The organism is Catellatospora sp. NPDC049609 (assembly GCF_040675365.1).
Classification (GTDB): Bacteria; Actinomycetota; Actinomycetes; order Mycobacteriales; family Micromonosporaceae; genus Catellatospora.
Genome location: NZ_JBFAOU010000004.1, coordinates 1 through 56961, shown reverse-complemented (window position 1 = coordinate 56961; position 56961 = coordinate 1). Strand labels below are relative to the sequence as shown.

General features: G+C 73.3%; 49 protein-coding genes and 1 pseudogene (1 of these 50 only partly in view). 27 read left to right on the top strand and 23 right to left on the bottom strand.

What is annotated here, in order from left to right; genetic code table 11:
- Window positions 1-120: the beginning of a glucose 1-dehydrogenase gene (locus AB0J67_RS02040; protein WP_363475264.1), read on the bottom strand. The gene continues 927 nt to the left of window position 1, outside the view; only the first 120 of its 1047 coding nucleotides appear in the window; the start codon lies at window positions 118-120; its stop codon lies beyond the left edge, outside the window.
- Between the two features lie 99 nt (window positions 121-219).
- On the opposite strand from AB0J67_RS02040, the gene AB0J67_RS02035 reads away from it, so the two are divergent.
- From AB0J67_RS02035 to AB0J67_RS02025, 3 genes are all read left to right on the top strand, one after another.
- A complete protein-coding gene (locus tag AB0J67_RS02035) occupies window positions 220-2307 on the top strand; it encodes a prolyl oligopeptidase family serine peptidase (RefSeq protein WP_363475262.1) in 2088 nt (695 codons plus the stop codon).
- Between the two features lie 193 nt (window positions 2308-2500).
- On the top strand, window positions 2501-2965 hold the full coding sequence (locus AB0J67_RS02030) for a GNAT family N-acetyltransferase (protein ID WP_363475260.1): 465 nt from the start codon (window positions 2501-2503) through the stop codon (window positions 2963-2965).
- Window positions 2966-3123: 158 nt separating this feature from the next.
- Window positions 3124-3924, top strand: coding sequence for a metallophosphoesterase family protein (locus tag AB0J67_RS02025; protein ID WP_363475258.1), 801 nt, complete (start codon window positions 3124-3126; stop codon window positions 3922-3924).
- A gap of 72 nt (window positions 3925-3996) precedes the next feature.
- Here the strand turns inward: AB0J67_RS02025 and AB0J67_RS02020 are convergent, their stop codons facing one another.
- Window positions 3997-4398 (bottom strand): DUF6220 domain-containing protein, encoded by a 402-nt coding sequence (locus AB0J67_RS02020; RefSeq protein WP_363475256.1) that lies wholly within the window; start codon window positions 4396-4398, stop codon window positions 3997-3999.
- 141 nt (window positions 4399-4539) lie between these two features.
- Here AB0J67_RS02020 and sigJ point away from each other — a divergent pair, with 141 nt between their 5' ends.
- The 3 genes from sigJ (at window position 4540) to AB0J67_RS02005 (ending at window position 6986) form a co-directional block, all read left to right on the top strand.
- On the top strand, window positions 4540-5466 hold the full coding sequence (gene sigJ, locus AB0J67_RS02015; RefSeq protein ID WP_363475255.1) for an RNA polymerase sigma factor SigJ: 927 nt from the start codon (window positions 4540-4542) through the stop codon (window positions 5464-5466).
- 88 nt (window positions 5467-5554) lie between these two features.
- Window positions 5555-6295 (top strand): Sir2 family NAD-dependent protein deacetylase, encoded by a 741-nt coding sequence (locus tag AB0J67_RS02010; RefSeq protein ID WP_363475253.1) that lies wholly within the window; start codon window positions 5555-5557, stop codon window positions 6293-6295.
- Window positions 6296-6464: 169 nt separating this feature from the next.
- Window positions 6465-6986 (top strand): 2'-5' RNA ligase family protein, encoded by a 522-nt coding sequence (locus AB0J67_RS02005; protein WP_363475251.1) that lies wholly within the window; start codon window positions 6465-6467, stop codon window positions 6984-6986.
- A 73-nt stretch (window positions 6987-7059) separates the two neighbouring features.
- Here the strand turns inward: AB0J67_RS02005 and AB0J67_RS02000 are convergent, their stop codons facing one another.
- Together AB0J67_RS02000 and eda are read right to left on the bottom strand one after the other, a co-directional pair.
- Window positions 7060-8157 (bottom strand): sugar kinase, encoded by a 1098-nt coding sequence (locus AB0J67_RS02000; protein ID WP_363475249.1) that lies wholly within the window; start codon window positions 8155-8157, stop codon window positions 7060-7062.
- Window positions 8147-8827, bottom strand: a complete 681-nt coding sequence (gene eda, locus AB0J67_RS01995; RefSeq protein WP_363475247.1) for a bifunctional 4-hydroxy-2-oxoglutarate aldolase/2-dehydro-3-deoxy-phosphogluconate aldolase — start codon at window positions 8825-8827, stop codon at window positions 8147-8149. Before eda ends, AB0J67_RS02000 begins: the two co-directional genes overlap by 11 nt.
- Before the next feature lie 35 nt (window positions 8828-8862).
- On the opposite strand from eda, the gene AB0J67_RS01990 reads away from it, so the two are divergent.
- Entirely contained in the window at window positions 8863-9636 is a 774-nt protein-coding gene (locus AB0J67_RS01990) for an IclR family transcriptional regulator (protein WP_363475245.1), read from the top strand.
- A gap of 93 nt (window positions 9637-9729) precedes the next feature.
- Here AB0J67_RS01990 and AB0J67_RS01985 read toward each other — a convergent pair whose 3' ends face one another.
- Entirely contained in the window at window positions 9730-10125 is a 396-nt protein-coding gene (locus AB0J67_RS01985) for a hypothetical protein (protein ID WP_363475243.1), read from the bottom strand.
- A 156-nt stretch (window positions 10126-10281) separates the two neighbouring features.
- On the opposite strand from AB0J67_RS01985, the gene AB0J67_RS01980 reads away from it, so the two are divergent.
- Window positions 10282-10650 carry a YidB family protein gene (locus AB0J67_RS01980; protein ID WP_363475241.1) on the top strand — a complete coding sequence of 123 codons (369 nt, stop codon included), beginning with the start codon at window positions 10282-10284 and terminating at the stop codon, window positions 10648-10650.
- A gap of 59 nt (window positions 10651-10709) precedes the next feature.
- On the opposite strand, the gene AB0J67_RS01975 is transcribed toward AB0J67_RS01980, so the two are convergent.
- Window positions 10710-11456 carry a DUF2127 domain-containing protein gene (locus tag AB0J67_RS01975; protein ID WP_363475239.1) on the bottom strand — a complete coding sequence of 249 codons (747 nt, stop codon included), beginning with the start codon at window positions 11454-11456 and terminating at the stop codon, window positions 10710-10712.
- 236 nt (window positions 11457-11692) lie between these two features.
- Here AB0J67_RS01975 and AB0J67_RS01970 point away from each other — a divergent pair, with 236 nt between their 5' ends.
- The gene (locus tag AB0J67_RS01970) at window positions 11693-12628 is read left to right on the top strand and encodes a hypothetical protein (RefSeq protein WP_363475237.1); all 936 of its coding nucleotides are present in this window, start codon (window positions 11693-11695) and stop codon (window positions 12626-12628) included.
- Between the two features lie 161 nt (window positions 12629-12789).
- Here the strand turns inward: AB0J67_RS01970 and AB0J67_RS01965 are convergent.
- Both AB0J67_RS01965 and lysX read right to left on the bottom strand, forming a co-directional pair.
- Window positions 12790-12906: pseudogene (locus AB0J67_RS01965) on the bottom strand (polysaccharide deacetylase family protein); the annotation flags it as partial.
- Between the two features lie 438 nt (window positions 12907-13344).
- A complete protein-coding gene (gene lysX, locus AB0J67_RS01960) occupies window positions 13345-16644 on the bottom strand; it encodes a bifunctional lysylphosphatidylglycerol synthetase/lysine--tRNA ligase LysX (RefSeq protein WP_363475235.1) in 3300 nt (1099 codons plus the stop codon).
- Window positions 16645-16748: 104 nt separating this feature from the next.
- Here lysX and AB0J67_RS01955 point away from each other — a divergent pair, with 104 nt between their 5' ends.
- From AB0J67_RS01955 to AB0J67_RS01945, 3 genes are all read left to right on the top strand, one after another.
- The gene (locus AB0J67_RS01955; RefSeq protein ID WP_363475233.1) at window positions 16749-17534 is read left to right on the top strand and encodes a hypothetical protein; all 786 of its coding nucleotides are present in this window, start codon (window positions 16749-16751) and stop codon (window positions 17532-17534) included.
- Window positions 17535-17593: 59 nt separating this feature from the next.
- A complete protein-coding gene (locus AB0J67_RS01950) occupies window positions 17594-18433 on the top strand; it encodes an NUDIX hydrolase (protein WP_363475231.1) in 840 nt (279 codons plus the stop codon).
- 89 nt (window positions 18434-18522) lie between these two features.
- On the top strand, window positions 18523-19071 hold the full coding sequence (locus AB0J67_RS01945) for an NUDIX hydrolase (protein ID WP_363475229.1): 549 nt from the start codon (window positions 18523-18525) through the stop codon (window positions 19069-19071).
- A gap of 128 nt (window positions 19072-19199) precedes the next feature.
- Here the strand turns inward: AB0J67_RS01945 and AB0J67_RS01940 are convergent, their stop codons facing one another.
- Window positions 19200-20324: a DNA polymerase III subunit beta gene (locus AB0J67_RS01940; protein ID WP_363475228.1), complete on the bottom strand. Its 1125-nt coding sequence runs from the start codon at window positions 20322-20324 to the stop codon at window positions 19200-19202.
- A 160-nt stretch (window positions 20325-20484) separates the two neighbouring features.
- On the opposite strand from AB0J67_RS01940, the gene AB0J67_RS01935 reads away from it, so the two are divergent.
- The 4 genes from AB0J67_RS01935 (at window position 20485) to AB0J67_RS01920 (ending at window position 27773) form a co-directional block, all read left to right on the top strand.
- Complete coding sequence (locus tag AB0J67_RS01935) at window positions 20485-20814, top strand: MazG-like family protein (protein ID WP_363475226.1); 330 nt, start codon at window positions 20485-20487, stop codon at window positions 20812-20814.
- A gap of 85 nt (window positions 20815-20899) precedes the next feature.
- Window positions 20900-22357: an alkaline phosphatase PhoX gene (locus AB0J67_RS01930; protein WP_363475224.1), complete on the top strand. Its 1458-nt coding sequence runs from the start codon at window positions 20900-20902 to the stop codon at window positions 22355-22357.
- A gap of 78 nt (window positions 22358-22435) precedes the next feature.
- The gene (locus tag AB0J67_RS01925) at window positions 22436-23518 is read left to right on the top strand and encodes a DUF5925 domain-containing protein (RefSeq protein ID WP_363475222.1); all 1083 of its coding nucleotides are present in this window, start codon (window positions 22436-22438) and stop codon (window positions 23516-23518) included.
- A gap of 271 nt (window positions 23519-23789) precedes the next feature.
- Complete coding sequence (locus AB0J67_RS01920) at window positions 23790-27773, top strand: AAA domain-containing protein (RefSeq protein WP_363475220.1); 3984 nt, start codon at window positions 23790-23792, stop codon at window positions 27771-27773.
- Here the strand turns inward: AB0J67_RS01920 and AB0J67_RS01915 are convergent.
- Window positions 27763-28185 carry an NUDIX domain-containing protein gene (locus AB0J67_RS01915; RefSeq protein ID WP_363475344.1) on the bottom strand — a complete coding sequence of 141 codons (423 nt, stop codon included), beginning with the start codon at window positions 28183-28185 and terminating at the stop codon, window positions 27763-27765. The two genes, AB0J67_RS01920 and AB0J67_RS01915, sit on opposite strands and share 11 nt — an antisense overlap.
- A 250-nt stretch (window positions 28186-28435) precedes the next feature.
- On the opposite strand from AB0J67_RS01915, the gene AB0J67_RS01910 reads away from it, so the two are divergent.
- On the top strand, window positions 28436-28783 hold the full coding sequence (locus AB0J67_RS01910; protein ID WP_363475218.1) for an Imm51 family immunity protein: 348 nt from the start codon (window positions 28436-28438) through the stop codon (window positions 28781-28783).
- Window positions 28784-28824: 41 nt separating this feature from the next.
- Window positions 28825-29865, top strand: coding sequence for a S66 peptidase family protein (locus AB0J67_RS01905; RefSeq protein WP_363475216.1), 1041 nt, complete (start codon window positions 28825-28827; stop codon window positions 29863-29865).
- Here AB0J67_RS01905 and AB0J67_RS01900 read toward each other — a convergent pair.
- Window positions 29859-30914, bottom strand: coding sequence for a mechanosensitive ion channel family protein (locus AB0J67_RS01900; protein WP_363475214.1), 1056 nt, complete (start codon window positions 30912-30914; stop codon window positions 29859-29861). The two genes, AB0J67_RS01905 and AB0J67_RS01900, sit on opposite strands and share 7 nt — an antisense overlap.
- Window positions 30915-31111: 197 nt before the next feature.
- Window positions 31112-31882 carry a hypothetical protein gene (locus AB0J67_RS01895; protein WP_363475212.1) on the bottom strand — a complete coding sequence of 257 codons (771 nt, stop codon included), beginning with the start codon at window positions 31880-31882 and terminating at the stop codon, window positions 31112-31114.
- Window positions 31883-32104: 222 nt separating this feature from the next.
- Here AB0J67_RS01895 and AB0J67_RS01890 point away from each other — a divergent pair, with 222 nt between their 5' ends.
- The gene (locus AB0J67_RS01890; protein WP_363475211.1) at window positions 32105-33022 is read left to right on the top strand and encodes a PfkB family carbohydrate kinase; all 918 of its coding nucleotides are present in this window, start codon (window positions 32105-32107) and stop codon (window positions 33020-33022) included.
- Window positions 33023-33050: 28 nt separating this feature from the next.
- Complete coding sequence (locus tag AB0J67_RS01885) at window positions 33051-33239, top strand: DUF4236 domain-containing protein (protein ID WP_363475209.1); 189 nt, start codon at window positions 33051-33053, stop codon at window positions 33237-33239.
- Window positions 33240-33292: 53 nt separating this feature from the next.
- On the opposite strand, the gene AB0J67_RS01880 is transcribed toward AB0J67_RS01885, so the two are convergent.
- Together AB0J67_RS01880 and AB0J67_RS01875 are read right to left on the bottom strand one after the other, a co-directional pair.
- The gene (locus AB0J67_RS01880; protein ID WP_363475207.1) at window positions 33293-34261 is read right to left on the bottom strand and encodes a GNAT family N-acetyltransferase; all 969 of its coding nucleotides are present in this window, start codon (window positions 34259-34261) and stop codon (window positions 33293-33295) included.
- A gap of 60 nt (window positions 34262-34321) precedes the next feature.
- Entirely contained in the window at window positions 34322-38200 is a 3879-nt protein-coding gene (locus tag AB0J67_RS01875) for a P-loop NTPase fold protein (RefSeq protein WP_363475205.1), read from the bottom strand.
- A 162-nt stretch (window positions 38201-38362) separates the two neighbouring features.
- Between AB0J67_RS01875 and AB0J67_RS01870 the strand changes: the two genes are divergently transcribed.
- On the top strand, window positions 38363-39652 hold the full coding sequence (locus AB0J67_RS01870) for an SLC13 family permease (RefSeq protein ID WP_363475203.1): 1290 nt from the start codon (window positions 38363-38365) through the stop codon (window positions 39650-39652).
- 484 nt (window positions 39653-40136) lie between these two features.
- Here the strand turns inward: AB0J67_RS01870 and AB0J67_RS01865 are convergent, their stop codons facing one another.
- From AB0J67_RS01865 to AB0J67_RS01855, 3 genes are read right to left on the bottom strand one after another with little or no spacing between them, the layout of a single operon-like run.
- Window positions 40137-41297 (bottom strand): acetyl-CoA C-acyltransferase, encoded by a 1161-nt coding sequence (locus AB0J67_RS01865; RefSeq protein WP_363475201.1) that lies wholly within the window; start codon window positions 41295-41297, stop codon window positions 40137-40139.
- A gap of 36 nt (window positions 41298-41333) precedes the next feature.
- On the bottom strand, window positions 41334-41816 hold the full coding sequence (locus AB0J67_RS01860; RefSeq protein ID WP_363475199.1) for a hypothetical protein: 483 nt from the start codon (window positions 41814-41816) through the stop codon (window positions 41334-41336).
- 48 nt (window positions 41817-41864) lie between these two features.
- Window positions 41865-42473, bottom strand: coding sequence for a hypothetical protein (locus AB0J67_RS01855; RefSeq protein WP_363475197.1), 609 nt, complete (start codon window positions 42471-42473; stop codon window positions 41865-41867).
- Window positions 42474-43045: 572 nt separating this feature from the next.
- Between AB0J67_RS01855 and AB0J67_RS01850 the strand changes: the two genes are divergently transcribed.
- On the top strand, window positions 43046-43531 hold the full coding sequence (locus AB0J67_RS01850) for a glutathione peroxidase (protein ID WP_363475195.1): 486 nt from the start codon (window positions 43046-43048) through the stop codon (window positions 43529-43531).
- On the opposite strand, the gene AB0J67_RS01845 is transcribed toward AB0J67_RS01850, so the two are convergent.
- Complete coding sequence (locus AB0J67_RS01845) at window positions 43532-44581, bottom strand: YihY/virulence factor BrkB family protein (protein WP_363475193.1); 1050 nt, start codon at window positions 44579-44581, stop codon at window positions 43532-43534.
- Window positions 44582-44757: 176 nt separating this feature from the next.
- On the opposite strand from AB0J67_RS01845, the gene AB0J67_RS01840 reads away from it, so the two are divergent.
- The 4 genes from AB0J67_RS01840 to AB0J67_RS01825 all read left to right on the top strand — a co-directional run bounded on the left by AB0J67_RS01840 (window position 44758) and on the right by AB0J67_RS01825 (window position 51804).
- A complete protein-coding gene (locus AB0J67_RS01840) occupies window positions 44758-47037 on the top strand; it encodes a hypothetical protein (RefSeq protein ID WP_363475192.1) in 2280 nt (759 codons plus the stop codon).
- A gap of 65 nt (window positions 47038-47102) precedes the next feature.
- Window positions 47103-47471 carry a PH domain-containing protein gene (locus tag AB0J67_RS01835; protein WP_363475190.1) on the top strand — a complete coding sequence of 123 codons (369 nt, stop codon included), beginning with the start codon at window positions 47103-47105 and terminating at the stop codon, window positions 47469-47471.
- Window positions 47472-47631: 160 nt separating this feature from the next.
- On the top strand, window positions 47632-49419 hold the full coding sequence (locus AB0J67_RS01830) for a serine/threonine-protein kinase (RefSeq protein WP_363475188.1): 1788 nt from the start codon (window positions 47632-47634) through the stop codon (window positions 49417-49419).
- A 225-nt stretch (window positions 49420-49644) separates the two neighbouring features.
- Complete coding sequence (locus tag AB0J67_RS01825; protein WP_363475186.1) at window positions 49645-51804, top strand: transglycosylase domain-containing protein; 2160 nt, start codon at window positions 49645-49647, stop codon at window positions 51802-51804.
- A 177-nt stretch (window positions 51805-51981) separates the two neighbouring features.
- Here AB0J67_RS01825 and AB0J67_RS01820 read toward each other — a convergent pair whose 3' ends face one another.
- The 4 genes from AB0J67_RS01820 to AB0J67_RS01805 all read right to left on the bottom strand — a co-directional run bounded on the left by AB0J67_RS01820 (window position 51982) and on the right by AB0J67_RS01805 (window position 55623).
- The gene (locus AB0J67_RS01820) at window positions 51982-53154 is read right to left on the bottom strand and encodes a hypothetical protein (RefSeq protein ID WP_363475184.1); all 1173 of its coding nucleotides are present in this window, start codon (window positions 53152-53154) and stop codon (window positions 51982-51984) included.
- 126 nt (window positions 53155-53280) lie between these two features.
- A complete protein-coding gene (locus AB0J67_RS01815; protein WP_363475182.1) occupies window positions 53281-54246 on the bottom strand; it encodes an asparaginase domain-containing protein in 966 nt (321 codons plus the stop codon).
- Window positions 54239-54973: a Clp protease N-terminal domain-containing protein gene (locus tag AB0J67_RS01810; protein ID WP_363475180.1), complete on the bottom strand. Its 735-nt coding sequence runs from the start codon at window positions 54971-54973 to the stop codon at window positions 54239-54241. The genes AB0J67_RS01815 and AB0J67_RS01810 overlap by 8 nt, the downstream gene beginning before the upstream one ends.
- A gap of 146 nt (window positions 54974-55119) precedes the next feature.
- Complete coding sequence (locus AB0J67_RS01805; RefSeq protein ID WP_363475178.1) at window positions 55120-55623, bottom strand: hypothetical protein; 504 nt, start codon at window positions 55621-55623, stop codon at window positions 55120-55122.
- A 73-nt stretch (window positions 55624-55696) separates the two neighbouring features.
- Here AB0J67_RS01805 and AB0J67_RS01800 point away from each other — a divergent pair, with 73 nt between their 5' ends.
- Window positions 55697-56149 carry an NUDIX domain-containing protein gene (locus tag AB0J67_RS01800; RefSeq protein ID WP_363475176.1) on the top strand — a complete coding sequence of 151 codons (453 nt, stop codon included), beginning with the start codon at window positions 55697-55699 and terminating at the stop codon, window positions 56147-56149.
- Here AB0J67_RS01800 and AB0J67_RS01795 read toward each other — a convergent pair.
- Entirely contained in the window at window positions 56107-56778 is a 672-nt protein-coding gene (locus AB0J67_RS01795; RefSeq protein WP_363475174.1) for a hypothetical protein, read from the bottom strand. The genes AB0J67_RS01800 and AB0J67_RS01795 overlap by 43 nt on opposite strands.
- Between the last annotated feature and the right edge of the window lie 183 nt (window positions 56779-56961).

Below are 56961 nucleotides of genomic sequence, written 5' to 3'. Positions count from 1 at the left end.
GCAGACGCCCACGGCGAGTGCCTGCACCAGCACCTGCCCCTCGGACTCGTCCGGCTCGGGCAGGTCGTCGACGTACCGCACCGAGTCCGCGCGTCCCGCCTCGACGATCAAACCTCGCATAGCGCCACCCTAGGTCCGTTGTCCCGCCGCCGCCGGGAAAGCGGGAGAGCCGAGACTCGCACGTGCGACCGACACCTTCCGTGGTGCATCCTTTACGGCATGTCCACGGACCACACCCCCTCCGCTTACCCACCTGCCGAACGGTCGAACCTGGTGGAGGAGGTGCACGGACATCGCATCGCCGACCCGTACCGGTGGCTGGAGGACGCCGCCGACCCCGCCGTCGCGGCCTGGTCACAAGCCCAGGACGAGCTGCTGGCGGGCCACCGGCAGGGGTGGCCGGACCGCGCCGCGCTGCGCGAGCGGCTGGCGCAGCTGATGGCCGTCGGCGCGGTGGGCACCCCGGTCTGGCGCGGCGGACGCGGCTTCCACCTGCGCCGCGCGCCCGAGCAGGACCACGCCGTGCTGCTGGTGATCGAGCCGGAAGGCACCGAGCGGGTGCTCATCGACCCCAACACCGTCGACCCGAGCGGCGCCACCACGCTCGACTTCCACTACCCGTCGCCGGAGGGCACGCTGCTGGCGTACGCCCTGTCGGTCGGCGGCACCGAGGAGCCGCTGCTGCGGGTCATGGACGTCGCCACCGGGGAAGTGGTGGACGGGCCGATCGACCGCATGCGGCACACCGGCATCGCCTGGCTGCCCGGCGGGCAGGCCTTCTACTACGCGCGCTTCCTCGCCCCCGGCAGCGTCCCGGGCGACGACCCGAAGCTGCACCGCCGCGTCTACCTGCACCGGCTCGGCACCGACCCGGAGACCGACCCGCTGATCCTGGGCGACGGCTCGCCGCGCGGACGCTACTTCTCGCCGCACGTCTCGCCCGACGGCCGCTGGCTCGTCGTCAGCGAGAGCCAGGGCACCGACCCCCGCAACGACCTGTGGCTGGCCGACCTGTCGGCAAGCCCGGCCGACGCGCCTGCGCTGCGGCCGGTGCAGCAGGGCGTCGACGCGCTGACCTACGCGCACTTCCACGGCGGCCGCGTCTACCTGCAGACCAACCGCGACGCGCCCCGCTGGCGGCTGTGCGTGGCGGACCCGGCCGACCTCGCGTACGAGAGCTGGCAGGAGCTGATCCCCGAGGACCCCGGGGCGGTGCTGGAGGACTACGCCGTGCTCGACGGCCCGGCGCTGGAGACGCCGGTGCTGCTGGTGGCCACCACCCGCCACGCGCTCAGCGAGCTGACCGTGCACGAGCTCGCCACCGGCGAGGAGGTCGCCAAGGTGGCCCTGCCCGGCGTCGGCAGCCTGGGCATGCTCACCGCGCACCCGGAGGGCGGGCACGAGGCCTGGTTCGGGTACGGCGACTACACCACCCCCGGTGCCGTGCACCGCTTCGACGCCCGGTTCCGCACCGTGCACCCGTGGGCGGCGCCGCCCGGCGCGGCCGCCGTCGGCGACCTCGTCACCGAGCAGGTCACCTACACCTCCGCCGACGGCACCGACGTGCACATGTTCGTCGTCTCCCCCGCCGGGACGGCCGACGGGCCCCGGCCCACCGTGCTGTACGGGTACGGCGGCTTCAACATCTCGCTGACCCCGTGGTACTCCGCGATGGCGATCGCCTGGGCCGAGGCCGGCGGGGTGTGGGCCGTGGCCAACCTGCGCGGCGGCGGCGAGGAGGGCGAGCGGTGGCACCGCGACGGCATGCTCGCCCGCAAGCAGAACGTCTTCGACGACTTCCACGCCGCCGCGGACTGGCTCGTCGCCACCGGCACCACCACGCCCGGCCAGCTCGCGATCATGGGCGGCTCGAACGGCGGGCTGCTGGTCGGCGCGGCGCTCACCCAGCGGCCCGCCGCGTACGCCGCCGTGGTCTGCTCCGCGCCGCTGCTGGACATGGTCCGCTACGAGCTGTTCGGGCTCGGCGCCACCTGGGCCGGGGAGTACGGCACCGCCGCCGACCCGGAGCAGCTCGGCTGGCTGCTGTCCTACTCGCCGTACCACCACGTGCGCGAGGGCACGGCGTACCCGGCGGTGCTGTTCACGGTGTTCGACGGCGACAGCCGGGTCGACCCGCTGCACGCCCGCAAGCTCGCCGCCGCGCTCCAGCACGCCACCTCCGGCGACCGGCCGGTGCTGCTGCGCCGCGAGGGCGACGTCGGGCACGGCAACCGGTCGGTGTCGCGCAGCCTGGACCTGTACGCCGACGAGCTGGCGTTCCTTTCGGCGTACACCCGTCAGGGCTGACGGCGCGGATCCACCGCCAGGATCATGCACTCCCACGGGTGGTGCGCCACCGGGGATGATCGCGGGTTCGTGTCAAGATCTGCGGTCGCACTGCAGGTCATGACACCGAACAGCGATCTTCAACCGCACCGGCCGCGGTCCGGGACCGGCGGACGCGGTCGGCGGGTCCAGACCTTGGGCGGGCGGGGGCGGGTTGCGGGCGGCCATCGCACGCGCTGAGATCATCTCGGGCATGGCCGTCACGTTGCGCACCGCCGAGCACGCCGACGTCGAGCAGCTGCTCGCGTTCTGGAAGCGGGCCGCGGAGAACACCGATCGCCACGACACCGCCGTGGCCGTGACGGCGCTGCTGGCGCGCGACCCCGAGGCGCTGCTGCTGGCCGTGGACGGTGACGAGATCGTCGGTTCGCTGATCGCGGGCTGGGACGGATGGCGCTGCCACCTGTACCGGTTCGCGGTGGACCCGGACCGGCGCCGCCAGGGCATCGGGCGGATGCTGCTCGACGCGGCCGAGCGGCGCTTCGCCGCGTTCGGCGGGCAGCGAGCCGGGGCGATGGTGCTCGACGACAACGACCTCGCCCACGCGGCGTGGTCCGCCGCCGGCTACGAGCGGCAACCCCAGTGGTCCCGCTGGGTCAAACCCCTGACCGCCCCCTGACCGCCTGCCGCCCGCCTGCCGACAGCTCCGCCGAGATCGCTGTTCGGTGTCATGATCTGCGGTCGGACCGCAGATCATGACACGAGTCCGCGATATCACCCGGGTCGCGGCCGGGCGGGCGGGCAGCGGGCGGGTGGCCGGGCGAATAGGATCATGGAATGCGTACCCCCCTCGACCGCATCGCCCTCATCTCCGATGTGCACGGCAACCTGACCGCGCTGGAGGCGGTGCTCGCCGACATCGACGCCCGCGGCATCGAGCGCATCTTCAACCTCGGCGACTACGTCGGGAAGGGTCCACGCGGCCGCGAGGTGATCGAGGTCTGCCGCGAGCGGTGCGAGGTCAACCTGCTCGGCAACTGGGACGACTTCCTGCCCGACCCCGACCGCGAGTACGACAGCCCGGCCCTGGCCTGGTGGCTGGCGCAGCTGGCCGACGGGCAGGGCGCATGGCTGCGGGCGCTGCCGTTCAGCCACGACTTCACCATGAGCGGACGGCGCGTGCGGCTCTACCACGCCTCCTCCGCGACGGTGCACCGGCGCATCCGGTTCGACCACGACGAGGCGGAGTTCCTGTCCATGTTCGCCAACACCCCGGCGACCGGCGACGGGCCCGAGCCGACGGTGGTCGGGTACGGCGACACGCACGACCCGTACTACGAGGTGGACCGGTGGCGGCGCACGCTGTTCAACACCGGCAGCGTCGGCAACGCCATGGACGACCCCACGCCGGTGTACGTGATCCTGGAGGGCGCGTACGGCTCCGAGGCCGAGGCTCCGTTCTCGATCCAGTTCGTGCGCGTGCCGTACGACGTCGAGGCGGAGCTGGCGGTGGCCCGCGAGCTGGGCATGCCGGAGTACGCGGGGTACGAGTCCGAGCTGCGCGACGGGATCTACCGCGGCGAGATGGGCCGGCCGGAGGGGCCGACCTACCACCGCCGCCCACGGGCCGCCGCCTGACGCGGGGCGGGCCGGTGCCCACCCGCGACCACAGCAGGGTCTGCGGCATCCGGCCCGTCGGCGATCTCGGCGTCACGCTTCGCCGAGATCCGCACCGCCGGCCGGAGCCGCCGGCCGCGGCAGGGTCCGGGCGTCGCGGAGGATCAGCCACGCCACGGCGGGGATGGCCAGGCCGCTGACGGCATGCAGCCCGAACACGAGCGCGCCGGTCGAGCCGCCGAGTGCCAGGGCGAGTTTGGCGATCACCACCTGCACCGAGGTCAGCCCAGCGACCAGTGCGGACAGCCCGATCAGTCGCCGGGGCAGCCGGCCCAGCGCCGCGACGGCGGCCATCACCAGCGGCAGCGAGAAGATGACGTACCCCAGCGCGTGGTGCGGCCGGTAGGAGCCGAACGCGCCGCTCGCGGCGAAGTAGAACTCCGCGACGACGACCAGCATCAGCAGGGCCGCCAGTCCGAGGAATGCCTTACGCATGTGTCGTGCCTTTCCGAGGTGGCCGACCCCGTCCGGATCGGTCTCACCCGGTCCGACGACGCAGCCCGGCCGGATGTGAGGCGCGAGCCGCGACTGTGACGCGGCGTACTGTCTGCGGGAACCACGGGGAGGGGACGAGCGATGACCGAACGGGCCGCGCCCGCGTCCAGCGACGTCATGGACGAGCGGCGGCAGCTGCTCAACCTCACGTACCGGCTGCTCGGTTCGCTGGCCGACGCCGAGGACGCGGTGCAGGAGACCTACGCGCGCTGGTACGCCATGACCCCGGCGGAGCAGGACGCGATCACGTCGCCGGGCGCCTGGCTGACGACCGTCGCCAGCCGCGTCTGCCTGGACCTGCTCGGCTCGGCCCGGGCCCGGCGGGAGCGCTACGTCGGCGCGTGGCTGCCCGAGCCGCTGCCCGAACCGGCCGAGTGGGGCGGCAGGCGCGCCGATCCTGCCGACCGGATCACCCTCGACGAGTCGGTGAGCATGGCGTTCCTGGTCGTGCTCGATGCGATGACCCCGGCCGAGCGCGTCGCGTTCGTGCTGCACGACGTGTTCGGATACCCGTTCGGGGAGGTGGCCGCGATCGTGGGGCGTACCGCGGCGGCATGCCGGCAGCTGGCCGCCTCGGCCCGCCGCAGGGTCGGCGCGGCGCGGGCCGCACCGGCGCCCGCGGCCCAGCGCGGCGTGGTCCGGGAATTCAAGCGGGCCTGGGAGGCCAAGGACATCGAGGCGCTCGTGGGCCTGCTCGATCCGGACGCCACCGTGGTCGCCGACGGCGGCGGCCTGGTCAGCACCGTGACCCGCCCGATCGTGGGCGGCGACCAGGTCGGCCGGTTCGCGCTCGGCATGGCCGAGCGGCTGGTCGGCCTGGACCTGCTGGAGCGGACGGTCAACGGCCGGCCCGGCCTGGCGGCGCAGCGCGACGGCGCGGTCGTGGCGGTGTTCGCGTTCGACGTCGCGGACGGCCGGGTCCGGCATGTCTGGGCGGTGCGCAACCCGGAGAAGCTGCGCCCCTGGATCGCGGACCGCCCAGACATGCGGGACCGCGACGGCCGTTGACCTGGCGGGGCCGGCGTCGCGCGGGAGTGTCCTGAGGAGGGGATTCGCCGTTGCCGAAAGCGTTTGCCCAGGCTGAGATCATGGTGCGATGACCGAGCGCAAGCCGATGATCGCGGTGCTGACCGGGGCGGGCATCTCCACCGACTCCGGCATTCCCGACTTCAGAGGTCCCTCCGGTGTCTGGACCCGCGACCCGGCCGCCGAGAAGCTGTTCACGTACGAGCACTACATGGCCGACCCCGAGGTGCGACGCGCCTCCTGGCTGGCGCGGGCCGACAACGCGGCCTGGACCGCGCAGCCCAACGCGGCGCATCTCGCGCTGGTGGAGCTGGAGCGGGCCGGGTTCCCGGTGCGGATCATCACGCAGAACATCGACGGCCTGCACCAGAAGGCGGGCTCGACGCCGCGCAAGGTGCTCGAGCTGCACGGCACCATGTTCACGGTGCGCTGCATGTCCTGCGGCGAGCGGGGCACGATGCGCGACGCGCTGGACCGGGTGGCCGCGGGCGAGCCCGACCCGGCATGCCTGTCCTGCGGCGGCATCCTCAAGGCCGGCACCGTCATGTTCGGCGAGAACCTCGACTCCGAGACGCTGAGCCAGGCCGGCTCGATCGCGAAGGCGTGCCAGATCTTCTGGGCCGTCGGCACCTCGCTGACGGTCCAGCCGGCCGCGTCCCTGTGCGCCATCGCGATGACCGAGGGCGCCCGGGTCACCATCGTCAACGCCCAGCCCACCCCGTACGACGTCGTCGCCGACGAGGTGATCCGCACCCCCATCGGCGAAGCCGTCCCCCACCTCGTCAAGGCCCTCCTCGCCGCCCACCCCTGATCGCACCACCCCACGCGTCAAGATCACGTCGATCTTGCGCGAACTGTTAGGGATATGTCCTTTGTGGGCGTGTCGCACCCACAGTTCGCGCAAGATCGGCGCGGGGGTGGGTGGGGGGGTGGGGGAAGTGCGTCGCGGGGGTGGTGGGGCGGCGGTAGGGTCTTCGATCATGGCGGCGGCTCTGGAGCTTTATCTCGACCCGGTGGCTACTGCGCGGCTGCGTACGCTGTGGCACGCGTTGGAGGCCGAGGGGGTGCCTACGCTGCGGGATCTCACGCATCGTAAGCATCGGCCGCATCTGTCGATCACCAGTGCGGAGGTGCTCGACGGTCCGGCCGTGGAGGCGGCGCTGCGGGGGATGGCGGTCGCGCCGCCGATCCGGCTGACGTTCGACCACATCGGGCAGTTCCTGGGGCGGGTGCTGTGGCTCGGGCCGGTGCCGACCGCCGAGCTGCTGGCGCATCATGCCGCGGTGCACGGCCGGCTGACCGCGGCGGGGATCGAGACCGGGTCGTTCTACCAGCCGGGGGCTTGGGTGCCGCACTGCACGCTGTCGATGCGGGTGCCGCTGGTGCGGATGACCGACGCGATCCGGCTGTGCCTGGACATGCTCCCGCTGGAGGCGACCGTCACCGGCGCGGCCGTCGCCGACCACGCCCGCGACCTCTATCACCCGCTGCCCGCGACCTGATCCCGTCCGCGGTCGAGGCCCCGTTCATGCCGCTGGAGTCGCATGAACGGAGCCTCGACCAGTCGGTGGCCGATCAGCGCTGGACGCGGGCGCTGCCGCCGCCCATCAGCGCTTCGACCTCGGCGCGGGTGGCCATGGAGGTGTCGCCGGGGGTGGTCATGGCCAGGGCGCCGTGGGCGGCGCCGTACTCGACGGCGCGGTGCAGGTCACCGGTGGTGAGCAGGCCGTAGATCAGGCCGCTGGCGAAGCTGTCGCCGCCGCCGACGCGGTCCAGGATCTCCAGGTTCGGCCGGTGCGTGGCGTGGGCGAAGCCGTCCCGGCTCCACGCCACCGCGCCCCAGTCGTTGACCGTCGCGCTGCGCACGGTGCGCAGCGTCGTGGCGACGACCTTGAAGTTGTCGTACTCCTGCACGACCTGGCCGATCATCTTCTCGAAGTTCTCGGCCTCCAGCTCGGACAGGTCGTCGGACGTGCCGGGCACCTCGAAGCCGAGGCTGGCGGTGAAGTCCTCCTCGTTGCCGATCATCACGTCGACGTAGCGGGCCAGCGCGCGGTTGACCTCCTGCGCCCGCGCCTTGCCGCCGATGCCCTTCCAGAGGCTGGGGCGGTAGTTCAGGTCGTACGAGATGATGGTGCCGTGGCGGCGGGCGGCGGCCATCGCGGCCTCGATCACGTCGGGCGTGCCGTCCGACAGCGCGGCGTAGATGCCTCCGGTGTGGAACCAGCGCACGCCGAGCGTGCCGAACAGGTGCTCCCAGTCCACGTCCTCCGGGCGCAGCTGGCCGGCGGCGGTGTGGCCCCGGTCGGAGACGCCGACCGCGCCGCGTACGCCGAAGCCGCGCTCGGTGAAGTTGAGGCCGTTGCGCACGGTGCGCCCGATGCCGTCGTAGGGCACCCAGCGGATCAGCGAGGTGTCCACGCCGCCGGTGAGGATCAGGTCCTCCAGCAGCCGGCCCACCTCGTTGTCGGCGAACGCGCTGACCAGCGCGGTCCGCATGCCGAAGCAGCGGCGCAGGCCGCGGGCCACGTTGTACTCGCCGCCGCCCTCCCAGGCGCGGAACGAGCGCGCGGTGCGCACCCGGCCCTCGCCCGGGTCCAGGCGCAGCATCACCTCGCCGAGCGAGACCAGGTCGTAGCGGCAGTCCTCGGCGGGACGGGCGTCAACGGGCATCGGTCGCTCCACTGGTCAGCTCGCGGGCCGCGGCCACGGCGGCGGCGGTGCGGCGGGTGATCTCGGCGTAGTCCCCGGCGGCCAGCAGGTCCGCGGCGACCATCCAGGTGCCGCCGACCGCGAGCACGGCCGGGACGGCCAGGTAGGCGGCCAGGTTCGCGGTGGTGACCCCGCCGGTCGGCACGAAGCGCAGGCCGGGGAACGGGGCGGACAGCGCCTTGACCATCGGGGCGCCGCCGAGCTGCTCGGCCGGGAAGAACTTCACCGCCGACAGGCCCGCCTCCAGCGCCATCTGGATCTCGGTCGGGGTGGCCACGCCGGGGAAGACCGGCACGTCCAGCTCCTGGCAGCGGCGCACCACCGCGGCGCTGAAACCGGGGCAGACCACGTAGCGGGCGCCGGCGTCGACGGCCCGCTCGGCCTGCTCCGGGCTGACCACCGTGCCCGCGCCGACCAGCAGGTCGGACGAGCCCGCCAGGCGCTTGATCGCGTCGAGCGCGGCGGGGGTGCGCAGGGTGACCTCGATGGAGTGCAGGCCGCCCGCGGTGAGGGCGGCGGCCAGCGGCTCGGCCGCGGCGGCGTCAGGGAGGATGACCACCGGCAGCAGCCGGTCGCCCGCCAGCACGGTGGCGATGTCGGATGAGCGTTCATGTTGGTGAACTACAGTCACGTATGTGACCCTAGTGGCGGACGAAGGGATTGGCAATGAACCCCCAGCAGGAGGCGCCCCGGCCGCCGGTGAAGTCCGCCGACCGGACCCTGGAGCTGCTCGAGGCGCTCGCCACGGGCGGCCCGCGCGGGCTGGTCGAGCTGTCCCGTGAGCTGGACATTCCCAAGAGCAGCCTGCACGGGCTGCTGCGCACCATGAGCGGGCGCGGCTGGGTGGAGACCGACGCCACCGGCACCCGCTTCGGCCTGGGCGTACGCGCGCTGCAGGTCGGTGCGGCGTACCTGGACAGCGACGACGCGCTCGGGCTGGTCAACGCGACGCTGGACGCGCTGGCCGCACGCTTCGGCGAGACCGTGCACCTGGGCCGGCTGGACGGGCCGAACGTCGTTTACATAGCGAAACGGGAGTCGGCGCACCCGCTGCGGCTGTTCAGCGCGATCGGCCGGCGGCTGCCCGCGCACGCCACCGCGCTCGGCAAGGCGCTGCTCGCCCAGCGCGACGACGCCGAGGTCGACCGCCTGCTCGACTGGCCGCTGACCGCGCTCACCGCGCACACCCACACCACCCCCGAGGCCCTGCACGCCGACCTCGCCCGGGTGCGCGAGCAGGGCCACGCCGTGGACCGCGAGGAGAACACCGAGGGCATCATGTGCCTGGCCGTCGCCGTCCCCCTGCGCCGCCCCGCGATCGACGCGATCAGCGTCTCCATCCCCCTGGCCCGCCTGCGCGACTCCACCGAGGCCGACATCGTCACCGACCTCCACCGCCACGCCACCGCTCTCACCGCCGCCGCCCACCTCCTCCCCTGACCCTGGATCGTCAGACTTGCCTGGCAGATGTGCGTATCTTGAGCTCGGATACGCCCATCTGCCAGGCACATCGGCCGATCTTGGCGGGTGGGGTCAGGCGCCGATGGCGGACTTGACTTTGGTGATGGCGGCGGTCTCGGTGTCCTTGATGCCGCCGGAGGCGTTGGCGACCTGGTCGCAGGCGTTGGTGATGACCGCGCGGAACTCGGTCAGGTCCTGCGGGTCCTTATGGAGGATGGCCGCCGACTGCTGCAGGGCGCTGAGCACACCGGACTCCATCTCGGCCGGCGAGCCCTTCGGCATCTCGGGGAAGCCACCCGCCTTGAAGACGCTCTGCAGCTCGGGTGAGGCGCCGGCCAGCGCCTTGGCGCCCGCAATGCTCTCCTTGAAGCTGGCGAAGAACCCGGGGTCGGCATGCGACACCAGGAACACCGCACCGAAGGCGGCCGTACGCAGGGTCTGTCGCTCTTGATCGGTGTATTCCGTCATGCGGCACATTCTGTGCGAACCGACCCGAACGCGAAGCCATTTCGTTACTTTTGCCCCCGCCGGAAGGGCGGCCCCCTAGGGTCGAGGAAGAGCATCCAGCTCCGAACACGGGGGTAACGGAAAATGGCAGTCGACCTCAACCAGATCATGAAGCTGATGAGCGACCCGCAGATCCAAAGCCTGCTCAAGGGTCTGTTCAGTCAGATCTCCGGCGGTCAGGGCGGCGGACAGCAGGCCAACCTCAGCGGCCTGATGGACCAGTTGAGCAAGTCGGGCCTCGGCCCGCAGGTGCAGTCCTGGGTCGGCACGGGCCAGAACCAGAACGTCACCGGGGCGCAGCTCCAGCAGGCGCTGGGCGGCGGGACGATCGAGCACGTGGCCCAGGAGGCCGGCACCACGCCGCGCCAGGCGGCCGACGATCTCGCGAAGGTGCTCCCGGAGCTGGTCAACCAGGCCACACCCGATGGCCGGATCCCGGACCAGCAGCAGATGCAGCAGATGATGGGCAAGCTGTTCGGCAAGTGACCGGCCGCCTGCGCCCGGGGCGCCCGTCGACTGACGGGCGCCCCGGCGCGTGTCCGGGGTCAGGTGGCGGCCCGGGTGACCCGGAGCAGGCTGGCCTGGTGGCGCTCGGCGTCGTACGCCGCCCGCCCGCCGCGCGCGCCGAACAGCCGCTTGCGGTAGACGAGGAACACGACCGCGCCGATGTTGATCAGCAGCGCGGCGACCCGGACCCAGGTCACGCGCTCGACCAGCTCGTACACCTCCAGCGGGATGAACACGGCGGTGGCGACCGCGGTCAGGTACTCGCCCCAGCGGCGCAGCAGCCACAGGCCGGTCGCCTCGACCAGCTGGAGCAGGCCGTAGCCGCACAGGGCCGCGGCGATCCAGCCCAGCGTCAGCGGCCGGGTCTGCAGGGCGGTCCGGGCCAGGTGCACCAGCGGTGAGTCGGCGAGATCCCAGTGCAGCCGGTCCGCCAACGGCTGCAGCAGCGGCAGGTCCTGGTCGAACTCGGCCCGCACGGCGGGCAGCGCGCCGCGCAGGCGCCAGACGCCGTACGCCCCGAGGAGCAGCAGCAGGCCACGCAGCAGGCGCTCGACGGCCAGCGCCCGCAGCACCACCGCGTCGCGCAGCAGCTGCCCGCGCAGCGGCACGGGCGCCTCGTCGGCGGGCCCGGACGCCCGCGGCGCGCCGGGCACGAAGTCGCCGCAGCGCAGGCAGCGCCAGGCGGACCCGTCGACGGTCGCCACGCACAGGTGCTCGCGCAGCTCGGGCTCGTCCGGGGCATAGGTCAGGTGATGCCGGGCGCAGGCCAGCAGGTTCCAGTCCATCACGCTCCCCGCCCGGCTCCGGCCACCAGGTTATCCCTTTTAATCCTCTTTCAGGATGATTGTTCCGGCATCGCGACCGCGTGAAATGTCCGTATTGCCATCAGCCGAAAGTACTACATCAACAATCCCCGAACGACCGGAAGAGGCGGGTGACCTGCGCTGTTTCAGCGCTCAGAGGTGGTCCCCGTCACCATTCGAGGGTGGGCACCCGTCGATCGGCTTTCTAAGCTCGGCGGATGCGTGGCAACGGAGCACACGAGCAGCGCGAGGTCGGGCGTCACCGCGCCCAGGCTCGCCAGAATCCCCTGTCCAGTCCCCTCAAGTCCCTCGCCAAGCGACTCGGCCTCTTCTCGGCGGCCGACTCGCGGAAGCTGATGGCAGTGACCGGCCTGGTCGGCGCCCTCGGCGTCGCGGCGGCCGGCGGAGTGGCGGCCACCGCCGCTCCCGACGAGAAGGTCAACCTGCACACGGCGAGCGTGAGCCGAGTCGAGGCCGAGAAGGCGGCCACCCGTTCCCTGACCCGGGCGGCGACCACTCCGGTCGAGACGGCCCCGAAGGCGGCAGCCCCCAAGGCGGCCGTCGAGGCCGCCCCGAAGGCGGCGACCAAGGCCGCCCCGAAGGCAGCCCCCAAGACCGCCCCCAAGGCGGCGGCCCCCAAGGCCGCCCCGAAGGCAGCCCCTAAGGCCGCGGCGCCCAAGGTGGCGGCGAAGCCGAAGGCCGCCCCGCAGCCCGTGCTGCGCCCGGTGGCCGGCCTGGACATGACGCAGATGCGCAACGCCCAGGCCATCGTGCAGGCCGGCAAGGAGCTGGGCCTGCCCAAGCGGGCATACGTGGCCGCGATCGCCTGCGCGATGCAGGAGAGCCAGCTGTACAACCTGGCCAGCACCGTGTACGCGGAGTCGTACAACTACACCAACCAGGGTGAGGGCTCCGACCACGACTCGGTCGGCCTGTTCCAGCAGCGCCCGACCTCCGGCTGGGGCACGGTCAAGGACCTGATGCAGCCGAAGTACGCGGCGACGCAGTTCTACAACGCCCTGAAGAACGTGCAGGGCTGGCAGGACATGCCGCTGACGCTGGCCATCCAGGAGGTCCAGGTCTCGGCGTTCCCGTACCACTACGCCAAGCACGAGACGCGGGCGCAGCAGGTCGTGGACGCGCTGACGAACTGACGTCACGTCCGCGCAACGATCACCGTTGCCCCGGGTGTTCGGGTCTGTCGACTCCGGACGCCCGGGGCTCGTCGCGTCCCGGGGGCAGTGCGGCCAGGTGAAACCTGGTGAGCAGGTTCGGCAGGATGGTCCGCAGCGCGGCCAGCGTGCTGCGGCGGGGTGCCGATCAGGCAGAACGTCGCCTTGACGCCGTACTCGGCCAGCAGGGCGAGGATCGGCGGGGTCCAGTCCGGATCGGGCCCGTCGTCGAAGGTGAGCGCCACCTCGACCGTGCCGGTGGTGAACCGGCTGCCGAACGGCCCGCCCCGCTCCGCCGGCAGCGGCGGGCGGTTCGGGCCGGTGACGGGTTCGACGCGCGGGGGCAGCGGCGGCATGATCGCGCCGCCCGGTGCGGGCCGCTTGCGGGAGGGACGCTCCTCGACCGGCTCCTCGCGCGTCGCCGCCTGGTAGCGGGCGCCGGTGAGGTGCCCGAGCGCGAAGCCGCCGGCCAGGATCGCGAAGACCAGTACGAAGGCGACGGACGCGCCGCGCCGTCCCCTACCGGATGCCGAACCGGCACGCATGCTGCCTCCCGCGGCCCACGTACCTGCACCATAACAAAATGTCCAAATGGGGCAGAGCGATTCGCGTATCAGCGGCCGGCCACCGGCGGCGTTGGGAAGGGCACCTTCCACCACGCATAGCGTTAAGAAGGTGCCCTTCCTTTCCGGAGGGTCTCAGTGGGTGGCGCGGACCAGCGGGAACGGGAGGGTTTCGCGGATGGAGCGGCCGGTCAGCAGCATGACCAGGCGGTCCACGCCGATGCCGAGGCCGCCGGTGGGCGGCATGGCGTACTCCAGGGCCTGCAGGAAGTCCTCGTCGAGCTCCATCGCCTCGGGGTCGCCGCCGGCGGCGAGCAGGGACTGCTCGGTGAGGCGGCGGCGCTGCTCGATCGGGTCGGTCAGCTCGGAGTACGCGGTGCCCAGCTCGGTGCCGAAGGCGACCAGGTCCCAGCGCTCGGCCAGGCGCGCGTCCACCCGGCTCTGCCGCGTCAGCGGCGACACGTCGGTCGGGAAGTCCTTGTAGAACGTCGGCATGACGGTCTTCTCCTCGACCAGCCGCTCGTACATCTCCAGCACCACCGCGCCGCGGCCCCACTTCGGGTCGTACGGGATCTTCGCGGCGTCGCACAGCTTGCGCAGCTTCTCCACGTCGGTGTCGGCGGTGATCTCCTCGCCGAGCGCCGCCGAGATCGCCTCGTCCACGGTGCGCACGTCCCACTGCCCCGACACGTCGTGCGGCTGCCCGTCGTGCACGATCACGCACTCGCCGTTGGCGGCCCGCGCCGCGCCCTGCACCACCTCGCGGGTCAGCGTCAGCATCGCGTCGTAGTCGGCGTACGCCTGGTAGGCCTCCAGCATGGAGAACTCGGGGTTGTGCTTGTAGTCCACGCCCTCGTTGCGGAACGTGCGGCCCAGCTCGAACACCTTCTCCACCCCGCCGACGGCCAGCCGCTTGAGATACAGCTCCGGCGCGATGCGCAGGTACAGGCGCAGGTCGTAGGCGTTGATGTGGGTGGTGAACGGGCGCGCGTTGGCCCCGCCGTGGATGCGCTGCAGGATCGGCGTCTCCACCTCGATGAAGCCCCGGTCGGCGAACGACTGCCGCAGGCTGTGCACCGCGGCGCTGCGCGCGCGCAGCAGGTCGCGGGCGGTGCTGCTGGTGATCAGGTCGAGGTAGCGCTGGCGCACCTTCGCCTCGGGGTCGGCCAGGCCGCCGTGCTTGTCGGGCAGCGGGCGCAGGCACTTGCCGGTGATCTCCCAGGTGTCCACGTGCACCGACAGCTCGCCGCGCCTGCTGGTGACCACCTCGCCGGTGGCCCCGATGTGGTCGCCGATGTCCACCGCGTCGGTCCACGCCTCGATGTCGCGGTCGAGCATCAGCTGCAGGTCGCCGCTCCAGTCGCGGATCGTCGCGAAGACGAGCCTGCCGTGGTCGCGCAGCAGCATCAGGCGGCCCGCGACGGCGACCCGGTCCCCGGTGCGTGTGTCGGCCGGCGTCCGCGGGTGCCGGGCGTGGACCTCGCCGCAGGTCGCGGTCGGGTGGAAGCCCACCGGATACGGGTCGACGCCCTGCGCCCGCAGCCGGTCGAGCTTGGCCCGGCGTACCGCCATCTGCTCGGTCACGCCCTCGTCGTGCTCCGCGCCCGCGAGCTGCGCGGGTGTCGCGGGGGCGGGCAGGCCCTCCAGCACGGGGGCGGCGGTCGCGTCCAGCTCCACCGCCGGCGCGCCCGGCACGGTGAGGAAGCCCTCGGCGATGGCCGAGGCCATGCCGACCTTCGCCAGGTCGCGCCGCTCGCCGAAGCACAGGAACCGGGGCACCCACTCGGGCTGGTACTTGATGTTGGAGCGGTAGAGCTGCTCCAGCTGCCACCACTTGGAGAAGAACATCAGGATCCGCCGCCACAGCCGCAGCACCGGCCCGGCGCCGATCCGGCCGCCCTCCTCGAACACCGCTCGGAACACCGCGAAGTTCAGCGACACCCGCTCCACGCCCAGCTTCGGCGCGGCGTTCATCAGCGCGGTGACCATGAACTCCATGGCGCCGTTCTCGGCGTCGTGGTCGCGGCGCATCAGGTCCAGTGACAGGCCGTGCTGGCCCCACGGGCTGAACGACAGCAGCGAACGCGGCACGCCGTCGCGGTCGCGGGCCTCCACCAGCACGCAGCGGCCGTCGTTGGGGTCGCCGATGCGGCCCAGCGCCATGGAGAAGCCGCGCTCGCTGTCGGTGTCGCGCCAGCGGGTGGCCAGCTCGGCGATCGCCTTCATCTCGTCGGGCGGGATGTCCGCGTGCCGGCGCACCTGCGCGGTGTACCCGGCGCGCTCGACCCGGTTGACCGCCTGGCGGACCTGGCGCATGTCCCGGCCGTCGAGGGAGTACCGGTCGGTCAGCAGGATCGCCTCGTCGCCCAGCTCCAGGACCTTCAACCCCGCCTTGTGGTACGCCGTGGCGCCCTCCTCGCTGGCGCCCATCGCGGCCGGCGTCCAGGCGTAGCTGCGCGCCTCCTCCAGCCACGCCTCGATCGCCGCGCCCCACGCCTCGGGGTCGCCGATCGGGTCGCCGCCGGCCAGGCTGACGCCGTTGACCGGGCGGTAGGTGACGGCGGCCTTGCCACTGGGCGAGAAGACAGCGAGCTTGTCCCGGCGGGTGGCGAAGTAGCCCAGCGAGTCGCGCTCGCCGTAGCGCTCCAGCAGGCCGCGCACCTTGACCTCGTCGGCGGGCGCGAGCGCCGCGCTGACCTGCTGCGAGCGCAGCAGGGTGAACAGCGCCGCGAACACCGCGACCGCGCCGAACAGGCCGAGGATGAAGTTGACCCAGCCCGGCGCGGCCCCGGCCCGGGTCACGTCGAACTCGAACGCGCCGCCGAGCACCTTCTCCGCGGCGTACGTCAGCTGCGCCCCGGCGTCCTTGGGCAGCGTGCCGGGGAAGGCCGCGACGAGGCTGTAGCCCAGGCCGATGCCGACCGCCGCGACACCGGCGAAGACGCCCAGCGCCTTGAGCACGGCGCCCTTGCGGACCCGGGCGTAGAACTCCCGGCGGGCCAGGAACAGCACGACCAGCGCGGCGATGCCCACGATCACGGCGACGGTGGTCGCGGCCCGGCCCCAGCCGCTGAACAGCGGCACACCCGCATCGTCGACCAGGTTCGCCTGCGGCACCAGCGCGATCAGGCCGAGCGCGAGAAGGCTGGACACGACGTCGATGACGAAGTACACCATCAGCGTCCACCAGGCGACGCGCTTGCGCCGCGCGGTGGCGGCGGCGAGCACCGCCATGAACGCGGCGTAGGCGAGGTTGGCGGGCACGGGCACCAGCACGTCGTCGATCAGCCGCCGCAGCGGCTGCGTGCTGTGCCCGATCGCGCCGCCGAGGGCGGCCAGCGCGCTGATCGCGGCGAGGATGCCGAGGATGATCGCGAAGACCCGCGGGACACGTGTCCGCCAGCCGCTTGCGTTCGCGCGCCGTGCTGTCTCCACGTCGTCACCTCATTTCGCGGGGCATCAGCCTGAACATATGGCACTCACTACACTGAAACGCAGCAAATGCGATGAATTCTCGGACGCCGGGGCGGGGGTGAACCGTGGCCGAGTGGTTCCGCCGCACGGTCGTGGAGACCGGCCGGCTGCCGCTGTTCTGCTTCTTCGCCGGGGTGATCGTCGGCTTCCTGTTCATCCGGTTCTCGGTGCGCATGATCCGGGCCCAGGTGAAGTGGTGGCCGGGCAACGTGACCCCCGGCGGCGGCATGCACATCCACCACGTGGTCTTCGGCGTGGTCTTCATGCTGCTCGCCGGTGTGCTCAGCTTCGTCGTGCCGGACGAGCGCACGGTGTGGCGCTCGGTGCTGGCCGGCCTGTTCGGCGTCGGCGCGGCGCTGGTGCTCGACGAGTTCGCGCTGATCCTGCACCTGGAGGACGTGTACTGGTCGGAGAAGGGCCGCACCTCGATCGACGCCGTGTTCGTCGCGATCTCGGTGACCGGCCTGCTCGTGCTCGGCGTACGCCCCGTCGGCATCGAGGACCTCGTGCAGGCCGGCATCGTGGGCGGCGGCCTGCTCGGCTACTCGCTGGCGGCCGCCGTCGCACTGACCTACCTGGGCCTGGCCGCGACCACCCTGCTCAAGGGCAAGATCTGGACCGGGCTGCTGGGGCTGTTCATCCCGGTGCTGCTGTTCGTCGGCGCGATCCGGCTGGCGCGGCCGCACTCGCCGTGGGCGCGCTGGCGCTACCAGGAGCCCGACCCCAGGACGGCCGCGAAGCTCGCCAAGGCGAAGTGGCGGGAGGTGCAGCTGCGCCGGCCGGCGATCAAGACCAAGATCTGGCTCCAGGAGCTCGTGGCCGGACATCACGACGCGCCCCCCGAGCGGTAGCGGTCACGACTATGGTCGATCCGTCACCGTCGCCGTCGCCAGACGAGGAGCAGCCGAAGGTGCGCCGTGTCCACGTGATCGCCGTCTGGGCCGTATGCACGCTGCTCGGCGGCCTGCTGCTGGCCCTGCCCGACAACGGGCCCCGCCTGCTCTCCTTCAGCGACGCGCACGGGCCTGGCCTGCTCGACACCGTCGGCGCGCTGCTGGCCGCGGGCGGCTCCGCGCTCGCCTGGTGGTGGATCTGGCGCGACCGGCGCCGGCTGGCCGCGGCACCGCCGTGGTGGCAGCTGAGCGCGCCGATCGCGGGCGGCCTCGGCCTCGGCCTCGTCGTGGCCTCGGTCTTCGGCGACTTCCCGCTGTGGTGGGCGGTCGGCGCGCTGCTGGTGACCGCGGTCCAGGTCGGCCTGTTCGTCTCGGTCAGCGGCATCGGCGCGCACCGGCCGACCCGCGTACGGGTCACCGGCTACGTCACCCGCGGCGCCGGCGACGACCTGGAGGTGCTGGTCTTCGAGTACGCCGCCCACCCCGGCACACACCTGCCCGGCGGCGGCGTGGAGCGCGGCGAGCTGCTCAACGACGCCATGCTCCGCGAGACCTACGAGGAGACCGGCGTGACCGGCCCGCTGACCGTGCTCAGCGTCGTCGGCGTGCAGAGCGGCCGCTTCCCCGACACCCGCCGCCCCTTCCTCAACGTCTACTTCCACCTGCGCACCGACGACGACCGCCCCCGCTGGCAGCACACCGTCATCGGCGACCCCGGCGTCTGGGACACCGGCGCCACGGTCGTCTGCCGCTTCATCACCCTGCGCCAGGCCCGCGAACTCCTCCGCGACACCGGCAACGCCCAGCACGCCTTCCTCGACCTGCTCCCCACCTCCCCCCGCGTCGATCTCGCGTGAACGGCGGGGGGTACGACACGCGCATTCCGGGTGAATGGGCAACAGTTCGCGCAAGATCGACGGGAGGCGCGGTGGGTTACGATCCGGGCGTGGCATCCCCTCATGACCGTTATCCGCTGCTGTTCGCCCCGCAGCGCTGGGAGTGGGCCGGCGTGGACGCCAGCTTCTCCGTCACCCCGCCCGCCGACCACCTGGTCACCAACGTGCACGTGGTCGGGTTCGCGGCCGACCGCGTGGTGCTGTGCCGGGACGCGCGCGACGTGTGGTTCCTGCCCGGCGGCACCCGCGAGCCCGGGGAGACCGTCGCCGACTGCGCGGCGCGCGAGCTGCTCGAGGAGGCCGGCGCGGTGCTGCGCGGGCCGCTGTACGTGATCGGCGCGCACCACGCCGTCTCCGACCTGCCCGCGCCGTACCGGCCGCACCAGCCGCACCCGGAGATGGCCTGGCTGTGGTGCTACGCCGAGGTGAGCGTGGAGGGCGAGCCGGCCAATCCCGACGACGGCGAGACCGTGCTGGAGGTACGCGCGCACGCCCTCGACGACGCGCGCCGCCTCCTGCTCACCGACGGCCCGTGGTACCCCGAGCTGGTCTCCCTCGCCGCCGAGCAGCGCGCCACCGGCACCGCCACCCCCCTCTGACGCACTCCCCCACGCTCAACATCGTCCGACTTGCCAGGCACCTGGGCGAAAGGCGCGCCAAGATACGCCCATGTGCCAGGCAAGTCGGACGATCAACGCCACCCGCGGCGGGCTCGCGAGCGGCGCGGTCAGTGGTCGGGGTCGGTCGGGCGGAGGGGGACGACGAGGTAGCGCAGGTCGACGCCGGGGTCGGGGGTGGCGGCGGTGAACAGGGTGGGGCGCAGCGCGGACTGGATCTCCAGCCGGACCGGCCCGCCGGTGAACGGGCGCAGCGCGTCCAGCAGGTAGCGGGCCTGGTACTGCCGGGTCAGCCGGTCGCCGAGCAGCTCGGCCTTGAGCGTCTCGGCGGACTCCCCGGCCAGCGGGTCGCTGCCGCGTACGCACAGCTCGCCGTCGCCCGGCTCCAGCGTGACCGCACCGCGCGGCCCGGCGTAGTGCGCGGCCCGGCCGACCGCGGCGGCCAGCTCGTCCGCGTCGGCCCGGACGGTGGCCTCGGCCTCGACCCGCAGCAGCTGGTCGAGCTGCCGGTCCGGGAAGCTCACCGCGAGCGAGGCGGTGCCGACGGTCCAACCGGGCCAGGACAGCGCGAAGCGGCCGTCCGCGGCGTGCAGGGTCAGCTCGGCGGCGCGGCCGGCCTGCCGGGCCAGCTCGGCGACGAGCGCCGCCGGGATCAGCACGTCGAGCTCCGCACCCGGCGCCGCGCGCCAGGCGGGTCGCGCCGCGGCGAGCCGGAAGCGGTCCGTGGCCAGCAGCGACAGCACCGCCCCGGCGGAGCGCATGCGTACGGCCGTGAACAGCGGCAGGGCGTCCTCGCGCGAGGCGGCCGAGGCGACCGGTGCGGCGGCGGCCCGCCAGTCCGCGCCGGTGAGCACGCCGACCGCGCCGGGCGCCTGCGGCGGTCGCGGGTACGCGTCGAGGTCCAGCTGCGGCAGCGCGAACCGGGCCCGGGGCGTGCGCACCGCCAGCCGGGCGCCCTCGGTGCACAGCCGCAGCTGCGGCGCGTCCAGCGTGCCGAGGGTCTCGGCGAGCGCGCGCCGCGAGACGACCGCCTCGCCGTCCACGTGCACCAGCGCGGGCATCGCGGCGCGAGCCCACACCTCCCCGTCGGACGCCGACAGCTCCAGCCCGTCGCCGTCGCCGCGCAGCAGCACCCCCGCGTGCCCGGGCTGCGGCGACCGCACCGGCAGCAGTTTGAGCAGATGCGTCGCCGCCTCGGCGAGCGCACCGGTGTCCACGGTCATGTCCAGCGCCATGCCGCGCACCGTACCCACGGGCTCTGACAGGAACCCCGCCAAGATCGCGGCGATCTTGCGCGAAGTGTTGCCCATCTGCCCGGAAAGTGCGTGTCGTACCCACAGTTCACGCAAGATCGCCGCAGGCGGGGTGGGGCGGCGGGGCGGGTAGGGTGCGGGCGTGGATGAGGTGACGTGGCGGGCGGTGGGGGCGGCGGTGCGGTGGCTGGATGCGCATCACGGCAGTGGGGCGCAGCAGCAGACGATGCGGATCCTCAAGGTGACCGAGGAGGCGGGGGAGGCGGCTCGGGCGTGGATCGGGGTGCAGGGGCAGAATCCGCGCAAGGGGGTCACGCACTCGTCGCGGGAGGTGGCCGACGAGCTGGCCGACGTGGTGTTGTCGGCGCTGGTGGCGATCCAGAGTCTGGGGTTCGATCCGGCGGAGGTGCTGTCGGGGTGTGCGGGCAAGGTGCTCACCCGGATGGAGGCGCACGAGCGGCGCGGGGGTTGACCGGAACCCGCTGCCAGGCGTGATCATGCGGGCGGTTCGCTCGTTGCACCCTCGGTAGCCAGCCCGACCCGGGGGAGAGAGCCTGATGGTGGAGATCAGACGGCGTTCGCTGCTCGGCGGCGCGGCCGTGGCGGGTGGTCTTTTCGCCGCCGGGCCGTTCGGCGGGTTCCTCGCCCGCGAGCGCGCGCCCGAGACTCCGCAGGTCAAGCTCGGGCCGGTCGCCGACCTGCGGGACGGGGTGCCGCGGCTGTGGCTGCCGGACGGGTTCGCGTACCGGTCGTTCCATGACACCGAGTGGCCGGTGGTGCTCGACGACGGCGCGCGGCTGCCGGGCAGCCACGACGGCATGGGCACGTTCCAGGCGCCGAGCGGCAACACGATCCTGATCCGCAACCACGAGGTCAAGGTCACCGGGCAGGCGTTCGGGCCGGGCGCGGTCACCTACGACCCGGTGGCCTGCGGCGGCGCCACCACCGTCGAGGTCACCCGGTACGGCGAGGTGGTGCGCTCGTACGCCAGCCTGAGCGGCACGCACACCAACTGCAACGGCGGGCGCATGCCGTGGGGCACCTGGATCAGCTGCGAGGAGACCGTGCACGGCCCGGACGTGGTCGGCAAGGGCAACTACCTGCTGCGCGAGCGGCACGGGTACATCTTCGAGGTGCCCGTGCACGGGGTGGTGGAGCCGCAGCCGATCACCGCGGCGGGCCGCTTCGCGCACGAGTCGGTGGCGTACGACCCCAAGGGCGGCGCGCTCTACCTCACCGAGGACAACTTCGGCTCGGCCTCGTGCTTCTACCGGTACCTGCCGCCGCGGCCGCCGGACCCGTTCCGGGCGGACCGGCGCGGCATCGCCGACGGCGGGCGGCTGCAGGCGCTCGCGGTCAAGGGCAGCCCCCGCGCCGACCTCGCCGCCGCGCAGCAGCCCGGCACGGTGCTGCCGGTGACGTGGGTCGACATCGACGACCCGGCGCCGGAGTTCCCGTACACCGAGGGCATCCCCGCGCCGACGACGCAGGACAAGGCGCTGCGCTACGTCAGCGACCAGGGCCGTGACGGCGGTGCGGCGCTGTTCTCCCGGCTGGAGGGCTCCACCTACCGCCAGGGCGTCGTGTACTTCACCTCCACGCAGGGCGGCGGCGAGCCCGAGGAGCACGACGGGCCCTTCGACGGCGGGTTCGGCAACGGCCGCGGGCAGATCTGGGCGTACCACTGCGCGGAGGAGGTGCTGCGGCTGGTGTACCAGGCACAGGGCCCGGACGGGCTGGACTTCCCGGACAACGTCACCACCAGCCCCAGCGGCACCCTGATCGTGTGCGAGGACGGCGAGCACGACAACTACGTACGCGGGCTCACCCGGCGCGGGCAGCTGATCGACATCGCGCTCAACCGGCTGACCAACCGCGCCGGGGTGTCGCGGCAGCGCGACGAGTTCGCCGGCTGCGTGTTCAGCCCCGACGGGCACACGCTGTTCGTCAACGTGCTGGCGCTGCACGGGATGACCGTCGCGATCTGGGGGCCATGGGCGAAGTTGGGAATCTGAGCGCGGGTTCGCGCTTACCGCCGCAGCAGGCTGGAAAAACTGCTAGGAGCCCAGGTCCAAATGCGAGATCATCGAGACATGGGCACTCTGCCGCAGCTGCCGACCAGCCTCACCCTTGACGACGCGGACACCCCCCGGGACATCGTCGACGCGATGATCCTCGCCCCGTTCAGCACGGGCGATCAGCCGTACGCCCACACCGCCCGCCTTCCCCGCGTACGCAAGGACGCGCGCCTGCTGCCGGAGGAGGGACACCTGCTGCGGGTGGCCACCGACGACGGGCTGCGCAGCCACCTCGCCGCGGGCGACGGCTGGACCCTGCGCGCCGCGCGCTGGCGCGGCGGGGTCGCCGAGGTCACCGTCACCGCCACCACCGAGGAGCTCGCGCTGCGCATCCTCGACGACGCCACGCGCGGCGCGCGCGAGGAGCACGTGGAGCGCGCCGACAGCGTGCCGATGGGCTTCTGGCACCACTCGGCCAAGCGCGGCGCGCAGCGCAGCACCCGGCCGATCACCACCCCCGCCTGGGGCGAGATCCGGGACAACTACGCCGCCGACGTCGCCGACTCGCTGGAGCGCCTGATGACGCTCACCCCCGAGTCGATCTCCGGCCGCCTGCTGCTGCTGCACGGCGTGCCCGGCACCGGCAAGACCACCGCGCTGCGCGCGCTGGCGCAGGCGTGGTCGTCGTGGTGCCAGGTCGACTGCGTGCTCGACCCGGAGAACCTGTTCCACGACTCCAGCTACCTCATGGAGGTGGCCATCGGCGACGACGAGCAGGAGGAGCGCCGCTGGCGCCTGCTACTGGTCGAGGACTGCGACGAGCTGATCTCGGCCGCGGCCAAGCAGTCCAGCGGCCAGGCGCTGTCGCGCCTGCTGAACCTGACCGACGGGCTGCTCGCGCAGGGCCGCGACGTGCTGGTCGGGCTCACCACCAACGAGCCGCTGAGCAGGCTGCACCCGGCGGTGGTGCGCCCCGGGCGCTGCCTGGCCCAGATCGAGGTGGGCCCGCTGCCGTTCGCGCAGGCGAGCGCCTGGCTGGGCAGCACGGTGGGGCTCAGCTCCGCGGGTGCCACGCTGGCCGAGCTGTTCGCGCTCCAGCGCGGCGACCGCGACCTGGTCACCACCACCCCCGAGACTTCGACGGGCTGCTACCTGTGACCCACGGGCCGACGACTGCCGCGCAGCCGGGTCAACTTCTGGGTTGACCCGACAACCCAGAAGTTGACGGCGTGCGCCGGGTAGCGCCGTGGTGAGGCGGCCGGGCACCGCGCGTCGGCGGCGACCCGTGTCTGCGGCGCCGCCTGGCGACCAGCGGAACCCCGGACGGCGGCGACACGTGCCGGCGGCCGGCCGCGCAGCCTCACCTGCCGTGTGCGCCCTCGCCTGCGGGGGTTGGCCGGGGGTGCGGGCGTCTGCCATCGTTGGGGCCGTGACACTGCCGGATGCCTCTACCGCGCCGCGGCCGTCCCACGTCGCCCTCGCCACCCGGCGCTGGGCCGACGCCCTGGTCGACGACTCCGGGCGCAACCAGCTGGCCTACTACCGCGATCTGAAGGCGGGCACGCTGCGCTTCGACGCGGCCCGGCCCGAGGCGCTCACCATGCTGATGGCGGGCCGCACGGTGACGCTGCGCCAGCTGTTCGGCGACGAGGTGGCGCACGCCGACGCGCTGCGGCGCACCCGCACCATCCGCACCCGCATGCGCACGCTGGCCGAGGAGCGCGGCGTCGACGTCGGCTACCTGGCCAGCGGCATCGCCACCTGGCACGAGGCCGAGCGCACCCCGCGCTCGCCGGTGCTGCTGCACCGGCTGTCGGTGCGCACCACCTCGGCGGCCGAGACCGAGTTCGCGCTCACCGTGGACCCGGAGCCGGTGGTCAACCCGGTGCTGCTGTTCAAGCTGTTCAAGGAGCACCGGCTGGAGCTGGACCCGGAGGCGCTGCTGGACGCGCTGCCCGAGGGGCCGTACGACCCGGCCCCGGTCTTCGAGCAGCTGGCCAAGGCGGCGCAGGACGTGCGCGGCTTCACGGTCACCCCCGAGCTGCTGGCGGGCACGTTCCTCTACGAGAAGCTGCCGATGGTCGCCGACATCACCGAGCACGGCGAGCTGCTGGAGAGCAGCGAGGTGATCGCCGCGCTGGCCGGCGACCCGCGGGCGCTGAGCGAGCTCTATGCGCAGGCGCCGGTCGAGCCGGACCTGCCCGACCGGGTGCCGCCGGACGACGAGTTCCTCGTGCTGGACGCGGACTCGTCGCAGAGCTACGCCGTCAACGCGGCCGTGGCCGGGCACCACCTGGTGGTCAAGGGCCCGCCGGGGACCGGCAAGAGCCAGACCATCGCCAACATGATCATGGCTCTGGCGGCGCGCGGGCGCACCGCGCTATTCGTGGCGGAGAAGCGGGCCGCCATCGACGCCGTGCTCGACCGGCTCCACCAGGTCGGCCTGGACGACCTGGTGCAGAACCTGCACGGCGACCAGGGCAGCCGCCGCGAGCTGGCGCGGGCCCTGGACGCGCGGTTGCAGCGGGCGCGGCACGAGACCCGGCCGACCACCGAGGACACCGACCGCAGCCTCACCGAGGCCCGCGCCGCGCTGGCCCGGCACCACACCGCCCTGCACACCCGGCACGAGCCGTGGGGGCTGTCGGTGTTCGAGCTGCAGTCGCGCCTGCTGGGCGTCTCCCCCGACGACATGACCCCGCAGCGGTGGTCCGGCGAGGACCTGATGCGGCTGGACGCCCCGGCCGCCGCGCGGCTGCGCGCCTGCGTGGTGGAGCTGGCCCAGCTCGGCGCGTTCGATCCCGCCGCCGGGCCGGGGCCGTGGGTCCGGTCCACCGTGCCCGACCGGGCCGCGGCGCAGCTGGCGTACGCGCTGGCGGGCCAGGCCGCGACGACGCTGACCCCGGCCCGGCAGGAGCTGGCCGCGCTCGCCGCGCGGCTGCACCTGGCCACACCGGCGACGCTGGGCTCGGCGCGCAAGATGGCGGCGCTGCTGTCCGATGTGGAGGTGACGCTGCGGCGGCTGCGGCCGCAGGCGTACGCCGCCGACCTGCCCGCCTGGATCGCCGCGACCGCCGAGGGCGAGCGGCGCGGCGGCATGGGCTTCCTGCAGCGCCGCCGCGTGGTCAAGGACATCCGGGCGCACTGGCTGGCACCGGGCCGCCCGAGCACCGCCGAGCTGCACGCCGCCGCCGTCGCCGCGGCCGACGAGCTGGCCCGCTGGCGGGTGGTGAGCCTGGACGGCCAGCCGCCGCGCACCGACCCGCGCGCCGCCGCCGCGCTGGCCGCGTTCGCCGAGTTCACCGGCGCGCTGGAGCCGCTGCGCGGGTACGTGCCGGTCGACGCCGACGACCTCGGCGACCTGCAGCACGAGCTGGACGCACTCGCCGGCGACCAGGCCGACCTGCTGCGTACGGCGCGCCGCAACGAGCTCGCCGCCACCGTGGTGGAGTGGCGCGCCCGGCGGCTGCTGGACGCGCTGGCCGCCCGCGGGATCGGCGCCGACACCGCCCGCGCGGGCGCCGCGTTCGACCACGCCTGGCTCAGCTCGGTGCTGGAGCAGCTGCGCTTCAGTGACGAGCACCTGGCCACGTTCCACGGCGCGGCGCTGCACGCGGCGGTGGCCGAGTTCCACACCGCCGACGCCGCGCACATCACCGCCGCCGCGCAGCGGGTGCGCCACCTGGCCGCCCGCAACCTGATGGCGGTGCTCGACGAGTTCCCCGACCAGCAGCAGCTGGTGCGCCGCGAGGCCGCGAAGAAGGCCCGCCACCTGCCGGTGCGGCACCTGTTCGAGCAGGCGGGCGAGGCGCTGACCGCGCTCAAGCCGTGCTGGGCGATGAGCCCGCTGCTGGTCAGCCAGGTGCTGCCGCCGCGGGTGCTGTTCGACGTGGTCATCTTCGACGAGGCCAGCCAGGTCGAGCCGGTGGACGGCGTGCCCGCCATCATGCGCGGCCGCCAGGTCGTCGTCGCCGGGGACGAGCACCAGCTCCCGCCGACCAACTTCTTCCAGCGCGGCGACGTCGACGGCGACGGCGTGCCCGACGACGGCACCGCGCTCGGCGACGACGTCGAGTCGCTGCTGCAGGCGTTCGCGCACACCCTGCCGCTGCCGCAGGTGCGCCACCTGGCCTGGCACTACCGCAGCCGCGACGAGCGGCTGATCGCCTTCTCGGACCGGCACGTGTACAGCCCGAGCGGCAACGCGCTGACCACGTTCCCGGGCGCGGACGCGGCCGACTGCATCAGCCACGTGCTGGTGGGCGGCGAGGCAGACCCGGAGGCGTCGGCCGAGAGCGGCAACGCCGAGGTGCGCCGGGTGGTGGAGCTGATCCTCGCCCACGCGCAGCAGCGGCCCGCCGAGTCGCTCGGCGTCATCACCATGGGCATCACCCACGCCGAGCGGGTCGACGCGGCGCTGCGCCGGGCGCTGGCGCAGCGGCCGGACCTGGAGCCGTACTTCTCCGAGAACGGGCACGAGCCGTTCTTCGTCAAGAACATCGAGCGGGTGCAGGGCGACGAGCGCGACGCGGTCATCCTGACCATCGGTTACCCGAAGGGCCTGGACGGGCGCATGCTCTACCGGTTCGGGCCGCTCAACACCAAGGGCGGCCACCGGCGGCTCAACGTGGCGATCACCCGCGCCCGCCGCCGGATGACCGTGGTCAGCTCGTTCACCCACCTGGACATGGACCCGCAGCGGCTGCGCGCCGAGGGCGCGGTGATGCTGCGCGACTTCCTGGAGTACGCGGCCTCCGGCGGCCGCCGTGAGGTGGTGGGCGGCACGGGCGGCCCGGCGCTGAGCCCGTTCGAGGCGGACGTGCTGGCCCGGCTCACCGCCGCAGGGATCCCGCTGGTGGTGCAGCACGGCATCGGCGGGCAGCGGATCGACTTCGCCGCGACCCACCCGGACGACCCGCACCGGCAGGTGCTGGCGATCGAGGCCGACGGCCCGTCGTACCACTCCTCGCCGACCGTGCGCGACCGCGACCGGCTGCGCCAGCAGCACCTGGAGCGGCTGGGCTGGCGCTTCCACCGGATCTGGTCGACCGACTGGACGCGCCAGCGCGAGGTCGAGATCGCCAAGGCACGGGCGGTGTACGACATGGCGGTGGCGTCGTCGGAGGTGCTGCTGCCGGACACGGTGGCCGAGGGCGTCACCGTGCGGCTGCCGTCCCAGCGCGGGCGCAGCGGCCCGCGGCCGGCGCTGCCCGCCGCGGAGAAGGCTGCCGACCTGCCGCAGGACGCCCTCGTCGCGCTGATCCGGTGGATCGAGAGCGACGGCCTCAACCGCACCGAGGACGAGGTGGTCGCGGAGGCGTACGCCCAGCTGGCGCTGCCCCGGCGCACCCCGCGCACCACGGAGGCGCTGCGCGCCGCCCGCCGCGAGGTGGTGGGCGAGCCTACTTCTTGAGCGCGGTGCGCAGCACGTCGCGCACCGCGTCGAGCATCGGGATCTGGTCCAGTTCGGACGCGCTGTGCCAGCTCGGCTCGACCATGATGCCGTCGGGCTGCGGGCGCAGGTCGCCGCCGAGCACGGTGACGCCGTAGAGCATGAACACGCCGTGGAAGTCGATGCCGCCGGTGAGCTGGCGGTGGTCGGAGCCCACCTCGAGCAGCGCGTCGACCCTGACCTCCAGGCCGGTCGTCTCGGCGAACTCGCGCACCACGGTCTCCGTGGGGTGCTCGCCGTGCTCGATGGTGCCGCCCGGCGGCATCCACTTGCCGAGGTCCCCGTGGGCGCTGCGGCCGATCTGCACGAGCAGCACGGTGTCGCCCTCGCGCGCCAACCCGTACGCCGAGACCCGCTGCCACTGCCTGACCATCGTCACGATGAAGAAGCCTGCCATGTTCTCGCGCGGTCGCACAGATGGGCGAACCGCCGATTCACCGCCCGCTCGCTTCTGCCTGGTCACACCGGCGGAATTCGCCCGGCAGGGATCCATCCCGGGCGCCGCGCCGGTGGCGCCGCGGGCGGCCGCGTCACCAACGGCGCGTTTTTCGCCGTTCGGCCGAGCCCGAGTCACCCTTTCGGCGAAACAGCGGCGGCGCATCCCTGGCTTTATGCTCGCGGACATGGCGCGTGACCCCGACTTCGACCCCGGCAGGCTGGTCGAACACGACTCCGGTGAGTACAGCCTGACCTTCGACGAGTTCGACGACTATGTGGACATCTTCGACGAGCAGGGCTGGCTCGGCAACGGCTACGCCTGGGAGGGCGTGGTGCAGGTGCTGCTGGCCGACCGCGCGCCGGAGGTGCTCGACCAGGTGGAGTTCGACTCCGAGGCGGACCTGTTCTCGGTGCGCGCGGGCGACCCCGAGCCGCTGGCCGAGGTGGCCGCGGCCATCCGGGAGGCCGTGGTCGACCTCGACGTGCTGGCCGACGCCATCACCCGCGCCGAGGAGCAGGGCCTGCTCGACTGAATCCGGATGCCCCGGCCGCGCGTTTCGGTTAGGTTCCGCCCATGGCCGACATGATCTACCCGCCCAAGCCCCGACCCGGCGACCGCATCGCGGTCCTGTCCCCCTCCGCCGGCCTGCCGGCGATCTTTCCCGGGGTGTACGAGCAGGGCCTGGCCCGGCTGCGCGACGGGTTCGGCCTGGTGCCGGTGGAGTTCCCGACCACCCGGGTGATGGGCGCCGACCCCCGCGAGCGCGCCCGTGACGTCACCGCGGCGTTCGCCGACCCGGCCGTCACCGCGATCATGGCGAGCATCGGCGGCGACGACCAGATCACCGTGCTGCGCCACCTCGACGACGACGTGATCCGCGCCAACCCCAAGCCGTTCTTCGGCTTCTCCGACAACACCAACCTGCTCCACCACCTGTTCGGGCTCGGCGTCGTCGGCTACCACGGCGGCGCGGTGATGACCTCGCTGGCCCGGCCCGGCCGGATGCACCCGCTGACCGAGCAGAGCCTGCGCGCGGCCCTGTTCACCCCCGGCTGGTTCGACCTGACGCCGTCACCCGACTACGGCGACGAGCCGCACGACTGGGCCGACGACACGCTGCGCGGCACCGAGCCGCCGATGTGGCCCGCCGCCGGCTGGACGTGGACGGGCGCACGCCGGGTGGTCGAGGGCCCACTGTGGGGCGGCTGCCTGGAGATCCTGTCGTGGCTGCTGCAGGCGGACCTCGTCGCGCCGCCGGAGCGCTTCGAGGGGCACGTGCTGGTGCTGGAGACCTCCGAGGACATGCCGAGCGCCGACGACGTGTACTACACGCTGCGCAGCATGGGCGAGCGCGGCATGCTGGGCCGGTTCGCGGCGGTGCTGGTCGGCCGGGCCAAGGCGTGGAACTTCGACCGGCCCAACCCGCCCGAGCAGAAGGCGGCGTACCGGGCCGCGCAGCGGGCGGCGGTCGAGCGGGCCGTGGCGGCGTACGCTCCGGACGCCGTGCTCGTCTTCGACCTCGACATCGGGCACACCGACCCGCAGCAGATCCTGCCGATCGGCGGCACCGCCCGCGTCGACGCGCAGCAGCGGCGCGTCAGCGTGCGCTACTGACCGTCGGCCGACGGCGGCGAGAGCAGCACCCGGGTCTGCGGCAGGCCCTCCGGGTGGTGCTCGCGCACGAACGCGATGAGCTTCTCCCGGATCTCGCAGCGCAGGTCGTACGCGTGCTGCGCGTCGATCGCCGACGCCAGCACGCGCACCACCATCGTGGTCTCGGTCGTGTCGACCACCTGGAGCACCCAGTCGCGCCGGTCCCAGTGCACCGAGGCGGCGACGACCTTCTCGGCCTCGGCGCGCAGCGCGTCGACCGGCATGCGGTGGTCCAGGTGCAGCACCGCCGCGCCGAGCACCCGGGACTCGTTGCGGGTCCAGTGCTGGAACGGCGTGGTGGTGAAGTACGTCGTGGGCAGCACCAGCCGCCGCTCGTCCCACAGCCGCACCACCACGTAGGTCAGCCGCAGCTCCTCGATGCGGCCCCACTCCCCCTCGACCACCACGACGTCGTCGATGTGCAGCTCGTCGGTGAAGGCGAGCTGCAACCCGGCGAAGATGTGCGCCAGCGTCGCGTGCGCCGCCAGCGCCGCGACGACACCGGCCAGGCCCGCCGAGGCCAGCAGCGAGGCGCCCAGGGTGCGCAGCGGCGCGAACGTCATCAGGATCGACGCGATGGCCAGCACGGTGACGGTGACGGCGGTGAGCCGGCGCAGCATGCCGATGCGGGTGCGGGCCCGGCGCATGCGCCGGTTGTCGGCCACGTCCATCGGCAGCCGCCGGAAGGCGGCGTCCTCCAGCACGAACAGCACCCGCACGGTGAGCCAGGCCGACGCCCCGATCAGCGCGATGATCAGCCCGTGGTGCACCATCTCGCGGGCCGCGCCGGTGAGCGCGGTGAACGGCAGCGCGATGACCAGCGCCACCACGACCAGGACCGCCCGGAACGGCCACCGGCAAGTCCGGCTCAGCTGCTCCAGGAACCGCTGGTAGCGCCGGCGGCGGCCGAGCCTGCGCACGGCGAACCGGAACAGCCATCCGGCGACGATCGCGGTCAGCAGTGCCGCGGTCACCACGATGGCGGCCCGGACCAGCTGCTCGGCATCCATGGGCGGGCGACCTCCACGAGGGTGGTAACGGATCAACGTTCCCACCGGTACCCGGGCCGCCGCACGGAAAACGCCCCACCGCCGGTGCGGTGGGGCGTTTCCGATCACAGTGTCACGCGGGACGGGTCAGCGGGGCTGCCCGGCCGTCCGGTCCGCGCTCGGGTCGTCCCCGAGCGGCCCGCGCCGACGGCGTGCGGTCAGAGGGCGCCCAGGATGGCGGCGGGGGCCTCGACGATCTTGCCGGTCGGCTTGGCGATGGTGACCGCCTCGCCGTAGTTGCTGTAGGCGACGGTCATGTCGCCGACGCCCGCCTGCGGGATGGCCTGGCCGACCTTGACGGTCATGGTCAGCAGGCGGCCCTGGTCGTCGAGGGTGGCCTCGAACGGCACCGCGCCCGCGTTGGCGCCCAGCGCCGCGGCGGCGGCCGCGTTCATCGTCGGCGACTTGGTCATGTCGATGGTGCCCTTGACCTTGTTGGTGCCGTCCCACTCCACGGCGGCGGCGCTGCGCAGCAGGTTCTCCGTGTACGACGGGTCCTGCATCTGCTTCTTCAGCGTGCTCTCGGCGCCGAGCTTGGCGATGTCGACGTGCATCCAGTCGGCCGGCATGCCGGGCACGCCCGCGGCCTTGAGCCACAGCTCGTCGCCGAGCTGGATCGTCTCCATGTTGAGGTTCTGGCCCATGACGCCGACCTGCATCACCATCGCCGAGGCCTTCTTCGGGCCGTCGATGCTGCCGGTGACCTTCATCTCGGCGGTGCCGGTCATCGACATGGTCATCTTGGCGGTGGTCTCGCGCAGCTTGGTCGAGGCCTTCGCCAGGGCGTCGGACGCCGAGGCCTGGGTCTGCGCGGAGGCGCTGGCGGACGCGCCGGTGCCCGGCGTCTCAGCCGGGGTCTCCTGGCAGGCGGCCAGCGCCGCGATCGTGGCCAGACCGGCCACCGCCACTGCGAAACGACGTACTCTCACGTGTCTTCCCTCCCCATCGGACCCCGGGCGGCGGCCCGGGGCACAAAACAGCAGCCTAGTGAACCCCCGCCAGGCGCGCGCGGCACGCACCGCGCCTTGACGCCGGCGGGCGGTCCCGGTGATGATCAGCGCTACACCTGTCGCGACCTCGGCGGACCCCGCAGCGGATGCGGCCCGCGCGGGCTGAAACGTCGACTCACCTACCCAGGAAGGCGCCGCGACATGCGTGTTGCTCATCACGGTCCCCTCGACGTCCTCGTGCTCGGCGGGGCGGGCGTCGACACCATCGTCGACGTCCCGCAGCTGCCGCTGCCGTACGCCGACAGCTACCCGGTCCCGGCGATCACCACCCGGGCCGGGCACACCGGCGACAACGTCACGCTCGGCCTGCACGCCCTGGGCCTGCGCACGCACCTGCTCGACGTACTCGGCGAGGACCCCGAGGGCGCCCTGGTCCGCGACCTGCACCACCGCTCGGGCAGCCGGTTCACCGCCCTGGCCACGGCCGCCGGCACCAAGCGGGCGGTCAACCTGGTCGGCCCGGACGGGCGGCGGCTGTCGCTGTACGACGTCAGCCGCGGCGGGGAGCATGACCGCTTCCCCGAGGCGCTGCTGGCGGAGCTGGCCGACGGCTGCCGGCACGTGCACGTGTGCATCACCCATCCGGGGGCGTACGCGCTGGAGCAGCTCGCCGGGCTCGGCACGACCGTCTCCACCGACCTGCACGACTGGGACGGGCACAACCCGTACCACGCGCAGTTCGCCGCCGCGGCCGACGTGGTGTTCCTGTCGGCCACCGCGCTGGCCGACCCCGAGGCGGTGATGCGCGGCGTGCTCGGGCTCGGCCGGGCGCACACCGTCGTCGCGACCGACGGCGCCCGCGGCGGCTACCTGCTCACCCGCGCCGACGGCGGGGTACGCCGGTTCGCCGCGGTGACGCCGCCGCGGCCGGTGCGCGACTCCAACGGCGCGGGCGACGCGTTCGCCGCCGGGTTCCTGTTCGGCCTGCTCGACGGCCGCGACCCGGACGAGTGCGCGCGGCTCGGCGCGATCGCGGGCGCGCACGCGTGCACGGTCGCGGCGACCGAAGTGGACCCGATCGACCGCGACGCGTTGTTGGCACGCGGCACCACGTTTTGAGTGGCGCGGTTGCGGTTACATGGGGTCCATGAGCCTGCTGTTCCGGAAGACCTGGAAACTCGGCCCCCTGCGCCTGAACTTCACCCAGGGCGGCCTGTCCTCATGGAGTCTGCGTATCGGCCGCTGGTCGTGGAACTCCCGAACCCGCGCGCACCGGGTGGACCTGCCCGGTCCCTGGTCCTGGAAGCAGGACAAGGGCGGCGGCGGTCAGCGCTGACCTGACCGTCCTCTCAGGGGTGCGTGCCGCGAGGCGCGCACCCCTGAGTCGTCTCAGACGGGCAGCGTCCACTGCTCCAGCACGCGGCTGCGGCGGAAGCCGAGCCGCTCGTTGATGCGCAGCATGTGCTCGTTGGACGGTTCGGTGGTGGTGCGGATGCGCCGCACCGCGCCGCCGTCGGCCGCCAGCCAGCGCAGCATCTCCGCCTTCACCCACAGGCCGAGGCCGTGGCCGCGGTGCGCCGGCACCACCACGGTGTCGTCCTGGTGGGCCAGCTCCGGGGCGAGCAGCGGGATCTCCAGCACGGTGAGCCCGGCCACCGTGCCGTCGGCCTCGTGCACGGCGGCGACGACCCGGCGTTCGAGCCCGGCCGCGCGGGCGCGGCGTTCGACCGCCCGCACGTGCTCCGGCGAGTTCGGCGCGGACAGGTAGCCCAGCCCGCCGTCGGGCGAGTCCGCCATCGCGTCGGTGGCCGCGGCGTACGACGCCAGCAGCGCGTCGGGCACGCCGTCACGCCAGCGTTCCAGCCGGTAGCCGGGCGGTGCCGCGACGTCGACCGGGGCGGCGGTGCACAGGTCCACCTCGGACTCCCACAGCCGCTGCACCCGTCGCGCGCCCGCTGCCGCGGCCCAGGCGGCACCGGGTGTGTCCGCGGCCGCGTCGAGCACGAGGGTGTCGCGGCCGTCGCGCGCGGTCGCCTCGCGTACCGCGGCCAGCAGCGCCGTGCCGTGCCCGGCGCGGCGGCGGTCCGGGCGGGCGGACACCGAGCCGAAGCCCCAGCCGAGGTTCTCCCGGTCGGACAGGAACAGCTCGGCGAGCCCCACCGGCTCACCGTCGGCGCACGCCAGCCAGCGCAGCATCCGGCCGTCCGGGTGCGGCGTCACCAGTGCCGCGGTGCGCACCGCCGGCGGCAGGTCCGGGTGGCCCGGGTCGTCGTGGCGGTCGGCGGCCGACGCCACCGCGTGCCAGCAGGCGAGCTGCTCCCGCAGGGCGAGCCGCGGATCGAACGGTGTCACAGCCATGCTCGTGTTGTAGCGCGACCCGGCCGCCCGCGCCAGCGGTTTGGCGACCGGGTCCGCGCGTCAGAGGTAGCGGTGCGCGATCGGCAGGAAGACGTGCTTGTGCGGCCGGGCCTGGGCCAGCAGCTGGCGCAGCGCGACCACGGACCGGTCCGCGGGGTCCAGCCTGGTCGCGGCGACCGCCGCCGCCCACGCCGGGTCGTCCTCGCACGCCTCGACCAGCAGGTCCAGCACGAGCGGCGACTGGGAGTCGCCCTCGACCGCCTGCTCGCCGAGCAGGTCCAGCAGGAACGGCCAGCGGACCATCAGCTCGACCAGCCGCGCCATCTCGATGCTGTGCCGCTCGATGGCCAGCCGGCTGGTGCTGAACTGGCCGCTGCGGTGCTCCAGCACCATGTAGAAGCGCCACAGGTTGACGAAGGCCTTGGTCTGGCGGGGGTTGCGGCTGGGCAGGCTGAGGACCGCGCTGCGCAGCGCGTCGCGTACCTCCGCCAGCGTCTCCAGATCGGACACCACCGCGACCGCGTCGGGCGTGCCGCTGCTGGGCATGAGGACGACCTCGACCGTGGTCGGCGCGTCGGTGGCGGGCGCCGCCGCGGGCGCCGCGGCGGCTGCGGCGGTCTCCCCCGCCGGCGTGCGCGGCCTGGGCACCCGCTGCGCGTCCGGGGCGGCGGGTTCGGCCGGTGACATCGCGTTGCCGGAGCCGCGTTCGAGCAGCCGGTCCAGGTACTGGCTGAGCGCCACGTCGGGCACCCGGGGCAGGCGGATCGGCAGGTCGATGATCTTCTCCATGAACCGCCACCCGGTGTGGCGCAGGTGGCCGAAGCTCGGCGGATCGTCGCGGGCGCGGTCGTTGATGCCGGCGAACGCGGTCTCCAGGTGCGCCGCCACCGTCGCCGGATCGAGCGCCACCACGAACACGCACTGCCCGAACGCCTTGTTCAGGAAGAGGTTGATGGCCTCGATGGTGTCGGCGACGATCTCCGGCCCGCACCGGTCGAGGTCGTCGATGAACACGTAGAGCGGGTTGTTGGCGGTGGCCAGCTTGACCACGCTGCCGACGTCGTGCTGCAGCATGTAGAGGTAGCCGCGGTCGGTGGAGGTCAGCGGGTCGCTGGTGCCCTTCCAGGCGTGCTCGGGGCCCGCGGTGCTGTTCAGCTCGTCCGGGGCCACCCAGCCGTGGATGTGCTTGAACGAGCCGCTGGTCAGCTGCGCGATGGTGCCCAGCACAGCCAGCATGATCAGGGTGGTGGGGCCGAGGAAGGCGGCGACGCTCGGGCTGTTGATCGCGGTGACGCCCATCGAGACCACCGCCACGGCCGCGGTGAACAGCAGCAGGCCGCCGGTGAGCAGGCCCGCCAGCGAGCGCGGGATGTAGCTGGCGATGATCCGCTTGCGCATCGCGGTCGGGTCGGTGCGGCGCAGGTTGAGGTCGAACCAGAGCCGCTCGCGCTCGGCCTTGGCCAGCCGCTCGGTGACCGCGATGAGGATCTCGCGGGTGAGCCCGGCCCAGATCTGGTCGGTGCGCTCGTACATCCAGGGGTTGAACCACACGGTGATCGGCGCGGGGCGGCCGTCGCGCGGGCGCAGCGTCGTCATCTCGTACGCCAGCGGCGCGTCGTGGTCGCCCGAGCGCTGGATCTGGCTCCACGCCCAGGCGCGGGTCAGCCGCAGGCGCACCCGGGGCGGCCGGGACCGCCGCCGGAACTGCCACCACCGCGGCTCGCGCGGCAGCGCCGCGAGCGTGTGCGTGGGCGCCTTGTCCGGCCGGGAGTTGGTGTTCGCGTCCAGGTCCGCCGACCAGGGGTCGATGCGCACCCGCAGCTGGCGCAGCAGGCTCGACTTACCCTGACCCCAGGGCGCGTGCACGCCGACGACGACCGGCGGCCGGGTCTCCTCGGCGGTGAGCGCGTCGAACAGGGTCTCGACCAGCGGGTCGCGGGCCAGATGGTCGTCATGGCTGGGCTGGTCCTGCAGCAGGATCGAGGCCGGCTTCACGCCGCGGCCGACCGAGCCGCCGGAGCGCAGCGGGCTGTCGGCGGTCACCGGCCACAGCCGGACGTGGCCGTCCTGGCCGCCGGTGATCATCGCGGCGCGCCGGCCGACCGTGCTCGCCTGCGGCGCGATCTCCACGACGTCGATCGCGGGGATGCCCGCCGTGTTGACCCGGGCCGGCGTGCCGACCAGCGTCCCGTCGACGTGCCAGACCAGCACGTGCCCGTCGTCGCACGCGCCGAGGACGAACACCGTGCCCTGCACGTCGACGCCGTGCAGGGCCTTGACCTGCCCGGTGAGGTACGACCTGCCCATCCGGTAGAGCTGGGCCCCGGTGATCGGGTCGATCAGCTCGACCACGCCGTCCTGGCGCGCCGAGACGACCAGGTGGCGGCCCGCGTCCTGCAGGCCGGCGGCGACGCCGACCGCGTGCAGGCCGAGCGGCCGGCCCGCGCCGGTCGCGGTCGACACCGCCCGCAGCCCCCGGCTCGATCCGACGACGACGAGCATGTCGTCGCCGTCGGGCACCGGGATCAGCGAGTTGACCTCGCCGCAGTCCGTGGCGAGCACCCGGGCCACCGGCACGGTGCCGGGCGCGGGGTCGAGCGCGATGGTCCGCACGGTGCCGTCAGCTCCGCCGCTGACCAGCATCAGCCCGTCCGGCCCCGGGTAGGTCGCCAGCGCCCACACCTCGCCGACGTGGCCCATCGGCAGCTCGGCGCGCAGCCGGCCGCTCGCCGGGTCCCAGTCGAGCACGCGGTGGTCGGCGCCCCCGCTGACCAGGTGGGGCCGGTCCGGGTCGCCGCCCGCCGCCAGGGCCCGCACGGTGCTGGAGTGCCGGCGCAGGAACAGCGGGTCGCGGGCGCGGGTGGGGTCGATCACGCTGACCGCCTGGTCCACCCCGGCACAGGCGAGGTACGTGCCGTCGGCGGTCTCGCCGTGCGTGAGCGCCCAGATGGTGGTCTCGCTGCGGTACACCACCCGCGACGACTCGGCTGTCAGCAGCGCGGTGCTCAACCGCTTGATCTTGAGCTGGCCGTTCATGTCGCCGGAGGCGATCACCACGCCGTCGTCGGTGGTCAGGCAGGCCAGCGCCCACACCTCGCCCGAGTGGTGGTCGACCTTGAACTCGGGCCGGTCGCGCGAGCCGTCCAGCCGCCACAGCGCGACCGCGCCGCTGGCCGAGGCGGTGATCAGCATCGTGGTCCGTTGGTCGGAGACGTGGCCGAGCCGGCGGATGGTGCCGTCGGCGGTGAACGCCTCGCGCGGCACCAGCTCGGCGCCGCCGACCCGCCAGGCCCGCATGTGGCGGTCGGCGCCGCCGCTGACCACGATCGGGGTGTCGCCGTCCTCGCCGTCCGCGGTGACGATCAGCGACCAGATCGGGCCGTCGTGGGCGCGCTGCAGGGCCGAGGTGCCCCGGCCCAGGTCCCAGGTGGCCAGCTGGCCGTCGGTGTACGCGCAGGTCACCCACTGGGTGGCGGCGGCGCGGTAGGCGCAGGTGCGGTAGAGCCGGGCGGGGTCGCTGTCGGGCGGGTCGGGCAGCCGGGTGACCTCGTCGGCCTCCAGGTGCCACAGGTACACCCCGCTGTCGAGCACGGCGACCACGGCGCGCGCGCCGTTCTCGCCGAACTCGTCGAGGTCCTTGACCCCGCCGGGGCCCAGCCGGCGGCTGCTGACCAGCGCGCCGGTGGCCGGGTCGTAGCAGCGCACGGTGCCGTCGACCCCACCCGCCAGCAGCAGCGTGGCGCCCGGACCGGACGGCAGCGGGTGCACCGCGCCGGCGACCCGGTCGGGGTCGATGATCCGCAGGGACCCGCCGGTGTCCGGGTCCACCAGTTCAATACCCTGGTTGCGGGCGACCGCCAGCACCATCCGGTCGCCGACGCTGAGGAAGCACATGTGCTGGACGGCACCGGTCAACCCGGCCGTGGCCGACTGCGTCATGAGTTTCTGCGCCCCCCGCGGCTCGGTCAACGCGTGTGGCCCCGCTGCGATAACGTGCCCCACAAGCCATCTGAATATTTCATCTCCAGCACGAGTGCGCCATCCCTCCAAAGACGAGGATCGGCGCACATGCGTACCGCATGGCAAGGTGTTGATCGACCAGTGAAGACCACCAAGGCCGGCCGGCCCGCCCGGGCCGGCTCCTCCCCCGCCGCCGAGGTGACGATGATCCAGACCACTGACGTCGCCGAGCTGCCCGCGCCGCCGAGACCGTGGTGGCGCCGGGTCGACGCCCTCGACTGGGTGCGGGTCGGCCTGCTGGTCGGCGGAGTGCTCGCGGTGGCCTTGGGGCTGCTGCCCCGCGCCGACGCGCGGGAGACCGTGGAACGCATCCTGCCGCTGCTGATCTTCCTCGGCGCGGTGATCATCCTCGCCGAGCTGGCCGCCCGCGCGCAGGTCTTCGACGTGATCGCGGCCCGCATCACCATCGCCGCCCGCGGCAGCAACCTCGCCCTGTTCGCGCTGTGCCTGCTCTTCGCGGCCGCCACCACGATCTTCCTCAACCTCGACACCACGGCCGTGCTGCTCACCCCGGTCATGCTCGCCACGGCGGTGCGGGCCGGCGTGCCCGCGCTGCCCCTGGCCATGACCACGGTCTGGCTCGCCAACACGGCGAGCCTGCTGCTGCCCGTGTCGAACCTCACCAACCTGCTCGCCATGAACCGGGTGCAGCTGTCACCCCTGGAGTTCGCCGCCCGCATGGCGTTGCCGCAGCTGGGCGCGCTGCTGGTGGTCGCCGGGTGCCTGTGGCTGTTCTACTGGCGCCGCAGCCCCGCCCGCTACGAGCCGCCCGCGCCGGTCAAGCCCGTGGACCGGCGCCTGTTCATCGCCGGGTCGGCGGCCTGCGCCGTGTTCATCCTCGGGGTGATCACCGGCCTGAGCATCTACTGGGTCGCGCCGCTGTGCGCGGTCGCGGTCGTCGTCGCGTTCGCGGTGTGGCGGCGGGCGGAGCTGTCCTGGAAGCTGCTGCCCTGGCGGCTGCTGGTCTTCGTGACCGGCCTGTTCCTGGTCGTGGACACCATCGGCCGGCACGGCCTGTCGGACTGGATGACCGCGCTCATCGGCACCGACCCCGGCGACGAGGGCGTGATCCGTGCGGCGGCCGCCGGCGGGGTCCTGTCGAACGTGCTCAACAACCTGCCGGTCTACCTCGCCGGCGAGGCCGTGGTGCCGGTCGCCAACCACGACCAGCTGCTCGGCCTGCTGATCGGCACCAACGTCGGTCCGCTGATCACGCCGTGGGCCTCGCTGGCGACCCTGATCTGGGCGGAGAGCTGCACCTCGGCCGGCCTGAAGATCCAGTGGGGCCGGTTCATGCTCGCCGGTACGGTGACCGCGGTGCTCACCTTCGCCGCGAGCGTGGGCGGCCTGCTGCTGAGCATCCACCTCTGACTCGGCTTTGCTCTGCTTACGGATACGCACCGATCGCTGTCTCTGGTCAGAATCCGCAGCCAGACCGCAGATCCCGACCAGAACTCGCGATCAACACCAGGCGGGGCGGGACGGGCGGGACGCTGCGGCTCACCGCGGCACCCACGCCTCGCCCGATGATCGCTGTTTCCGGTCAGAATCCGTAGCCAGACTGCAGATCCCGACCAGAACTCGCGATCAACACCGGGCCGGGCGGGACGTGGCGGGACGCGCGGACCGGCTACCCGTCCCGGTGCGCGGGCTCAGCCCAGGTCGGCGGACGGGTACAGCGGGAAGCCCGACAGCAGGCCGGTGGTCTGCCCGGCGACCCGGTCGGCGATGCCGACGCGCGTATTAGTAAGCAGAGCAAAGCCGAACCGGAGCCATGGCGTTGCCGCGGCGCCGGGGACTTCAGCTCACGCCCGCCCAGCGCCGCGATGATCGCGCAGCGGTCAGCGAGCGCAGCTCAGAGCAGCTCGACGATGGTGGCGTTGGCCATGCCGCCGCCCTCGCACATCGTCTGGAGGCCGTAGCGGATCCCGTTGTCGCGCATGTGGTGCAGCAGCGTGGTCATCAGCCGCGCGCCGCTGGCGCCCAGCGGGTGGCCCAGCGCGATCGCGCCGCCGCGCGGGTTGAGCCGGGCCGGGTCGGCGCCGGTCTCGGCGAGCCAGGCCAGCGGCACCGGGGCGAACGCCTCGTTCACCTCGTACGCGCCGATGTCGGCGATGGACAGCCCGGCCCGGCGCAGCGCCTTCGCGGTGGCGGGGATGGGCGCGGTGAGCATGACGACCGGGTCGTCGCCGGCGACGACGGCGGTGTGCACCCGGGCCAGCGGCGTGAAGCCGTGCGCGGCCGCCCACTGCGAGGTGGTGACCGCGAGCGCGGCCGCGCCGTCGGAGATCTGCGACGCGGAGCCCGCGGTGACCACGCCGTCGGCCTTGAACGGGGTCGCGAGCTGGCCGAGCTTGTCCAGGGAGGTGTCGCGGCGGATGCCTTCGTCGGCGTGCACGTCGCCGACGGGGACGATCTCCGCGGCGAACAGCCCGCCGTCTGACGCGGCCGCCGCCTTGGCGTGGCTGGCCAGGGCGTACTCGTCGAGCTGGGTGCGGCCGAAGCCCCACCGCGCGGCGATCATCTCGGCACCGACGCCCTGGTTGAACGGCACCGGGGCGTCGCCGGCGAAGCCCTCGACCCCGGCGTAGCGGGTGCGCAGCTCCGGCCCGTACGGCACGCCGAGCTCGCCGACCGACGAGCCCATCGGCACCCGGCTCATCGACTCCACGCCCGCCGCGACGACCAGGTCGGCCTGGCCGGACAGCACGGTCGCGGCGGCGAAGTGCAGCGCCTGCTGGCTGGAGCCGCACTGGCGGTCGAGCGTGGTGCCGGGCACGCTCTCCGGCCAGCCCGCGGCCAGCACCGCGTTGCGGCCGATGTTCCACGACTGCTCGCCGGTCTGCGAGACGCAGCCGAGGATCACGTCCTCGACGTCGGCCGGGTCGAACCCGGTGCGGTCGCCGAGGTCCTGCAGCACCTGGCCGGCCAGGTCGACCGGGTGCACGCCGGACAGTCCGCCGTTGCGCCGGCCGACGGGGGTACGCACCGCTCCGATGATCACCGCATCACGCATGACCGAAGCCTACTGCGAAGTAACCTGAACGGACGATCAGGCCCCGATCCGGCCCACCGTCCAGGCCACGAGCTGCGCCACCACCAGCGCCACCAGCACACCCAGCACGATCCAGCGGACCCGCGCGGCGACCGCGCGGTCGACGAGGACGGCGCCGACGGCGTACGCGACCATGACCGCGACCACCCACAGCTGCGGCGAGTTCAGGAAGCCCCGGACGAGCCAGCCGAAGGCCAGCAGCGCCAGCACGCCCGGCCCGGCCAGCGCCACCGGCCAGGCCGGCCGCACCCGCACGAGCCGTAGCAGCGGCCACATGGTCGCCATCGCGCCGAGCAGGCACAGGAACATGATGCCGAGCGCATCGCCCAGGCACTGGAAGCCCTCGCTCTGGCAGTCGCGCAGCTGGATCAGCAGGTAGGCGATGCCCATCCACACCGCCAGGGACAAGAAGGCGCAGCCCGCGGCGCGGGCGGCCCGGGAAGCCGGGCTCACATCCTGATCCGGCTCGATGCTCGTCATGACGGACATGGTGGCAGATCGTGCCCACGGCACCGGACGGGCGGCCCGTCAGATGGTGTCCCGTGACCGTGCCGGCAGGCCGAACCGGATGGCGACCGGGTTCCAGAGGGCGATGAAGGCGTTCTTCGCCGTGCCGGCCGCCGTGGAGTACGCCTGCCCGTCGGCATAGGCCGGGTTGTGCGGCGCGGAGCCGCCGGGGCAGCCGCTGTTCGCGACGTACCGTGCCCAGCTGACGAAACTCTCGTCGGCGTACAGGGACTGCTGCAGCGCCCGGGCCAGTGTGGCGCGCAGCCGCTCGCCGTCGGCCAGCGCCGACAGGTCCAGCACGGCGAGCTGCTGGAGCTGGCTGCGCCGCTCGTCGCCGACCACCCCCAGGTCGTCGATCGCCCCGGCCAGCCCGGAGCAGCCCTCGACCCGGCTGATCGCCGAGCCGAGCTTGCCGCGGCTGACGACGCTCGCGTCGAGCAGCCGGTCGAGCGCTCCCGCCTGCTCCGTCGCGACGTCCACGGGCGCGACGGGAGCGGGCGGGCCCGCCGACGTCTCGACCGCGACGGGCGTGGTCGGGCCGGTCGCCAGGTCGGCGGTGCCGGGCGTGCCGTCCCTGAGCAGCAGGCTCGCGGCCACACCGCCGCCGGCGAGGATCAACGCCGCAAGCACCAGCGGCCAGCCCCACGCCGTGCGACGGACCGCCGGGGCGGGCTGCGACAAGTACCCGGGCTGCGACGGGTACCCAGGCTGCGACGGAACCAGCGGCGGCGGTGGGAAGGCAGGTTGCGGCGGAACCAGCGGAGGCGGTGGGAAGACCGGCTGAGGCGGGAAGACCGGCTGAGGCGGGAAGACCGGCTGAGGCGGGATGGCGCCCTGCGGGTCGGGCGCGGCCGAAGGCACGGGCTGTCCGTCAGAGTGTGCCTGCGGTCCCGGCATCCACTCAGGCTGCGCCGCGCGCGGACCGTCCGACCACGGGACACCGGCCCCACCCTCGGCGAACGGCACGACGGGTGGGGTGTGGCCGACCGATGCGAGGGGGCTGCCGCAGCCCGCGCACGCACGGGTGGAGGCGTCGTTCTCCAGAGCGCAGACCTCACATCGCATACCTAAATCCTATTGATAGGGATATCTATAGGAATAGCCGCTTTGAGTGGTCTTCGCGGATCGATGGGCGGGTCCGGCATCGGATGATCGGTGTCGACCTGCGGACCGCCCCTGCCCGGCGGCTAAGGTTGGCCACCATGAGCATCTACGACGTACAGATCAAGACGCTGCAGGGCGCCGACGCCGACCTCGCGCAGTACCGCGGCCGGGCCGTGCTCATCGTCAACGTCGCCTCGCGCTGCGGGCTCACCCCGCAGTACAACGGCCTGCAGAAGCTCGCCGAGACCTACGGCGAGCGGGGCCTGGTCGTGCTCGGCGTGCCGTGCAACCAGTTCGGCGGGCAGGAGCCGGGCACCGCCGACGAGATCGCCGAGTTCTGCGACGTCAACTACGGCGTCACCTTCCCGCTGACGGAGAAGGCAGAGGTCAACGGCGCGGGCCGGCACCCCCTCTACGACCTGCTCACGCAGACCGCCGACGCCGACGGCGAGGCCGGCGACGTGACGTGGAACTTCGAGAAGTTCCTGGTCGACCGCTCGGGCACGGTCGTGGCGCGGCTCCGCCCGCAGGTCACCCCGGAGTCGGCCGAGCTGGTCGGCGCCGTCGAGCGGGCACTGGCCTGATCAGTCGCCGCCCGCGCCGGGCCGTTCCTCCTCCGGTGCCGCGGGCAGCAGCCGGTCCACGTCGACCGGCTCCTGCTTGGGCACGTCGCGCAGCGGCAGGTACGGCTCGGCGTCGGGCGGCAGCCCGGCCGCGATGGCGCGCGCCCGGCTCAACTCCGCGTCGAACTTCGCGCCCAGCAGCACCGCCACGTTGGTCAGCCACAGCCAGACCAGGAAGATGATGACGCCGCCGAGCGCGCCGTAGGTCTTGTTGTACGAGTCGAACGTGGCGATGTAGTAGGCGAACCCGGCCGACACCGCGATCCAGCTCAGCATCGCCACCATCGTGCCCGGCGTGATCCAGCGGAACCCGCCCTGCCGCGCGTTCGGCGCCGCCCAGTAGAGCAGTGCCAGCAGCATGTTGATCACCACGACCAGCACCGGCCACTTCACCGCGTCGAACACCTTCACCGTGGTGTCCTGCACCCCGAAGGCCTGCGCCACGCTGGTGGCCACCCGCCCGCTGAGCACCACGGCCAGCGCGCTCGCCGCCAGCGACACGCCGGTGACCGCGGTGACGAACAGCTGCACCGGCACCGTCTTCCACAGCGGCCGGCCCTCCGGCACCCGGTAGATGACGTTGGCGGCCCGCATGAACCCGCCGATGTAGCTCGTCGACGACCAGAACGCGATGGCCAGGCCGACCGCGGCCGCGATACCCGCCGCCCGCTGGTCGTAGCGCAGGTTGTCGATGATGTCGAGCACCGCGTGCCGGGCCGGCGGCGGTGTCAGCTCGCTGAGGTTCTCCGCGACCGCCTCGCTGGTCGCCTGGCCGAACAGGCCGACCCCGGCCACCAGCACCAGCAGCCCCGGGATGATCGACAGCACGCTGTAGTAGGTCAGCGCCGCGGCCCGGTCGGCCAGCTCGTCGCCGAGCAGCTCCACCACCGTCCGGCGGGCGACCCGCAGCCAGGCCCGCAGGCCCAGCTCCGAGGGGCTGCGCGGCCCGCGGGCAAGGATTCTGACCAGCCGGTCCCGGTATGCCCGGCCCGGCTCCCTCGTACGCGCCAACGTGGCCTCCGCGGCAGAGCAGTGTGTCGATCGGTGCACCGTATGACATCAGAGGAGGCCACGGCCGGACAAGGCCGTCGTCTGTGGATCACCCACGCGGCCCGCACCGGGCACGTATGATCAGGTCACCCCCGGTAACGGCAGTGCAGGCGCGGTGAGCACGACGGGGGTTCGGCATGGGCTGGAAATACCACTCGCCACCGGGATGGCCGACGCCGCCGGAGGACTGGACGCCTCCGGCCGGGTGGCGGCCCGACCCGAGCTGGCCCCAGGCGCCCGAGGACTGGCAGTTCTGGATCCCCGACGGCGCTGACGACCCCACGCTGCTGTTCGAGCTGACCGATGAGGACGGCTTCGCGGCAGGTCCGCTGACCAGCGTCGACGACTTCGTGCGCGAGCACGGCGAGCAGCTCGGAGCCGAGCAGCCGGTGGCGGGCGTGCCGCTCGGCGAGCAGCTCGGACCTGAGCTGCCGGTGGCAGGCGTGCCGTTCGGCGACGCGGCGCCCGAGATCACGCCGGTCTGGGCGGCCGAGGCCGCGCCGGCGGCCGGGGACGAGGTCGCCGCCACGACGGTCCACGCCGCCGATGCGGTGATCTCCACGAACGCCGACCAGTTATCGGCCCCGTCCGCCGCCGAACCGGTGGCCGACGCGGTTCCAACGCTCGCCGCCGCGGCGGCGGCGCACGCCGCGGACGCGCAGCCGACGGTCTCCGCCGAGCCCGCGTCGCCGGACCTGGACTCCGCGGCGCAGCCGTCACCAGCGGGGACTCCCGTCGCCGAGCCGGCGCTCTCCGCAGCGCAGGCCACCGGATGGCCGCCTCCCGGCACGTCCGTCGCCGACCCGGTGACGTCCGCGCGCACCACCGAACCGGTGACGCTCAGTCACACGATCGACCCGGCCACGCTCGTGCACACCGCCGACCCGGTGACGCTCCGTCACACGATCGACCCGGTAACGCCGACGCGCACCGCTGAACCGGTGTTCGCCTCGCAGGTCGCCGAGCCGCACGCGGCCGAGCAGGCAGCACCGGCGCACAGCACCGAGCACGTGGCGGCCCTGCCCGGCATCGAGCCCATGGCGGTCGCGCACGGCGCCGAGCCCGTGGCGGTCACACACAGCACCGAGCCCGTGGCGGTCACACACAGCACCGAGCCGGTGGCGGACGTGCACAACATCGAACCCGTGGCGACCGTGCACGGCGCCGCACCGGAGTTCGCCTCGCAGGCGGCCGAGCCGGTGACGGCCGGGCCTGCCGCAGCGCCGGTGCTCGCCGCCGAGCCGGTGGCGGCGGTCGACACGCCGGTCTTCGCCGCCGCCGCCGAGCAGGTCGGCGTGCCGGTGGAGCCCGCACCCGGCGTCCTCCCGGACGCCGCGCCCGCCTGGCGCGACGAGCGAGTGGAGCCCGCGTGGTCCCCGGAGCCGGCCGGATCGGCCGAGCCGGCCTGGGCCGCGTCCGGCGAGGCCGTTCCCGAGCCGGTGACCGACCTGGTGACCGACCCGGCCGCCGCGCCGGCCGACCCGCCGTCCACGCCGGCGGCGGAGGTTCCGCAGGCCGAGCCGGTGACCCCGGCACCCGTGTACGACCCGGTGCCGGAGCCCGCGATGACGAGCTCCGCCGGGTTCGCCATAGCCGCCGGCGGTCCGGCGGCCGCCCCGCACACGCCCGCGCACGCGGGGCCGCACGTGCCCGCGCATGCCGCGCCGGTGTCACCGCGCCCGTGGTGGGCGTGGGCCCTGGGCGGCGCGGCGGGCCTGCTGCTCTGCTCGGTGCTGGGCATCGGCGGTTTCCTCGCCCTGCGGCCCGGCGCCACCCCCGCGGGCGTGGCCGAACCGGGCGCCACCACGGTGCAGACTCCGGGTGGGACAGCACCCACGCAGGAGGCGCAGGGGCGTCCGGTGCCGTCGCCGACCCGGCAGGCCGCCCCGGCGCAACCGCAGGACCAGGTCTTCGAGGGGACCGGGCCGCAGACCGTGCCGGTCGAGCTGGGCGACACCTTCCACACGGTGGCGCTGACCTATGCCGGGGCGGGCGACTTCGTGGTGCGCACGGTCAAGGCCGACGGCCAGGAGATCCAGACGCTGGTCTCCACCACCGACAGCTACGAGGGCGTACGGCCGCTGGACCTGGGCGAGATCCGGCCCGCCGCGGTGAGCATCCAGGCCGACGGCGGCTGGCGGATGGTGGTGCGCCCGCTCGCCGCGTCGCCGACGTGGAGCGGCACCGCCTCCGGGGTGGGCGCGGACGTGCTGCTGATCCCGCGCAGCGCGGCCGACTCCACCCGGGTCGCGTTCGACCACCGCGGCAAGGGCAAGTTCACGGTGCAGGCGATCGGCTCGGACAGCGCGACGCTGATCAGCCAGGAGGGCGACTTCACCGGGGAGACGGTGCTGCCGCACGGCACCGTGGTCGTGGTGATCGACACCAACGGGGTGTGGACGCTGAGCCGGGAGTAGTCCCGCTGCCAGGACGCGGATCGGCCGGAGCAGGTGGTTTGCACGGCCGATCTAGCGTCGTGGCCATGACGACGAGCATCGCGTACGACCGCAAGGAGCAGCTGCAGCAGATCCAGAGCGGCCTGCTGCCCGGCGAGCAGGTGATCGCCGTGTACGACGCCATCGGCGCGGGCACCGGCTTCATCGGGCTGACCGACCGGCGGGTGATCATTCAGGACAAGTCCTTCGTGGGCAAGAAGACCGCGATCACCAGCATCCCGTACAACAAGATCACCAGCGTGAGCGTGGTCAGCAACAAGTCCTGGGCGGGGCAGTTCTTCTCCACCGGAGCGATCGCCATCAACGTCGGCACGCACGTGTACGAGATGGAGTTCCGCGGTGACGAGAAGAGCCACCATGTCCACGATCTGATTCTGACCCGTATCACGGGCTGACCAACCTCCCGCGCCCCCTTGCGCGTTTCGTTATCCGCCAGGGTCACAGGCGGCGACCGCGAGATGGCAGTATGTCGCCTGAACTCGTGGGGAGGGTCCGGTCAGGACGCGGCGGCAGGTCGCGCCCGGCCGGGCGGAGAGAACGGGAGACCAGCCCACCATGGTCGGCGCCGACGCATCACGGCCGCTGCGGTCCACGGATCCGCGTGAACTCGGCGGGTACACGCTGCTCGGCCGGCTCGGCGAGGGCGGCATGGGCAGCGTATACCTGGCGCGGGACCCGAAGGACACCATCGTCGCGGTCAAGGTGATCCGGGCCGACCTGGCCGGGGAGCCCGAGTTCCGGCAGCGCTTCCGCAGCGAGGTCGAGCGGGCCAAGCAGGTGCCGCCGTTCTGCACCGCCGAGGTGCTCGACGCCGACCCCGACCACGAGTCGCCGTACCTGGTGGTCGAGTACGTGGACGGCCCGAGCCTGTCCAGCGTCGTGCAGCTGCGCGGGCCGCTGACCCCGGCGAACCTGCACGGCCTGGCCATCGGGGTGGCGACCGCGCTGACCGCGATCCACGGCGCGGGGGTCATCCACCGCGACCTCAAGCCCAGCAACGTGCTGCTGGCGCCGGGCACCCCGAAGGTGATCGACTTCGGCATCGCGCGCGCGGTGGAGGGCCAGCCCGGCAACACCCGCACCGACCAGCTCATCGGCACCGTGGCGTACATGGCGCCGGAGCGGCTGGACACCAAGGCCCGCAAGGCGCTCACCCCGGCCGCCGACGTGTTCGCCTGGGGCGCCGTGGTCGCGTACGCGGGCACCGGCCGGGTGACCTTCGCCGCCGACTCGATGCCCGCCGTCGCGATGCGCATCATGACCTCGGACCCGGACCTGGACGGCCTGTCCGGGCCGCTGCGCGAGCTGGTGCTGGCCGCGCTGGCCAAGGACCCGGCCGACCGGCCCACCGCCCGCGACCTGCTGGACCGGCTGCTCACCACCGGCCCGGACCGGGCGCTGAGCTCGGGTGAGCTGCCCCGGCAGGCCGCCGCGGCGGCCGAGGCGGGCAGCAAGTTCGCGGTGGTCGACGCCGACCCGACGGGCACCGGAGACCCAGGGCTCAAGGGGCCCCGCCACGGCGGTCCGCGCTGGGCCAAGCCGGTCGCGGCCGGGCTGGGCGCGTCCACGCTGCTGCTCGGCGGCCTCACGGTGGCCCTGCTGACCGGGGCGCTGCCGCTGCCCGCCGGGTTCGCGGCCGGTCCCGAGAGCTCGCCCTCGCCGAGCGCGACCGCGAGCGCGTCGCCGTCGCCCACCGCGTCACCGAGCCCGTCGGCCTCGCCGAGCCCCTCCCCCAGCCCGTCGCCGTCGGCGTCCCCGTCGCCGAGCGTGCCGGCCGCGGCCGCGCCGTACCTGAAGGACGCGCTGAGCGTGGAGCGGTTCTGGAAAAGGCGCGATGACGACCCCAACGGGGCCACCTGCCTGTTCGAGAGCCGCTCGTACGTGGCGACCACCCTGAAGGACTGGTCCTACCAGTGCGGAGGGCCCAAGGACACGCTGGCCGACTTCCGGTTCGAGGTCGACCTGGCGCTGCTGACCGACGGCGCCTGCGCGGCGGTCTTCTACCGCCAGATCGCCTTCCGGGGCTACGAGCTGAAGGTGTGCCAGGAGACCGTCTCGGTGATCCGGCACGCCGAGGGCGACCCCAGCGGCGGGCGCATCCTGCGCGAGCTGCCGCTGGCCAGGAAGCTGGCGCAGGACAGGTTCCACCGGGTCGGCGTCTCGGCGCAGGGCTCGCAGTTCCGGTTCTTCCTCGGCGGCAAGGAGCTGCCCGGCATCGCGCTGGACGACGCCACCTTCGCCGAGGGCAGGGTCGTGCTGGGCGTGGACACCGTGGGGCACATCGGCACGGCGCCGTGGCAGGTGCGCTACCGCAACGCCGCGGTCTGGGCGAGTGCGGCCTGAGCGGCCCCGTCGCGCCCTAGGGTGGAGTCCGGGGCGGCCGGGTCGACGGCGACGTCCGGCCCGGGTCCGCCCACCGTCCTGACGGTCGGCTGTGCGTTCGCCGGGACCCGGCTGGACGGCCGTTGGGGCCGGTGGCCGACGCGGTCGCTCCACACGCGAATCGGCCGCATAAGCATTAGTGAATCTCCCTCACTTCGGTATGCTGAGCTGCCTATATTCGTGGCTATGGTGCAGCGGTTAATCAGCGCGTTCGGCCGGTACAGCGGATTGCTGCGGACCGGTGTCCTCGGCGGGGTGGTCGTCGCCCTCGCCTCGCTACCGCTGGCCGTTCCGGCGGGCATCGGTGCCATGAAGGGCGCGGCCATCTACAACGACCTCCCGACCCAGCTCCAGGATCATCAGGTCGGCCAGACCACGTACGTCTACGCCAACGACGGCAAGTCGCTGATCACGATGTTCTACGACGAGCATCGCAAGTTCGTGCCGCTGACCTCGGTCAACCCGAACGTGATCAACGCGGTGCTGGCGGCCGAGGACGCCCGCTTCTACACCCACAACGGCGTCGACCTGCAGAGCATCGCCCGCGCCTTCGTCGCCAACCGCCAGCAGGGCGAGGTCTCCCAGGGCGCGTCCACGCTGACCATGCAGTACGTGCGCATGGCGCTGCGCGACAGCGCGGTGACCGCACAGGACGCCATCGCGGCGACCGAGCAGACCCCCACCCGCAAGCTCACCGAGATCCGCCTCGCGATGAAGCTGGAAGGCCAGTGGACCAAGACGCAGATCATGGAGGGCTACCTCAACATGGCCTACTTCGGCCATCGCGCGTACGGCATCTACGCCGCCGCCCAGATCTTCTTCTCCAAGGAGCCCAAGGACCTGACCCTGGTCGAGGCCGCCACGCTGGCCGGGCTGGTCAAGGCGCCGTCGGCGTTCGACCCGGCCAACCAGACCACGCCGGCGCTGGACCGGCGCAACTACGTGATCCGGCGGATGGCCGACCTCAGGTTCATCACCGCCGACCAGGCCAACCGGGCCATCGCCGAGCCGATCAAGCTGAAGCTGTCCGCCCCGCCCCGCGACTGCGCCTCGGTGCCGGCCGGCACCCGTGACTGGGGCTTCTTCTGCGACTTCTTCAAGAACTGGTGGATGCAGCAGCCCGCGTTCGGCCCCAACCCGGTGGCCCGGCTGGACAAGCTGCGCACCGGCGGCTTCAAGGTCGTCACCAGCCTGGACCCGAAGCTGCAGGCGTACTCGATGAAGGACCTGCTCAGCCGCTCGTCGACGAACATGCGGCTGGCGTACGGCAACGTGATGGTGCAGCCGGGCACCGGCCGGGTGCTGCTCATGGCGGTCAACCGCAACTACTCGATGGACCAGTCGAAGAACGGGCCGAACTCCGACCCGATCAAGCGCTCCTTCGACGTGAAGGGCAGCTACCCGAACACGGTCGCGCCGCTGCTGGGCGGCGGTGACATCCCGGGTTACCAGGCCGGGTCGACGTTCAAGATGTTCACCATGGTCGCGGCGCTGGACGCGGGCATGAAGATGTCCAAGTCGTTCTACGCCCCGCACCGCTACACCTCGATCTACGTGGTCGAGCCCGGCGGGCCGGCCGCGTGCGGCAACCGCTGGTGCCCGTCGAACGCCAGCGGCAGCATGACCGGCAAGCACAACATGTACTCCGGCTTCGGCAAGTCGGTGAACACGTACTTCGTACAGCTGGAGCAGGCGGTGGGCTCGGACAAGGCGGTCCGGATGGCCGAGAAGATGGGCCTGACCTGGCACACCGACGTGGACCGGCTGCACGCCTCACCCAAGCACGCCGACAAGTGGGGCGCGTTCACGCTGGGGGTGGCCGACACGACCCCGCTGGAGATGGCCAACGCGTACGCCACGGTCGCGGCGGAGGGCATGTACTGCAAGCCGAGCCCAGTCCTGTCGATCAAGACGCCGGAGGGTGCCGAGTTCACCACCACCGTGGACGGCAAGCAGGTCGACGCCGCCGCTCCGCAGTGCGCCCGGGTGTTCAGCCAGGACGTGGGCCGCGCCGCGACCGACGCCGCGCGCTGCGTGACCGGGTACAAGGCCGCCCGCGGCAGCTGCGGCGACTGGTCCACCGGTTCGCGGGTGTACGGCCTGATGAACCGCCCGATCGCGGGCAAGACCGGCACCACCGACGACACCCGCGCCGCCTGGTTCGTCGGCTTCACGCCGGAACTGGCCGCGGCCAGCTTCATCGCCGACCCCGACTACGTGAAGAACGTCGCCGGCGACGGCAACTACAACATGCCGCTGGACGCGGTGGCCAACTCCCTCAAGGAGGCCCTCAAGGACAAGCCCGTCCGCGACTTCAACCCGCCGTCGCGCGACATCCTCAACTGAGGGAAAGGAAGGGCACCTTCTTAACGCTCTGCGTGGTGGAAGGTGCCCTTCTTAACGGTTTCGGTCCCGCCCACCCGCACCGGTGGCGCGGGCGGCGCCGTATCGATCCCGCTGCCTCGGACGGGGTTAAGAAGGTGCCCTTCCTCTACCCATAGGGTTAAGAAGGTGCCCTTCCTTTCAGGAGAGGACCGAGCGCTGCTCGGGGACGCGCCAGTCGTTCATCCAGGACTGTTCGAGGCCGAGGGTGTGGCAGAGGGACTCGGCGTTCCACTCCTCGAAGGGCGGGGGGACCGGGACCTCGTCGGCGCGCAGACGGCGGCAGGCCGCGGCGAGCAGGCGGGCGTCGTGGCGGCCGCCGTCGCCGAGCAGCCGGCGGGCGCTGACCAGCTCCTCCACCACCGCCCGCTCGACCTGGCCGGCCAGCAGCGGGGGCTTGGCGTCCACGTCCACCCGGCGGCCCAGCATGGCGACCACGGTGGACGCGACGACCAGCAGCACCGACAGCCGGAACAGCAGCGCGAGCGCGTCCTGCAGGCCGCCCCCGGCGAACGCGGCGGGGCGCTCCCAGCCGAGCACGTCGGTGAGCCCGAGCAGCGGCACCAGGTCGGCCAGCTGCCAGGCGTAGTCGGTGGCGGCCGCGACCGCGACGTCGAGCGCGGGCAGCACCTCCGGGTTGGGCACCCGGCCGCCGAGCCGGACGTCGCCCGGCACGACCGCGGGTGCCGCGGCGGCCAGCCAGCCCGCGCGCCACGCGCCGACGGTGAGCAGGGCGGCCAGCGCGGTGACCACGCTCAGCCGGGGCGCGGCGGCGCGCAGCTCGCGGCTGAGCGCCCAGCGGTGCGCCCACCGCAGCCGGTCGGCGTGCGGGGCGGCCGGGCGGGCCGGGCGCAGCCGGCGCAGCACGCGCCGGTGCAGCGGGTCACGCAGCCAGGAGGGCAGGTCCAGGGCGACGGGCTCGTGCTCGAAGCGGCCCGGCGGGCGCCGCCAGGACCAGTACTCGCGCACCACGGCCGCCTGCCAGCTCGCCGCGCTGCGGCGGCGCAGCCGCCGGGCGAGGTATCCGAGCACGACGGCCAGCGCCACCGCCGCGACCGGGACGACCACGGCCCCGGGCACGCCGGGCTCGACGGTGGCGGCGGCGACCGCGCCGACGCACAGCGCGGCGGCCGCCGTCCACACGAGCAGGCGCAGCAGCACGGACAGTCCGACCCAGAGCCACGTCACGCCGGAGAACGGCAGCACGCCGTCGCGTTCCCGGCGTGGCAGCCGTTCTGTCCGGACCGCCAGCTCGTTGACCCGGGTGAAGTCCGGCTGGAGGCGGGTCGTGCCGCCGACGGTCCTGACGTCCATGACGCTCCCCAGTGTGCGCGCACACAGCGCGGCGACGGTATTCAAGCCGCACACTAGGGCAAATCACAGCTAAGTACAGTCAGGTGTCTTACACCCCGACGGACAGGGTGTGCGACGCATAACCCATCAGAGTCGGGCGAACCAGTCGCGCACCGCGTCCACGCCGGGCCCGTCGCCGAGCGCCGCCATCAGCGCCACCCGGGCCTGCTCCGGGCGCAGGCCGCGGGCGCCGATCGCGCCGAGCAGCTCGGCCATCGCCTGGTCCGGCGGCAGCACGTCCGCGACCGGGTGGTGGCTGCGGGAGGCGACCACCACCGGCACGCCGTCTTCCAGCAGCCGGCTGATCGCGGCGAACAGGCTAGCCGGCACGTTGCCGCGACCGGTGCCCTCCAGCACCACGCCCCGGACGCCGAGGTCGGCCAGCGCGTCGAGGACCCGCGGGTCGAGGCCCGGGTACGTCTTGACCAGCGCGACGTCCCACTCCGGCGGCCCGGACACCGCAGGCGGCCGGGGCGGCGGGGCGGCCAGCCGCCGCACCCGCCCGTCCACCACGGACGCGACCGGCCCATGCGGCGCCGAGCTGAACCCGTCCGGGCGGGACGCGTCGGACAGCGTCACCCACCGGGCGCCGTGCAGCTCGCCGTGCGCGCAGACCACCGCGCCGAGCCCACGGGACGCCGGGTCGGCGGCGGCCGCCAGCGCCGCGGCGAGGTTGGCCGGGCCGTCGGTGTCCGGGTCGTCCAGTGCCCGCACCGCGCCGGTCAGCACGATCCCCGCCCGCTCGGCGGCCTCCCCCGCCACGAGGTCCACCAGGTACGCCGTCTCCGCCAGCGCGTCGACGCCCTGGGTGAGCACGACACCGGCGTACCCGCCACCGGTCACCGCCTCGCGCACCCGCCGGGCCAGCGCCAGCATCGTGGTCGGCGAGATGTCCCAGCCGGGCTCGCCGGTCACGTCCACGGTGGTCACTTCGGCCGCGACCGGGCCCGCCGCCGCGAGCAGCTCCGCCGCGGTGGCGACGGACTCGTGCCCCGGGCGGCGGCGGTAGGCGACGGTGTCCTTGGTGCCCAGCAGCAGCACCCGGTCAGCCACGGGCGGCCACCTGCTCCTCCAGCCGCTCGACCCGCTCCACCAGCGGCAGGATCTCCCGGCGTACGGCGTCGACCAGCGTCGCCGGGTCGGTCAGCGGCTGCGCCTTGGCGCGCAGGTGGGCGAACCCGATGAGCGCGGCGGCGACCGCGCGGCGCGCCGGGCGCAGCTCGACCCCCGCGGCCCGCAGCACCCGCCCCGCCGCCCCGTCGGGCTCGGCGACCAGCCCCAGCAGCAGGTGCTCGCTGCCGAGGTAGTTGTGCCCGAAGCCGGCCGCCTCGGTCACGGCCAGCTCCAGTGCGCCCGCGGCGGGCACGCTGAGCTGCCGGGCGCCGTCCGGCCCGGCGCCCGGCTCGGCGTCACGCTCGGCGGCCAGCCGCCGGCCCAGCTCGGCCGGGTCGACCTCCAGCGCGGTGAGCACGCGCAGGGCGAGGTTCTCGCCCTCGGCCAGCAGCGCGGCGAGCAGGTGGCCGGTGCTCACCACGGGCGCGCCGGTGTCGCGCGCCTGCTCGGCGGCCAGCCGCACGATGGTGCGGGTGCGCTCGGTCGCGTGCGGCAGCCGGGCGGCGAGGTCGGCACCGTCCAGGTCCGACAGCGCGCCGGCGCGGATCGCCGTGACGCGGCGCACGGCCTGCTCCAGCGCCCGCTGGCAGATCGCGGAGACCGGCACCCCGGTCTCGCGCACGGCGTCGGCGAGGTCATCGGGTAGGTAGACGTTGATCTTCGGCATGGCTGCTCCCTCTGGAGGTTTACAGGTGGTTCCTGTATACCCCCTGTGGGGGTACAAATCTATAACCCCACCACTGAGCTGCAAAAGCTCCGGCCCGGGCCGTCGTCGTGACGGCTCGGGCCGGAGCAGCGGGTCGGGTCAGCCGGTCACGCGGAGGGCGGGTTCAGTGCCGTGGGCAGCGAGATCCGGCCGCCCAGCGCCAGGAAGACCCGCAGCACGGCGTAGCCGGCCAGGGCCACCAGGCCGAGCCTGGCGACGGTGAGCACGATGTGGCCGAACGCGTCGACGGTCTCCGGGAAGGTGTCGACGTATCCCAGCCCGCCCAGCCCGATGAGGAAGGTGATCGCGCCGAAGAACACCGACACGGCGTACTCGACCAGCGCGACCACGGTGAGCAGTTTCGCGGCGGGCAGCGGCGGCGCGACGTGGGTGGCGATCAGCACAGCGACCAGCGGGAACGACATGACGAACAGGTCGAGGAAACCGGCCGACTGCGACCGGGAGACGAGGGTGGTGCCCATCGCCGGGATGATCCAGATCAGCAGCTTGAAGCCGAGGTGGAGTGCGGTGTACCCGAGCAGTGCCAGCGCGAACAGCAGCCGCAGCGGCTTGACGCTCTGCGCGGCTCCGGTGGTGACAGGGGTGGTCATGGTCGGCATCCTAGAGGCCGCCCGACCGGCGCGCCGCTTGACGAAGATCGTACAGGTGTTCGAGAATGCGCAGGTGAAGCACAGGGCACAGGCGATCGTCGCGGTCCACCTGATCCTCCGGCGCGCCGACGACGTGCTGCTGGGGCTGCGGTTCAACACCGGTTGGTCGGACGGGTGCTGGCACCTGCCCGCCGGGCACGTCGAGCCGGGCGAGACCCCGCTCGACGCGCTGGTCCGCGAGGCGGCCGAGGAGCTGGGCATCGGTCTCGACCCGGCCGACGCCGAGCTGGTGCACCTGCTGCACTACGCCGAGCAGCCGCCGCGGCTCAACCTGTTCTTCGAGGTGCGGCGGTGGTCGGGCAGCCCGGTCAACGCCGAGCCCGACAAGTGCGCCGACCTGCACTGGTTCTCGCTGCACAAGCTGCCCTCGCCGCTGGTCGGCTACGCCGGGGCGGCGCTGGCGCACCGGCGCGCGGGCGTGCCCTACAGCGAGTGGGCCGAGGCCGGGTCGGTCGCCGCGCGGTAGGCCAGGTGCCGCAGGCCCCGGCGCAGGTAGAGGCGCGGGGCGAAGCGCAGGTCGGCGGCCCAGTCCGGCGCGGTCTCGCCGCGCTGCCAGGCGTAGTGCGCCAGCGCGTACCCGTACAGCGGCAGGTTCATCCCGGGCCGGCGGCGCGCGCACCGCACCGCCGTGGCGGAGCCGAACACGCCCATCCCGAAGTAGACGGTGGCCAGGTCGGCCAGGCGCTCGGAGTCCGGGTGCTCCGGCGCGATCCGCTCGTCGCCGAGCAGCAGCACGTGCGCCAGCTCGTGGGCGATGGTCGCGACCAGCGGCACCGGGGAGGCGGCGTGCCCGAAGCCCACGGTGATCACGGGGTGACCCGCGCGCACCCGGTGGTGCCCGTCGGGCACCGGGCCGGAGTGCAGCTCCAGCTCCACCCGGACGGGGTCGACGCCCATCCGCACGCACACCGCGTCGAGCAGGGTGCGCGCCTCCTGCACGCCGCCGGCGTAACCCTCGGGGACCAGGTCGGCCGGGCGGACCGGCGGCGGCTTGAGCGGGTCACGCCCGAACTCCGCGGCCAGCCACGTCAGGGACGACTCGAGCCAGGCGTGCTCCTCGGGGCGTACGGGGCACCGCGGTCCGAACCAACGCATGATCAGCATTGTGCGACGGCCACGCCACCGAGAGCCAGTACCCGCGCCGCACCGGTCGGCCCGTAAACCGCTCCCGATCAACGTCCGGCCTGGTCAACCGGGGTGCTGTACGGTCGGCAATCCGACCGTACAACTTCTGCGTCCTATCTCCACCGGCGCGGGCCGCGGACGGTGATCTCCGTC

Coding starts and splice junctions, on each gene's coding strand:
- AB0J67_RS01810 (WP_363475180.1), bottom strand. CDS start 54,973: ATGCCGAAGATCAACGTCTACCTACCCGATGACCTCGCCGACGCCGTG.
- AB0J67_RS01890 (WP_363475211.1), top strand. CDS start 32,105: ATGCGTGTTGCTCATCACGGTCCCCTCGACGTCCTCGTGCTCGGCGGG.
- AB0J67_RS01875 (WP_363475205.1), bottom strand. CDS start 38,200: ATGACGCAGTCGGCCACGGCCGGGTTGACCGGTGCCGTCCAGCACATG.
- AB0J67_RS01930 (WP_363475224.1), top strand. CDS start 20,900: ATGGTGGAGATCAGACGGCGTTCGCTGCTCGGCGGCGCGGCCGTGGCG.
- AB0J67_RS01850 (WP_363475195.1), top strand. CDS start 43,046: ATGAGCATCTACGACGTACAGATCAAGACGCTGCAGGGCGCCGACGCC.
- AB0J67_RS01900 (WP_363475214.1), bottom strand. CDS start 30,914: ATGGATGCCGAGCAGCTGGTCCGGGCCGCCATCGTGGTGACCGCGGCA.
- AB0J67_RS02000 (WP_363475249.1), bottom strand. CDS start 8,157: ATGCCCGTTGACGCCCGTCCCGCCGAGGACTGCCGCTACGACCTGGTC.
- AB0J67_RS01880 (WP_363475207.1), bottom strand. CDS start 34,261: ATGGCTGTGACACCGTTCGATCCGCGGCTCGCCCTGCGGGAGCAGCTC.
- AB0J67_RS01820 (WP_363475184.1), bottom strand. CDS start 53,154: ATGGACGTCAGGACCGTCGGCGGCACGACCCGCCTCCAGCCGGACTTC.
- AB0J67_RS01975 (WP_363475239.1), bottom strand. CDS start 11,456: ATGGACTGGAACCTGCTGGCCTGCGCCCGGCATCACCTGACCTATGCC.
- AB0J67_RS01795 (WP_363475174.1), bottom strand. CDS start 56,778: ATGCGTTGGTTCGGACCGCGGTGCCCCGTACGCCCCGAGGAGCACGCC.
- AB0J67_RS01910 (WP_363475218.1), top strand. CDS start 28,436: ATGGCGCGTGACCCCGACTTCGACCCCGGCAGGCTGGTCGAACACGAC.
- AB0J67_RS01985 (WP_363475243.1), bottom strand. CDS start 10,125: ATGACGGAATACACCGATCAAGAGCGACAGACCCTGCGTACGGCCGCC.
- AB0J67_RS01835 (WP_363475190.1), top strand. CDS start 47,103: ATGACGACGAGCATCGCGTACGACCGCAAGGAGCAGCTGCAGCAGATC.
- AB0J67_RS01915 (WP_363475344.1), bottom strand. CDS start 28,185: ATGGTCAGGCAGTGGCAGCGGGTCTCGGCGTACGGGTTGGCGCGCGAG.
- AB0J67_RS01860 (WP_363475199.1), bottom strand. CDS start 41,816: ATGACGAGCATCGAGCCGGATCAGGATGTGAGCCCGGCTTCCCGGGCC.
- AB0J67_RS01830 (WP_363475188.1), top strand. CDS start 47,632: ATGGTCGGCGCCGACGCATCACGGCCGCTGCGGTCCACGGATCCGCGT.
- sigJ (WP_363475255.1), top strand. CDS start 4,540: ATGACCGAACGGGCCGCGCCCGCGTCCAGCGACGTCATGGACGAGCGG.
- AB0J67_RS01970 (WP_363475237.1), top strand. CDS start 11,693: ATGCGTGGCAACGGAGCACACGAGCAGCGCGAGGTCGGGCGTCACCGC.
- AB0J67_RS01905 (WP_363475216.1), top strand. CDS start 28,825: ATGGCCGACATGATCTACCCGCCCAAGCCCCGACCCGGCGACCGCATC.
- AB0J67_RS01885 (WP_363475209.1), top strand. CDS start 33,051: ATGAGCCTGCTGTTCCGGAAGACCTGGAAACTCGGCCCCCTGCGCCTG.
- AB0J67_RS01990 (WP_363475245.1), top strand. CDS start 8,863: ATGAACCCCCAGCAGGAGGCGCCCCGGCCGCCGGTGAAGTCCGCCGAC.
- AB0J67_RS02035 (WP_363475262.1), top strand. CDS start 220: ATGTCCACGGACCACACCCCCTCCGCTTACCCACCTGCCGAACGGTCG.
- AB0J67_RS01805 (WP_363475178.1), bottom strand. CDS start 55,623: ATGACCACCCCTGTCACCACCGGAGCCGCGCAGAGCGTCAAGCCGCTG.
- AB0J67_RS02020 (WP_363475256.1), bottom strand. CDS start 4,398: ATGCGTAAGGCATTCCTCGGACTGGCGGCCCTGCTGATGCTGGTCGTC.
- AB0J67_RS02010 (WP_363475253.1), top strand. CDS start 5,555: ATGACCGAGCGCAAGCCGATGATCGCGGTGCTGACCGGGGCGGGCATC.
- AB0J67_RS02005 (WP_363475251.1), top strand. CDS start 6,465: ATGGCGGCGGCTCTGGAGCTTTATCTCGACCCGGTGGCTACTGCGCGG.
- AB0J67_RS01980 (WP_363475241.1), top strand. CDS start 10,282: ATGAGCGACCCGCAGATCCAAAGCCTGCTCAAGGGTCTGTTCAGTCAG.
- AB0J67_RS01840 (WP_363475192.1), top strand. CDS start 44,758: ATGGGCTGGAAATACCACTCGCCACCGGGATGGCCGACGCCGCCGGAG.
- AB0J67_RS01940 (WP_363475228.1), bottom strand. CDS start 20,324: ATGGCGCTGGACATGACCGTGGACACCGGTGCGCTCGCCGAGGCGGCG.
- AB0J67_RS01825 (WP_363475186.1), top strand. CDS start 49,645: ATGGTGCAGCGGTTAATCAGCGCGTTCGGCCGGTACAGCGGATTGCTG.
- AB0J67_RS02025 (WP_363475258.1), top strand. CDS start 3,124: ATGCGTACCCCCCTCGACCGCATCGCCCTCATCTCCGATGTGCACGGC.
- AB0J67_RS01925 (WP_363475222.1), top strand. CDS start 22,436: ATGGGCACTCTGCCGCAGCTGCCGACCAGCCTCACCCTTGACGACGCG.
- AB0J67_RS01865 (WP_363475201.1), bottom strand. CDS start 41,297: ATGCGTGATGCGGTGATCATCGGAGCGGTGCGTACCCCCGTCGGCCGG.